The 57,671-nt window shown below is 49.8% G+C and carries 50 protein-coding genes (2 of these 50 running past the window's edge); 25 read left to right on the forward strand and 25 right to left on the reverse strand.

What is annotated here, in order from left to right; all coding sequences use genetic code 11:
* The 7 genes from ACEN2G_RS01050 to ACEN2G_RS01080 form a co-directional block, all read left to right on the forward strand.
* On the forward strand, positions 1-199 hold the 3' portion of the coding sequence (locus ACEN2G_RS01050; protein ID WP_442019599.1) for a heavy metal response regulator transcription factor. It extends 473 nt beyond the left edge of the window; 199 of the gene's 672 nt are visible here — the last part of the coding sequence; its start codon lies beyond the left edge, outside the window; the stop codon is at positions 197-199.
* Positions 196-1,623 (forward strand): heavy metal sensor histidine kinase, encoded by a 1,428-nt coding sequence (locus tag ACEN2G_RS01055; RefSeq protein WP_442019600.1) that lies wholly within the window; start codon positions 196-198, stop codon positions 1,621-1,623. The genes ACEN2G_RS01050 and ACEN2G_RS01055 overlap by 4 nt, the downstream gene beginning before the upstream one ends.
* Positions 1,624-1,775: 152 nt before the next feature.
* Positions 1,776-2,468, forward strand: a complete 693-nt coding sequence (locus ACEN2G_RS01060) for an AzlC family ABC transporter permease (RefSeq protein ID WP_442019601.1) — start codon at positions 1,776-1,778, stop codon at positions 2,466-2,468.
* Positions 2,465-2,791, forward strand: a complete 327-nt coding sequence (locus tag ACEN2G_RS01065; protein WP_442019602.1) for a branched-chain amino acid transporter permease — start codon at positions 2,465-2,467, stop codon at positions 2,789-2,791. The genes ACEN2G_RS01060 and ACEN2G_RS01065 overlap by 4 nt, the downstream gene beginning before the upstream one ends.
* A gap of 157 nt (positions 2,792-2,948) precedes the next feature.
* Entirely contained in the window at positions 2,949-3,833 is an 885-nt protein-coding gene (locus ACEN2G_RS01070) for a putative selenate ABC transporter substrate-binding protein (RefSeq protein WP_442019603.1), read from the forward strand.
* Positions 3,830-4,534, forward strand: coding sequence for an ATP-binding cassette domain-containing protein (locus tag ACEN2G_RS01075; RefSeq protein ID WP_442019604.1), 705 nt, complete (start codon positions 3,830-3,832; stop codon positions 4,532-4,534). The genes ACEN2G_RS01070 and ACEN2G_RS01075 overlap by 4 nt, the downstream gene beginning before the upstream one ends.
* 10 nt (positions 4,535-4,544) lie before the next feature.
* Entirely contained in the window at positions 4,545-6,080 is a 1,536-nt protein-coding gene (locus ACEN2G_RS01080) for a PhnE/PtxC family ABC transporter permease (protein ID WP_442019605.1), read from the forward strand.
* 97 nt (positions 6,081-6,177) lie between these two features.
* On the opposite strand, the gene fabG is transcribed toward ACEN2G_RS01080, so the two are convergent.
* From fabG to ACEN2G_RS01095, 3 genes are all read right to left on the reverse strand, one after another.
* A complete protein-coding gene (fabG, locus tag ACEN2G_RS01085; RefSeq protein ID WP_442019606.1) occupies positions 6,178-6,930 on the reverse strand; it encodes a 3-oxoacyl-ACP reductase FabG in 753 nt (250 codons plus the stop codon).
* A 718-nt stretch (positions 6,931-7,648) separates the two neighbouring features.
* On the reverse strand, positions 7,649-8,956 hold the full coding sequence (locus tag ACEN2G_RS01090; RefSeq protein WP_442019607.1) for a urate hydroxylase PuuD: 1,308 nt from the start codon (positions 8,954-8,956) through the stop codon (positions 7,649-7,651).
* A 472-nt stretch (positions 8,957-9,428) separates the two neighbouring features.
* A complete protein-coding gene (locus tag ACEN2G_RS01095; RefSeq protein ID WP_442019608.1) occupies positions 9,429-10,082 on the reverse strand; it encodes a tRNA-uridine aminocarboxypropyltransferase in 654 nt (217 codons plus the stop codon).
* A 651-nt stretch (positions 10,083-10,733) separates the two neighbouring features.
* Here ACEN2G_RS01095 and prfC point away from each other — a divergent pair.
* The 5 genes from prfC (at position 10,734) to deoD (ending at position 17,003) form a co-directional block, all read left to right on the forward strand.
* The gene (gene prfC / locus ACEN2G_RS01100) at positions 10,734-12,323 is read left to right on the forward strand and encodes a peptide chain release factor 3 (protein ID WP_442019609.1); all 1,590 of its coding nucleotides are present in this window, start codon (positions 10,734-10,736) and stop codon (positions 12,321-12,323) included.
* A gap of 606 nt (positions 12,324-12,929) precedes the next feature.
* Positions 12,930-13,721 carry a TatD family hydrolase gene (locus ACEN2G_RS01105; RefSeq protein WP_442019610.1) on the forward strand — a complete coding sequence of 264 codons (792 nt, stop codon included), beginning with the start codon at positions 12,930-12,932 and terminating at the stop codon, positions 13,719-13,721.
* A gap of 57 nt (positions 13,722-13,778) precedes the next feature.
* The gene (gene deoC / locus ACEN2G_RS01110; RefSeq protein ID WP_442019611.1) at positions 13,779-14,594 is read left to right on the forward strand and encodes a deoxyribose-phosphate aldolase; all 816 of its coding nucleotides are present in this window, start codon (positions 13,779-13,781) and stop codon (positions 14,592-14,594) included.
* Between the two features lie 160 nt (positions 14,595-14,754).
* Complete coding sequence (locus tag ACEN2G_RS01115) at positions 14,755-16,002, forward strand: phosphopentomutase (RefSeq protein ID WP_442019612.1); 1,248 nt, start codon at positions 14,755-14,757, stop codon at positions 16,000-16,002.
* Between the two features lie 287 nt (positions 16,003-16,289).
* Positions 16,290-17,003: a purine-nucleoside phosphorylase gene (gene deoD / locus ACEN2G_RS01120; protein ID WP_442019613.1), complete on the forward strand. Its 714-nt coding sequence runs from the start codon at positions 16,290-16,292 to the stop codon at positions 17,001-17,003.
* 411 nt (positions 17,004-17,414) lie between these two features.
* Here the strand turns inward: deoD and ACEN2G_RS01125 are convergent, their stop codons facing one another.
* From ACEN2G_RS01125 to ACEN2G_RS01135, 3 genes are all read right to left on the reverse strand, one after another.
* Complete coding sequence (locus ACEN2G_RS01125; RefSeq protein WP_442019614.1) at positions 17,415-18,044, reverse strand: hypothetical protein; 630 nt, start codon at positions 18,042-18,044, stop codon at positions 17,415-17,417.
* Between the two features lie 1,215 nt (positions 18,045-19,259).
* Complete coding sequence (locus ACEN2G_RS01130; protein ID WP_442019668.1) at positions 19,260-19,610, reverse strand: hypothetical protein; 351 nt, start codon at positions 19,608-19,610, stop codon at positions 19,260-19,262.
* 459 nt (positions 19,611-20,069) lie between these two features.
* The gene (locus ACEN2G_RS01135) at positions 20,070-20,723 is read right to left on the reverse strand and encodes an AhpA/YtjB family protein (protein WP_442019615.1); all 654 of its coding nucleotides are present in this window, start codon (positions 20,721-20,723) and stop codon (positions 20,070-20,072) included.
* 49 nt (positions 20,724-20,772) lie between these two features.
* On the opposite strand from ACEN2G_RS01135, the gene serB reads away from it, so the two are divergent.
* Positions 20,773-21,756 carry a phosphoserine phosphatase SerB gene (gene serB / locus ACEN2G_RS01140; protein ID WP_442019616.1) on the forward strand — a complete coding sequence of 328 codons (984 nt, stop codon included), beginning with the start codon at positions 20,773-20,775 and terminating at the stop codon, positions 21,754-21,756.
* On the opposite strand, the gene ACEN2G_RS01145 is transcribed toward serB, so the two are convergent.
* Positions 21,707-23,983, reverse strand: coding sequence for a PilZ domain-containing protein (locus ACEN2G_RS01145; RefSeq protein ID WP_442019617.1), 2,277 nt, complete (start codon positions 23,981-23,983; stop codon positions 21,707-21,709). The genes serB and ACEN2G_RS01145 overlap by 50 nt on opposite strands.
* A 76-nt stretch (positions 23,984-24,059) precedes the next feature.
* On the opposite strand from ACEN2G_RS01145, the gene radA reads away from it, so the two are divergent.
* Positions 24,060-25,430: a DNA repair protein RadA gene (gene radA / locus ACEN2G_RS01150; protein WP_442019618.1), complete on the forward strand. Its 1,371-nt coding sequence runs from the start codon at positions 24,060-24,062 to the stop codon at positions 25,428-25,430.
* A gap of 185 nt (positions 25,431-25,615) precedes the next feature.
* On the opposite strand, the gene ACEN2G_RS01155 is transcribed toward radA, so the two are convergent.
* Positions 25,616-26,011 (reverse strand): PilZ domain-containing protein, encoded by a 396-nt coding sequence (locus ACEN2G_RS01155; protein ID WP_442019619.1) that lies wholly within the window; start codon positions 26,009-26,011, stop codon positions 25,616-25,618.
* A 13-nt stretch (positions 26,012-26,024) separates the two neighbouring features.
* On the reverse strand, positions 26,025-26,495 hold the full coding sequence (gene rsd, locus ACEN2G_RS01160; RefSeq protein WP_442019620.1) for a sigma D regulator: 471 nt from the start codon (positions 26,493-26,495) through the stop codon (positions 26,025-26,027).
* A 391-nt stretch (positions 26,496-26,886) separates the two neighbouring features.
* Between rsd and hemE the strand changes: the two genes are divergently transcribed.
* Positions 26,887-27,954: a uroporphyrinogen decarboxylase gene (gene hemE, locus ACEN2G_RS01165; RefSeq protein ID WP_442019621.1), complete on the forward strand. Its 1,068-nt coding sequence runs from the start codon at positions 26,887-26,889 to the stop codon at positions 27,952-27,954.
* Positions 27,955-28,155: 201 nt separating this feature from the next.
* Here hemE and mepM read toward each other — a convergent pair whose 3' ends face one another.
* Both mepM and znuA read right to left on the reverse strand, forming a co-directional pair.
* Positions 28,156-29,502 (reverse strand): murein DD-endopeptidase MepM, encoded by a 1,347-nt coding sequence (mepM, locus tag ACEN2G_RS01170; RefSeq protein ID WP_442019622.1) that lies wholly within the window; start codon positions 29,500-29,502, stop codon positions 28,156-28,158.
* Positions 29,503-29,817: 315 nt separating this feature from the next.
* The gene (gene znuA, locus ACEN2G_RS01175) at positions 29,818-30,843 is read right to left on the reverse strand and encodes a zinc ABC transporter substrate-binding protein ZnuA (protein ID WP_442019623.1); all 1,026 of its coding nucleotides are present in this window, start codon (positions 30,841-30,843) and stop codon (positions 29,818-29,820) included.
* A gap of 101 nt (positions 30,844-30,944) precedes the next feature.
* Here znuA and znuC point away from each other — a divergent pair, with 101 nt between their 5' ends.
* A complete protein-coding gene (znuC, locus tag ACEN2G_RS01180; protein WP_442019624.1) occupies positions 30,945-31,682 on the forward strand; it encodes a zinc ABC transporter ATP-binding protein ZnuC in 738 nt (245 codons plus the stop codon).
* Positions 31,672-32,460 carry a zinc ABC transporter permease subunit ZnuB gene (znuB, locus tag ACEN2G_RS01185; protein ID WP_442019625.1) on the forward strand — a complete coding sequence of 263 codons (789 nt, stop codon included), beginning with the start codon at positions 31,672-31,674 and terminating at the stop codon, positions 32,458-32,460. Before znuC ends, znuB begins: the two co-directional genes overlap by 11 nt.
* A gap of 83 nt (positions 32,461-32,543) precedes the next feature.
* On the opposite strand, the gene ACEN2G_RS01190 is transcribed toward znuB, so the two are convergent.
* Together ACEN2G_RS01190 and ACEN2G_RS01195 are read right to left on the reverse strand one after the other, a co-directional pair.
* Positions 32,544-33,140 carry a uracil-DNA glycosylase family protein gene (locus ACEN2G_RS01190; protein ID WP_442019626.1) on the reverse strand — a complete coding sequence of 199 codons (597 nt, stop codon included), beginning with the start codon at positions 33,138-33,140 and terminating at the stop codon, positions 32,544-32,546.
* Between the two features lie 30 nt (positions 33,141-33,170).
* Positions 33,171-34,115 carry a D-2-hydroxyacid dehydrogenase gene (locus tag ACEN2G_RS01195; protein ID WP_442019627.1) on the reverse strand — a complete coding sequence of 315 codons (945 nt, stop codon included), beginning with the start codon at positions 34,113-34,115 and terminating at the stop codon, positions 33,171-33,173.
* 154 nt (positions 34,116-34,269) lie between these two features.
* Here ACEN2G_RS01195 and ACEN2G_RS01200 point away from each other — a divergent pair, with 154 nt between their 5' ends.
* Positions 34,270-34,848, forward strand: coding sequence for a YjaG family protein (locus tag ACEN2G_RS01200; protein WP_442019666.1), 579 nt, complete (start codon positions 34,270-34,272; stop codon positions 34,846-34,848).
* 467 nt (positions 34,849-35,315) lie between these two features.
* On the opposite strand, the gene cobU is transcribed toward ACEN2G_RS01200, so the two are convergent.
* From cobU to ACEN2G_RS01215, 3 genes are all read right to left on the reverse strand, one after another.
* Complete coding sequence (gene cobU / locus ACEN2G_RS01205) at positions 35,316-35,837, reverse strand: bifunctional adenosylcobinamide kinase/adenosylcobinamide-phosphate guanylyltransferase (RefSeq protein ID WP_442019628.1); 522 nt, start codon at positions 35,835-35,837, stop codon at positions 35,316-35,318.
* A 209-nt stretch (positions 35,838-36,046) separates the two neighbouring features.
* Positions 36,047-36,520, reverse strand: a complete 474-nt coding sequence (locus ACEN2G_RS01210) for a MarR family winged helix-turn-helix transcriptional regulator (RefSeq protein WP_442019629.1) — start codon at positions 36,518-36,520, stop codon at positions 36,047-36,049.
* 106 nt (positions 36,521-36,626) lie between these two features.
* A complete protein-coding gene (locus ACEN2G_RS01215; RefSeq protein WP_442019630.1) occupies positions 36,627-37,163 on the reverse strand; it encodes a YaeQ family protein in 537 nt (178 codons plus the stop codon).
* 214 nt (positions 37,164-37,377) lie between these two features.
* Between ACEN2G_RS01215 and ACEN2G_RS01220 the strand changes: the two genes are divergently transcribed.
* From ACEN2G_RS01220 to ACEN2G_RS01230, 3 genes are all read left to right on the forward strand, one after another.
* On the forward strand, positions 37,378-38,052 hold the full coding sequence (locus ACEN2G_RS01220; RefSeq protein WP_442019631.1) for a metal-dependent hydrolase: 675 nt from the start codon (positions 37,378-37,380) through the stop codon (positions 38,050-38,052).
* A 142-nt stretch (positions 38,053-38,194) separates the two neighbouring features.
* Positions 38,195-39,298, forward strand: coding sequence for a phosphoribosylaminoimidazolesuccinocarboxamide synthase (locus ACEN2G_RS01225; protein ID WP_442019632.1), 1,104 nt, complete (start codon positions 38,195-38,197; stop codon positions 39,296-39,298).
* A gap of 296 nt (positions 39,299-39,594) precedes the next feature.
* Positions 39,595-41,871, forward strand: coding sequence for a putative bifunctional diguanylate cyclase/phosphodiesterase (locus ACEN2G_RS01230; RefSeq protein ID WP_442019633.1), 2,277 nt, complete (start codon positions 39,595-39,597; stop codon positions 41,869-41,871).
* A 142-nt stretch (positions 41,872-42,013) separates the two neighbouring features.
* On the opposite strand, the gene crp is transcribed toward ACEN2G_RS01230, so the two are convergent.
* Positions 42,014-42,652, reverse strand: a complete 639-nt coding sequence (gene crp / locus ACEN2G_RS01235) for a cAMP-activated global transcriptional regulator CRP (RefSeq protein ID WP_442019634.1) — start codon at positions 42,650-42,652, stop codon at positions 42,014-42,016.
* A gap of 180 nt (positions 42,653-42,832) precedes the next feature.
* Here crp and ACEN2G_RS01240 point away from each other — a divergent pair, with 180 nt between their 5' ends.
* Positions 42,833-43,237, forward strand: a complete 405-nt coding sequence (locus ACEN2G_RS01240) for an OsmC family protein (protein WP_442019635.1) — start codon at positions 42,833-42,835, stop codon at positions 43,235-43,237.
* A gap of 210 nt (positions 43,238-43,447) precedes the next feature.
* A complete protein-coding gene (locus tag ACEN2G_RS01245; RefSeq protein ID WP_442019667.1) occupies positions 43,448-44,425 on the forward strand; it encodes a cytochrome-c peroxidase in 978 nt (325 codons plus the stop codon).
* Positions 44,426-44,628: 203 nt separating this feature from the next.
* On the opposite strand, the gene ACEN2G_RS01250 is transcribed toward ACEN2G_RS01245, so the two are convergent.
* Genes ACEN2G_RS01250 through ACEN2G_RS01260 form a run of 3 tightly spaced genes read right to left on the reverse strand, consistent with a single transcriptional unit; the run spans position 44,629 to position 46,758 of the window.
* On the reverse strand, positions 44,629-45,498 hold the full coding sequence (locus tag ACEN2G_RS01250) for a phosphoribulokinase (RefSeq protein ID WP_442019636.1): 870 nt from the start codon (positions 45,496-45,498) through the stop codon (positions 44,629-44,631).
* 58 nt (positions 45,499-45,556) lie between these two features.
* Complete coding sequence (locus ACEN2G_RS01255) at positions 45,557-45,781, reverse strand: YheU family protein (RefSeq protein WP_442019637.1); 225 nt, start codon at positions 45,779-45,781, stop codon at positions 45,557-45,559.
* Positions 45,778-46,758: a hydrolase gene (locus tag ACEN2G_RS01260; RefSeq protein ID WP_442019638.1), complete on the reverse strand. Its 981-nt coding sequence runs from the start codon at positions 46,756-46,758 to the stop codon at positions 45,778-45,780. Before ACEN2G_RS01260 ends, ACEN2G_RS01255 begins: the two co-directional genes overlap by 4 nt.
* 442 nt (positions 46,759-47,200) lie before the next feature.
* Between ACEN2G_RS01260 and ACEN2G_RS01265 the strand changes: the two genes are divergently transcribed.
* Positions 47,201-47,794: a LysE family translocator gene (locus ACEN2G_RS01265; RefSeq protein ID WP_442019639.1), complete on the forward strand. Its 594-nt coding sequence runs from the start codon at positions 47,201-47,203 to the stop codon at positions 47,792-47,794.
* 102 nt (positions 47,795-47,896) lie between these two features.
* The gene (locus ACEN2G_RS01270; RefSeq protein WP_442019640.1) at positions 47,897-49,021 is read left to right on the forward strand and encodes a 1-acyl-sn-glycerol-3-phosphate acyltransferase; all 1,125 of its coding nucleotides are present in this window, start codon (positions 47,897-47,899) and stop codon (positions 49,019-49,021) included.
* A 123-nt stretch (positions 49,022-49,144) separates the two neighbouring features.
* On the opposite strand, the gene ACEN2G_RS01275 is transcribed toward ACEN2G_RS01270, so the two are convergent.
* The 5 genes from ACEN2G_RS01275 to ACEN2G_RS01295 form a co-directional block, all read right to left on the reverse strand.
* Positions 49,145-50,020 carry a class I SAM-dependent methyltransferase gene (locus tag ACEN2G_RS01275; RefSeq protein ID WP_442019641.1) on the reverse strand — a complete coding sequence of 292 codons (876 nt, stop codon included), beginning with the start codon at positions 50,018-50,020 and terminating at the stop codon, positions 49,145-49,147.
* Between the two features lie 244 nt (positions 50,021-50,264).
* Positions 50,265-51,896, reverse strand: a complete 1,632-nt coding sequence (locus ACEN2G_RS01280) for a ShlB/FhaC/HecB family hemolysin secretion/activation protein (RefSeq protein ID WP_442019642.1) — start codon at positions 51,894-51,896, stop codon at positions 50,265-50,267.
* 19 nt (positions 51,897-51,915) lie between these two features.
* A complete protein-coding gene (locus tag ACEN2G_RS01285; protein WP_442019643.1) occupies positions 51,916-55,911 on the reverse strand; it encodes a YDG domain-containing protein in 3,996 nt (1,331 codons plus the stop codon).
* 94 nt (positions 55,912-56,005) lie between these two features.
* Positions 56,006-56,716, reverse strand: coding sequence for a response regulator transcription factor (locus ACEN2G_RS01290; RefSeq protein ID WP_442019644.1), 711 nt, complete (start codon positions 56,714-56,716; stop codon positions 56,006-56,008).
* A gap of 8 nt (positions 56,717-56,724) precedes the next feature.
* A protein-coding gene (locus ACEN2G_RS01295) for an ATP-binding protein (protein WP_442019645.1) crosses the window boundary here: on the reverse strand, positions 56,725-57,671 show its 3' portion. It continues 892 nt past the right edge of the window; only the last 947 of its 1,839 coding nucleotides appear in the window; its start codon lies beyond the right edge, outside the window; its stop codon occupies positions 56,725-56,727.

The following is a 57,671-nucleotide window of genomic DNA, read 5'->3' on the forward strand; positions in this document are numbered from 1 at the left end:
ATTGCTGCTTAGTCACGAAGGCGAGGTGATGACCCGCACTTATATTGCCTCTCAGGTGTGGCATATGAACTTTGACAGCGACACCAATGTGGTGGACGTGGCCATACGCCGACTGCGCGCCAAGATAGATGACGGCTTTGAGCTTAAATTAATTCATACCATGCGCGGCATGGGCTATGTGTGTGAGCAGCGTTCGTGAGTCGCTGGCGCAATTCGCTTAGCTTTAGGCTGGCATTGATGTTTGCTTTGGTAAGTACTTGCTTACTGGGTGGCATAGGTTTTTATTTGAATTACTCGCTACAGCGGGAATTAGCATGGCGTGACGACCAAAGTTTGCTGGGGCGACTTGAGCATATTCAAGCACTATTAGGCGAAAGCCAGAGCGTCACTGAGCTGCAAAGTCGGCCGCAACTGTATGCCAATATGCTGGGTAATCAAGATAGCCTGCTGTGGGTATTAGATGGCGAGGGTAAGGCGCTGATCAGCGTCAATCCCAGCCAGCTGCCCTTGCCTCGTTTAAGCGAAAGCCACGAGGCGCAATTGGGTTTTGATGCCCAACAACAGGCACGCTTAGCCTGGCGTTATACCGAGCTCGATGGACAAAGCTTATTGTTAATTGCCGGCAAACTGCTGGCGCCACGCGAACAAATGCTGACCGCCTATCGCTTAAAGTTATTAATTACCTTAGCGGTGGGTGCCTTGCTGGCTTTTGCGCTGGGTGCCGTGGTGAGCCGCCGCGGTTTGCAACCGGTGCGCACCTTGGCACGCCAAGCTGAGTCGATTGATGTGCGGCGTTTGCATTTGCGCTTAGCGCAGGCAGATTTGCCTGAGGAATTACAGGGTTTAGCCCACAGCCTTAATCAGATGCTGGCGCGCTTAGAGGTGGGTTTTGGCCAGTTGTCGCGCTTTTCGGAAGATCTCGCCCATGAAATTCGCACCCCGCTAAGCAATTTAATGGGCCAAACCGAGCACACCTTACGTAAAGAGCGGCCCTTGAGCGAATATGAAGTCTTGCTGGGCTCCCATCAAGAAGAATACGAGCGCTTGTCACGCATGGTTGACAGTATGCTGTTTTTAGCCAGAACCGAGCAGCCGCAAGCCTCTATTCAGCAAACGTGGGTCGATTTAAACGAGCTAATCGAACAACTTTGTGAGTACTTTGAGGGCATGGCCGAAGAGGCGGACATGGCGCTGCTCAATGAAGTAGGCTTGTTCAATAAAGGCGCAGAGGCTAAGCGAACGCTCACTTCTGAGCGGGTGTTGGAGCCTGTAAAAGTGTGGGCCGATGAAGACTTATTGCGCCGTGCACTCGCCAATCTGTTGAGTAATGCGCTGCGTTACGGTGCCAAGGGCCAGCCGATCCGCATTAGCTGTGCTCAGCAAAACCAGCAGCTAGTGATACAAGTCAGTAATCAAGGAATTGTGATTGAGCCTTCGCAGCTTGCGCTGTTATTTGAACGCTTTTATCGGTGTGATCCCTCGCGCGCTAATCGTGGTCAAACCGGTGGCTTAGGCTTGTCGATCGTGCGCTCTATTATGCAATTGCATCAAGGCGAAGTGCGTGTAGAAAGCGACGCCCAAAGCACCCGCTTTATGCTGGCTTTTCCTAGCGAACCAGTCTGATCTGCTGATCAAGCGGCAGATAATCCATACTAATCACGCAATTAATGCGGCATAAGTGGGCGGCCATCTTGCATAGCCATCTTGCAACTGTGCCGTACTTCACTTAACTTTTAAGGCTTTATCTCGACTCATATTTTAATGTAAGGCCTTGCATGAACAGCTGGCGTAACACCTTTTCGCTGACCCTGCCGGTGATGATGGGTTATTTACCTTTGGGCGCCGTGTTTGGCGTGCTTTGGGTCGATGCCGAACTCACTTGGTACTGGGCACCTTTGATGAGCATCTTAGTCTATGCCGGCGCGCTGCAATATTTGGCGGTGGGCATGCTGGCGGCGGGCATCGGCTGGCTGGACTTAGCCGTCGCTTCGTTATTGGTGAATTTTCGCCATCTTTTCTATGGTTTGTCGCTTTATCATCTGTTGCCGAAAGGGCGACTGGGCCGACCCTATTTTATATTCGGCATCACAGATGAAACCTACTCCTTACTGAGCGCTTCCGGTCACGTTAAAGACAGTAAAACCGCCCTGCAAATCGTCGCGCTCAATCAGGGCTATTGGATAATCGGCACTCTCATTGGCATGGTGCTGGCGCGCGGCCTACCGCCCGGTTTACAAGGCTTAGACTTCGCCTTAACCGCGCTGTTTACCGTGTTAGCGGTCGAGCAAATTCGCGCTAAAAAAGACTGGGGGGCGGTATTGCTTGGGCTAGTCGCGGCGGCCGTAGCGGGCTTTTGGGTCAGTGAGTACTTCTTATTGACCGCCTCAGTTATGCTGGTATTAGTGTTACTGGCGTGGCCGGCATCCAGCAAGGAAGCCGCGAACCAAGCCGGTGAGGGCGCGCTATGAGTGAACTGGATTATTTAATCGCCGCCCTTATTATGGCGGCCGTCACCTTTGGTCTGCGGGCCTTTCCTTTTGTGGCCCGCGGTTTTATTGCCCACCATAAACGCATTCAAATTTTAGGCCGTCGTTTACCGGTGGCCATGATGGTGCTGCTAACGTTATACGCCATGAATGTGCATAACTGGAGCCAGCCCAGCGATGGCTACGCACAGTTGCTTGCCGTGGCTGTGGTGGCCATCTTGCAACTGTGGCGTGGCCAAGCCTTGCTCAGCATCTTAAGCGGCACTCTGGTCTATATGACGCTAGTCAACGCTTGGTTGGTTTAAGTGCGTGAGTGGTGAATTTATTCGCTACCTGTTATTTGCCTGACCATTAAACCTAGCCCCGCTCAGTGCGGGGTTTTTGTTTCTTATAAAACATTCAGCATTTGCCACGCTGACATGCGCTATAATTCATTCCCATTTATTTCGGATAGGATCTGTCATGACTTCTTTTACTGCTTGGTCGCGTTTGCGCGCCGCTTGTTTAACTGTGTTGTGCTTAGCCGGCAGTGCCGCAGCTCAGGCAGAGACCTTCGTGTTTACCGCCATCCCCGACCAAGATGAGCGCCACCTCACCGAGCGTTTCGGCAAAATAGCCGACTACCTGAGTGAAAAGCTTGGGGTGGACGTGAAATATTTGCCTGTTAAAAGCTATCCTGCGGCGGTGAGCGCTTTTCGTAATGACCAAGTGCAGCTGGCGTGGTTTGGTGGCTTAACGGGCGTGCAAGCCCGTGAGTTGGTGCCCAATAGTGAGGCCATAGCGCAGGGTAAAGAAGATACCGAATTTGTAAGCTATATCATTGCTAACACCAGTACCGGTCTAGAAAAAAGTGAGCAATTACCTGCAGAGTTGGCCGGAAAACGCTTCACCTTTGGTGATAAGGGTTCAACCTCTGGTCGCCTAATGCCGGAATTTTTCTTGCGTGAGCATTATGGCAAGTCGCCCGATGAGTTGTTCTCGCGCGTCGGTTTCTCCGGCGATCATAATCGTACCTTGAGCTTGGTGCAGTCTGGCGCCTTCGAAGTGGGTGCGCTCAATTATGCGGTGTGGGATGCAGAAGTAGCCCAGGGCAACGTAGACGCCAGTAAGGTGAAAGTGATTTGGGCCTCGCCTAGCTACCCAGATTATCAATGGACCATACGCGGTGATGTTGATGCCCGTTTTGGTGCAGGCTTTAAAGACCAGGTACAAAAAGCCTTGTTAGCGATGACGGATCCCACCTTGCTGGCCGCGTTTCCGCGTGCTGGTTTCGTGCCCGCCACCAACCAAGACTATACACCCATTCGCGATACCGCCGTGGCCATTGGTTTAATGGATGCCGAGTGAGTACTAGTTGCCCGATCGCTAGCTCAGCTTCAAGCCTAAGCCAACCGCTGTTTCGTTTGCAGCAGCACAATATTGGCTACGGAGGCAAAACGGTACTGCATGAGCTGACGCTGGCTATTCAGCCCGGCGAGCGGGTGGCTTTGCTGGGTAAATCGGGTAGCGGCAAGAGTACCTTGCTGCGCCAATTACGTGCCCAGCGTGCTGAGCAAGTGGCGTGGTGCCCCCAACAACCCGGGCTGGTGCCCATGTTGTCGGCTTTTCATAATATTTATATGGGCCGGCTGAGCAGTGAGCCGTTCTGGTATAACCTCGCCAATTTAGTGCGCCCCCAAGCTAAACCTAAGGCAGAGATTGCCGAGCTGGCAGCTAGCTTAGGCTTAAGCGAACAGCTCTGGCAACCCGTAGAGCGGCTATCGGGTGGTCAGCAGAGTCGGGTTAGCTTGGGGCGAGCCTTATATCAGCAAAGGCCCATCTTTATGGGCGATGAGCCGGTATCGGCCTTGGATGAACGCCAAGCAGATGCGCTGCTACAGCTATTAGGCGCACGTCATCACACCTTAGTGCTGGCGCTGCATAATCTTGAGCAAGCGCTCAGCCATTGCACTCGTATTATTGGCCTAGCCGATGGTCGCGTGCTGCTGGACGCACCGGCTGATAGCTTGACGAGCGCCGAGCTCGACACCTTATACCTTAACTTTTGATGCTTAACTCTTGAAGCCTGCGACTGGCCCCACTCGTGCCATGCTCAACACCAGCTTGCTGTTTGTGTTGCTGGCGCTGTTTTGCCTGCCGTGGGCCGACTTATCCATTCAAGCCTTCGATCCTTGGCAAGAGCTGGCGCGCTTAGGTGCAGGCCTAGCGCAGCCCAGCTTACCCAGTTGGCACACCTTGGGCACGGCTTTGGCTAATACCTTGGCGTTTGCCCTGCAAGGCGTGGCCTTGGGTGCAGTGGGTGGCTTGTTGTTGGCCGCAGGTTACAGACAGGCGGGCATTCGACGTTTGGCGGCGGGTTTGCGTGCCGTGCATGAGTTATTTTGGGCCTTGCTGTTTATTCAGCTGCTCGGCATAGCGCCCCTGACCGGCGTATTAGCCATAGCGCTGCCTTATGCGGGTACCTTTGCCAAGGTCTTTGGCGAGCTATTTGAAGAGGCAGACTCGGCGCCGGAGCAAGCGCTAGGGACGGATTTAGACACGAAAAACAAGCTTGATTGGTGTACTCGGCTTTGCTACGTGCAACTGCCGTTATGCTGGCGACCCATGGTCAGCTACTTTGGTTATCGGTTGGAATGCGGCATTAGAAGCTCGGCGGTGTTGGGTTTTATTGGTTTGCCCACTTTGGGTTACCACCTCGAGTCTTTGTTGCGCCAAGGTTATTACGCGGAAGCCGCCAGCTTTTTTTATGCGCTTGTGCTAGTGATTGCCACCTTAAAGTGGTGGTTGCGGCCGCGATTATTGCTGGTGTATTTAGGCGCCGCCTTGTGGTGGTTGCCGCCGCAAGCCAGCCTAAACTGGGCGCTGACGGTACGCTTTTTTACTCAAGACATTATTCCGGCGCCGCTGCGCCAAGGTAATAGGGCCGAGCTGTGGCCTTTGTTACAAGAGCTTATTAGCCAGCAAATACTGCCGGGGTTAGTGAATACGCTGGTGTTGTCAATGTTGGCATTAATCGTGATGGGGCTGTTAGCGTTGGTGTGGTTTCCTAGTGTGTCGCGCCGTTTTGGTAACGGCGCCACGCGTGTGGGTAGCCATTGGGGTTTAGTGCTGATGCGGGCCTTGCCGGAATATTTGCTGGCTTTTATTGGCACCTTGTTCTTGGGGCCGAGCATGTTACCGGCCATCGCCGCCTTGGGGCTGCATAATGGCGCCATAGTGGCCCATTTGCTGGGTCTGCAGCTTAATACCTTAACCTTTCGTGAAGATGCTCCTCGCGGCTTAAACCTGTACTTCTTTGAGGTGCTGCCGCGCCTGTATCGGCCCTTTATGGCTTACAGCCTGTACCGCTTTGAGAATATAGTGCGTGAAACCGCCATCCTCGGCATGTTGGGCATTCCTACCTTGGGCTTTTTTATCGACTCGGCGTTCAGTGAGTTTCGCCTCGACCGCGCCGTGGTGCTGTTGTTGGTGTGTGCAGGATTAAACATCATAGTGGATGCGCTGGCCAGAAGACTAAGGCGCAGTTTGCATTTGGCGGGAGGTCAATCCATGGCGCCAAGCTCTCAGCTATCAACCACTCATCCTCAAACATAAAAAAAAACACCAAACCTCAGGTTTGGTGTTTTTTTTTATGAGCCAGGCCGAGCGCGTGATATTCAATACTCGGCGCTGATGGGCTTTATTGCTCTGCTTACAACACCAAGCCGCCGTCTATCTTCAGCACTTGCCCGGTAATGTAGCGGGCGCGATCACTGGCTAAAAACAGCACGCCATCGGCGATGTCTTGGGGCTCGCCTAAGGCACCCAAGGGAATGCGTGCCGCCATCTTTTGCAGCACGGCTTCCGGTACCGCTTGGGTCATTTCGGTATTAATAAAGCCGGGTGCAATGCAGTTAGCGCGAATTTGTGCGCCGCCGTGAACCAGCTCTTTAGCCCAGCCTTTGGTCATGGCGATAATGCCGCCTTTGCTGGCCGCGTAGTTGGTCTGGCCAATGTTACCGTCTGTGCCCACCACAGATGAAATGCTCACTATGCTGGCTTTGGCTTGCGCCTTGATCAGAGGCAGCATGGCTTGGGTCATTAAAAACACCCCTTTTAAATTGACGTCTATCACCTGATCCCACTGGGCTTCGGTCATCTTGCCGAGCAGGGCGTCACGAGTAATGCCGGCGTTATTTACCAACACATCGAGCCGGCCTTGCTCGTCCATAATGCGCTGGCGCAAGGTGTCGAGTGCTGCTGAGTCACACACATTCAGTGTAATGGCGGTGATATTGGGGTGATCGCCAATCCAGCTTTCTGCCGGGGCCATATTGATGTCACAGGCATAAATACGCTTTGCACCCGCGTTAGCCAGCGTTTCACTGATGGTACGGCCCAAACCTCTGGCGGCACCGGTGACCACACAAATTTTTTCCTGCATATCGTAATAAGTCGTCATCATCGTCATCCAATTAAAGTGAAAGGACGGCCTATGACGACCGTGCTAGATTAGATTGTACCTCTATTTTTGCATTGCATTGTTACTATAATCTTAAATAATCGTAATTCAGAACAAGGAATCATGTATTTTTTATTCGATAAATAGCCAATTATTTTTGCTTTGCGTTATCGGCGGTGAATGCCGATGTGCATGCTTATACCAATCTAAGTAAAGAAATGATCTGTATCTACAGAGACTAAAACTACCGTAGGCAGTCTCTGCAAGATTCAGTGCTTTGTCTTTTACTTACTGCTTCCTAGAGGGCTAGAACCAAGAACTTTTTTGCCACGCCTTTTTGTTTACGAGAAGCACGGAACGCACGGAAGCAGTTCACGTGCGACAAGGGCCTAAGAGCTATTTATTGTAAGAGCTCCCTTCGCTCAGGATGTGCTTTGGGCTTATCACTCACCCATTAGGCTTTATCCTGGCTTGGCCTTTTCAGATTTAATCACTATTTTTCCGTGTTCTTCTGTGGGTTCCGTGGCGAAAGGCTTTGATCAGTTAATTTTACAGGTTGGTATTAGACGATAGGCAAGAAAAGAGGATGAAGAACGAACACAGGTTGGAGTTTTCAGGCTAGAAACGCGTCGAAAATGAAAAGCAGGGACGTTAAAAACAACAAGGCCCGCACTGGGCGGGCCTTGTTAATCAGGTGCAACTTAATGGTGCGAATAAGTTATTACTTACCGTTCCAAGCTGCAATCAGTGCACGTTCTTCAGCTGTCATGTGCGTAATGTTACCTAACGGCATGTAGTTGTTAGCAACTACTTGCTTAAGGTGCGCCGCTTGCAGCAGAATTTCTTTTTGTGAATCCAACACTATACCCAGTGGCGGAGCAGAGAAGCCCAGTTTACCGTCTGGTGCTACTGCATGGCACTGCACACAACGGTTGTTCATCACTTCTTCTACTTGCGCTAAGGTCACTTCACCGCTTGCAGCAGCGGGTGCTTCTTCTTCTGTAGTCGCGTTAGCGGCCACGTCAGCAGTTGCTTCTTCAGTTGCAGCAGCAGGCGCTTCAACTTGTGCAGCAGGTGCGCTGGCTTGTGCAACCTGAGGTGCAGGTAATGAACCTACCCAGCCTGCAACAATAATCAGTATCACACCGGCAATAGGATAGCCTGGGCGGATTTCACCGCGATGCATCAATACGAAATACTGACGAATCAAGGCACCAGCGAAGATGAACAACACCATGATCACCCAGGACAAGTGGTGACTAAAGGTGAACGAGTAGTGGTTGCTCAACATCAGCAGCACTACTGGCAGCGTGAAGTAAGTGTTGTGTACTGAACGCTGTTTGCCACGCAAACCGTCGATTGGGTTTGGCTTGTTACCGGCTTTCATGGCGTTAACCATGCGGCGCTGGCCTGGGATGATCCAGAAGAACACGTTGGCAGACATGGCGGTCGCCATTACGGCACCGGTCAGCAAGAAGGCGGCACGGCCAGAGAAGATGTGCGTGCTTAAATAAGCAACCACAACCATCATCACGGCAACGGCAACACTCAAGATGCCATCACGAGTCATGTTAGGGCTAATGCGCTTACATAATTCGTTATAGACAACCCAACCCAACAGCAAGAATGCCAGTGCCGCTATGTTGGCTTGAGTGCCAGTCATGTTAGCGGCCCATTCCCACGGGCTGTTACGGTTAACTAAATAAAAGCTGGGCTTGGTCAGGTACAACAGGGTGAACAAACCAAAACCAGACAACCAAGTGGTGTAGGCCTTCCAGAATGACCAGTGCAGGTCTTCTGGCAGATCTTCTGGGCTGCTTGCATACTTTTGGTTGTGGTAGAAACCACCGCCGTGTACGGCCCACATTTCACCGAATACGCCTTTCTTCTTACAAGCTTCGCCTTTTGGCGGCTTAAGACCGTTATCAAGCATAACGAAGTAGATTGACTCACCCAGCCACGCAATGGCGGCGATGACGTGTAGCCATCTGATCAATAAGTTACCAAAATCCAGCAGATACGCTTCCATGGTCTTACCTTCTCTGTTTCAAATTTATTAGTTAGGACCCTAGCGCATCGAAACAGGTGCCCAGCTTAAAAGCTGAGGGCTGAGACCACATGCGCTGCCTTTGTGTGTGCAAATTGTGTACTTTTGAATTTCAAAATGTTGACAATTTGTGTGTAGATTTTTTTCAATTACGTGATGAATGTCAATGTCATTTAATCATTAAATTTTACAAAAATAGTTGCAATTTTTAAATTGACACGAAATTGTTATATGAAATCTTTATTTATCAAAGACTTACGTTTTTGTCTTGTTAGTCAGTAACAAACACAACTAACGAGATAAAAAAACAATCAGCTAACATTCAGCGGCGACATCATATCGGATCTTGTGAACAAATGAGCAGATATTTTTCAAAAAATGTATCTTAAATGCTAAATAGTTGCTGTGAGTTACTCTCATTTAAAAATACTATGATATATATCATGCACTTGCGTCAGTTCTTGGTCGTATCAGTCGACGTTGCTGGCGTGCTCTGAACTTGAAACTGGCGTACTCTGGCCGCTAATAAAGCATGCAAAGGCGCCGTTAAAAACTCAGGACAGAGCCGATTGAGAACATGGCTGACACTTTCTAACGTCGACAGTGCTTGGCCACCTGGTCCCTTACGAATGGCATAACCACTCTTTGGAGCCTGACTAAAAGTCAGCTTAGGCAAGTCCATTAGCCAAGGATTAAGGTGTAACAACAGCCGTGTTTTACGCCAAGTACCATCTAGCACAATAAGACCGCCGATCTGTTTTTTTGCTTGCAGATTTTTTTCTTGAACGCTTTTTGACTGCGTATTTTCTGAAAATATAGCCCTTAACTGTTTGCTGCAGAGTTTATCCAAATCTACAGCGTTCGCGTCTGGGTAAAGCAGCCACCAGTCTCCCGCTTTTAACGCAGTCGGCGGCGTGAGCTGTTCGCCCACCTCAATACCAATGTTGGGCAGACCCAGCCGTAGCAAGGGCACTGTGCTCTTGGCGTGTTTTGCTTCTAATGGATGCTGATAAATAATTATCGGCATTGGGCAGGGCTGAGGGTGCACATGAGCACACAAGCAGGTGGCGTGTGGCAGCTGACAAGCACAACAATAAACGCGAGACATTTTGTTAATTCAACCTTTAACTTAATCAATAAAGCCTTCCTTATGATAACCACAAGGCCGGCGTGATGGCAGTAAAGGCGGTGGCGTGGCATTTTTATACCAAACAGATTAAATAGGAGATCTATTTTCTTGCTCTATAAAGGTCGGACAAAGAGTCTCCACCGACACGCTGCAAGCACATCCATTTGACGCTCAGCACATGACATCCTTGTCATGTGCTGGTCGGTGGTGGAGGTCCCTTTATCCTCCTTGATGCTACGGAGTTAGCTGGTCGTGTTGCCTACAGGCAACTCCGTGCTTGGGAAGAGGCAGTATAGAGCGGCTCCCACGACCGTGAAATGACATGGACGGCATTTTCCGAGTCCTCAGGGATGAGTTCATGGCGTGTCGTGGGAGGTGACTGTGGTGCCTTCGGTATTCAGGCTCAAAGGTGATCTGCTTTTTACTGTAATTGGTATTAGCTGCGTGGGTTTAGTGCTTGGCGTAACGCTGTTTCAACGCTCTTTCAACGCTCTTTCCAAGGCTCTCCTTAACTCTTGATTGAGGAATTGCCCCAGATCGGAGACAATAGCCGCCGTTTTATTCGTCGCTCCTTGAGTTGGCGCCTGTAAGGGCGTTTGACTCCTTCATCAAAGTAGAAGAAATCCGACCATGTCAGCACCGTCATTCTTGCAGGAAGTCGCCAAGCGCCGCACCTTTGCCATCATCTCTCACCCGGATGCGGGTAAGACCACCATCACCGAAAAGGTGCTGTTGCACGGGCACGCGATTAAAATCGCCGGTACCGTTAAAGGCCGTGGCTCCAACCAGCATGCTAAGTCTGACTGGATGGAAATGGAAAAAGAGCGGGGCATTTCGGTTACCACCTCAGTGATGCAGTTTCCCTACAATGACTGTTTGATCAACCTGCTCGATACCCCAGGTCACGAAGACTTCTCGGAAGATACTTACCGCACGCTCACCGCAGTGGACTCCTGCCTGATGGTGATTGATGGCGGTAAAGGCGTGGAAGACAGAACGCGTAAACTGATGGAAGTCACGCGTTTACGTACCACGCCCATTATCACTTTTGTCAACAAGCTGGACCGCGATATCCGCGACCCCATGGAGTTGCTTGATGAAGTGGAAAATGAGCTCAATATCATGTGTGCACCCATTACTTGGCCCATTGGCAGCGGCAAGTGGTTTAAGGGCGTGTATCACCTGAAAAACGATGAAATTACCCTTTATCAGCCGGGTATGGGGCATGCGATCCAAGAGGTGCGCGTGATCAAAGGCTTGGATAATCCGGCATTAGCGGAAATTTTAGATGCGAAAGAGCTTGCCGACTTGCGCGAAGAGCTGGAATTGGTGATAGGTGCCTCTAACGAGTTTGATCACGAATTGTTCTTATCCGGTGAACTGACACCTGTCTATTTTGGTACCGCACTGGGTAACTTTGGTGTGGATCACGTGCTGGATGGCTTTAGCAAGTGGGCACCGGCACCGCAGCCGCGCACTACCCATGAGCGTGAAGTTGAGGCTGGCGAAGATAAGTTTTCAGGCTTTGTGTTTAAAATTCAAGCCAACATGGATCCGCGTCATCGCGACCGTATCGCCTTTATGCGTATTGTGTCTGGTACCTATAACCAAGGCATGAAGATGAAGCATGTACGCATCAATAAAACCATCAGCATTTCCGATGCGGTGACCTTTATGGCAGGCGATCGTGAGCGCGCTGAAGAGGCGGTAGCTGGCGATATTATCGGCCTGCATAACCACGGCACTATTCAAATTGGTGATACCTTTACCCAAGGTGAGGATCTTAAATTCTCCGGTATTCCTAACTTTGCGCCAGAGTTATTCCGCCGTATTCGTCTGCGTGATCCGCTTAAGCAAAAGCAGCTGCTGAAAGGCTTAGTGCAGTTATCGGAAGAGGGCGCGGTGCAGTTATTCCGGCCATTAGATAACAACGACTTGATCGTGGGTGCGGTCGGTGTGCTGCAGTTTGATGTGGTGGTGTCGCGCTTAAAGTCGGAATATAACGTGGATGCGCTTTATGAGTCTGTTAACGTTTCTACCGCGCGTTGGGTATATTGTAACGATGCCAAGAAGCTGGATGAGTTTCAAAACAAGGTATCACAAAACCTCGCCCTAGATGGCGGCGATAACCTGACTTACATAGCGCCAACGCATGTGAACTTAAACTTGGCGCAAGAGCGCTACCCCAAGATCGAGTTCAGCAAGACTCGCGAGCACTAAATACTGATATTGAGTGATTGAACAACAACGCCGGCCTAGCCGGCGTTGTTGTTTTTGGTGAGAGATGTGAAGGGTAAAGAGTGATGGGAACAAACCAACACTAAAGCTAAGATTTGTTTGCCACGGAAGAACACGGAAAAATTAAGCTGAGATAAGATTTAAAAGTATTACCTGATTACGTATGAACCTCAGCCATTATGCTGCCTTATTTAGGTTTTTGTCGCTGCCACTTGTTTATAAACAGAAGGTTTCGGCAGGCCAGCTTTGCTGGCAATTTTTAAATAAAAACATAAAATCGTGGCGAAGTCCTCTTCGCCGAAGAGACGGCCACCTAGGTTGTAACCCATTGAATCTATTGATGCTGAAGTCACTGAAACGGTCTGCGTGGTTTTTGTAGTCGTCACTTTTTTAAATAGAGCGCTTCGGCGGTCCTGCGAAGCGGTGGTTTTAAATTATGGCTTACAGCTTTTATCTCTATTTTTCCGTGTGCTTCCGTGGATTCAGTGGCAGAGAGTCTCTAATCTTTTAAGGTCTAGCTCGACGCTGGGTGTAGGGGACCATGTGGAATGCAACCCCCTTCACCCTTCACCCATATCAGGAGGCCAGATGCAGCTCACCGACAGTCATTGTCATTTTGACTTTGCCGCTTTTAGCTCTGATTTGGGTATTGAGCGAGCTCAGCATTGGCGTCGCGCGCAGGCGGTAGGCGTACATAGACTGGTAATTCCGGGCGTAGATCCTGTGCAATGGCCGCAGTTGTCTAGGCTGTGTGGCGAGCATCAGGGGCTCTATTATGCTTTAGGTTTGCATCCTTGGTGGTTAGAAGAGGCAGCAACGGACTGGCCACAGCAGTTAGCATTAGCGCTAGCACACGCAGTTGCGGATCCACTGTGTGTGGCGGTGGGTGAAATAGGCTTAGATAAACACTTATCTGTGTCGCAGACACAGCAAGAAGAGGCCTTGATAGTCCAACTTAAATTGGCACAGCAATTTAAATTACCGGTGATCTTGCACAGTCAAGGCACCCACGACCGCTTGCTGAAATGGCTGCGTTTATATCCCGTAACAGGCGGCGTGGTGCACGGTTTTTCGGGATCGTTGCAACAAGCAGAGGCCTTTTGGCAACTCGGCATTCATCTCGGGGTCGGCGGTACTATTACCTATGCCCGCGCCAATAAAACCCGCAGCGCCATTGCCGCTATGCCGGTGGAAGCCTTAGTGCTGGAAACCGATGCCCCCGATATGCCGCTGTGTGGTTTTCAGGGCCAGCCTAATCACCCACAGCTGCTACCACTGGTGCTCAGTGCCTTAGCCGAGCTGCGCCAAGTGGATAAAGCCGAGTTAGCGATACAGTTAGAGCAAAACGTGGCACGCCTGTTTGGCTGGTCTGGCGGCTAATAGCGCGGCTTTCTAGATGCCCATTCTGGTATGCTGATAAAAAAGCAGGAGCACAGCATGAGTCAGCCCCATCCATCCTTAGTAACAGTGGCACAGCAAGCGTCTTTATCAGCCGCAAGGCAAGCTTTGAGTTTGATGGACTTAACCAGCCTTAATGATGACGACTGCGAGCAGCGCATTCGTGCGCTGTGCCAACAGGCGGTCACCCCTTTTGGCTGCGTGGCGGCGGTCTGTGTTTATCCGCGCTTTATTAATGTAGCCAAACAAACCTTGCAAGCACTGAATGTGAGCGAGCAAGTCATGATCGCCACTGTGGTTAACTTTCCCTTGGGGTTAGATAGCATGGCTCAAGTAGAGCAAGATATTAACGCCGCCATTGCAGCGGGCGCTCACGAAATAGACTTAGTTCTGCCTTATCGACAATTGATGGCCGGCGACAGCGAATTTGCGCAGTCTATGGTGCAAGCTGCGAAAGCGGTGTGCGTTAAGGCGAGCCAAGATCCAGAGGTGAATAAGTCCATCTTACTTAAAGTTATTATCGAAAGCGGTGCGCTAGCCACAGCGGAACTTATCACTCAAGCCTGTGAGCTGGCTATTAAAGGTGGGGCGGATTTTATTAAAACCTCCACCGGCAAGGTGGCGGTCAATGCTACATTAACCGCCGCCGAGCTGATGCTAACCGCTATTCGCGACAGCGGCAAACATGTGGGTTTTAAAGCGGCCGGCGGCGTGCGTACCACGGCAGAGGCCCAGCAGTATTTACAGCTGGCGGCGGGTATTATGGGTAAAGATTGGCTAACGCCGGCCCACTTTAGATTTGGCGCTTCTGGTTTATTAACTCAGCTGTTAGAAACTTTGAGGGGTAAAGCGTAAGGAGTGAGAGGAACAACGCTTTACGTTATAAGTTGTACGCTGTTCGTTAAAGAACAGCACTCAGCCTTATAGACCGAAGCCGACGGCGTGAGGTTGTAAGTTCGGTGTTTACGCCTCACACCTCACCATTTACGTCTCATAAGCATATAAAGGACATATCATGAAACGTGGCCTCGTATTAGTTCTCGACTCTTTTGGTATTGGTGGTGCGCTAGATGCAGCCAAGTTTGGCGATCAAGGTGCCGACACCTTAGGCAGCATTGCCTTGGCGTGTGCCGAGGGCCGAGCAGATCTGATTAATGGAAACGTAAGTAGTAGTGGCAACCGTCGCCAAGGTCCATTAATGCTGCCGAACTTAGCCAAGTTAGGCCTGTTTCATGCCCACCTTGCCAGTACCGGCCAAGTGGCAGCGGGTGTGGAATTACCTGAGACTGTGATGGGCAGTTATGGTCATGCCCAAGAAATATCATCGGGCAAAGACACGCCCTCCGGCCACTGGGAATTAGCAGGAGTGCCGGTGTTGTTCGACTGGGGATATTTCTTAGATAAAGAACACAGCTTTCCCGACTCTTTGGTGGCAGATCTCATTACCCAAGCCAAGTTGCCCGGTATTTTAGGTAACTGTCATGCCTCCGGCACCACCATTCTCGAGCAACTAGGCGAGGAGAGTGTGCGCACCGGCCAGCCAATTTGCTATACCTCAGCCGACTCAGTATTTCAGATTGCCGCCCATGAACAGCATTTTGGCCTAGAGCGGCTGTATGACGTGTGCGAAGTCGCTCGTGAGCTATTAATGCCCTACAACATAGCGCGGGTGATAGCGCGGCCATTCCTTGGCGAAACCCCGGCGGATTTTGCTCGCACCGGTAATAGACGCGATTACAGCATAGCGCCGCCGGCCGCCACCGTATTGCAAAAGCTGGTGGATGAACGCCAAGGCCAAGTGGTGTCGATTGGTAAAATTGCCGATATTTATGCCAACTTTGGCATTACTAAAAAAGTCAAAGCCACCGGCACCCACGGCTTGTTTGATGCCACCTTAACTGAGCTGGCGCAGGCGGGCGATAACACCTTGATCATGACTAACTTTGTGGACTTTGATTCTAGCTTTGGCCATAGGCGCGACATCGCCGGTTATGCCGCCGAGTTAGAAGCCTTCGATCGTCGCTTGCCGGAATTGTTGAGCGTGCTTGCGCCTGACGATCTCTTGATCCTTACCGCCGATCACGGCTGCGACCCTAGCTGGACCGGCACCGAGCATACTCGCGAGCAAGTGCCAGTGTTGTGCATTGGTGCTGGCTTGCAAGCCGGATCGCTTGGCCAGCGCGATACCTTTGCCGACGTGGGCCAAAGCTTGGCGCAATACTTTGGCACCAGCGCCATGGATTACGGCGCGTCATTTCTTTGAGATCAGTGAAGGGTGATGGGTAAAGAGTGAAGAGTAAAGAGGGCGATATAACACGAAAACCAAGAGCGTTTTTTGCCACGGAATCCACAGAATAACACTGAAAAATTAAGCTGAGATAAGATCGGAATATAGCGTCCAACGCCCAGCTAAAAAATACGGCGTGTTCGGTTTTTGTAGCCGCCAATTTATTAGGCGGTTCTGCGAAGCAGGATGATTTGATCTCTATTGTTCGGTGTATTCCGTGGCGAGAGAGTCTTTATTTTTATACTTGATACAGGGAAAGAGCGATGGCCACACCGCATATTAATGCCGAGCGGGGCGATTTTGCCGACACCATTTTAATGCCCGGTGATCCGCTGCGCGCGCAATACATAGCCGACACCTTTTTGACTGAAGTAAAACAAGTTAATGAAGTGCGTAACATGCTGGGCTTTACCGGTCGCTATAAAGGCCGTGCGGTATCGGTAATGGGCCACGGCATGGGCATACCCTCGGTCTCTATTTATGCCAAAGAGTTGATCACCGAGTTTGGCGTACAGACTTTGATCCGCGTCGGATCTTGCGGCGCGGTGCGCGACGATGTACAGCTTCGCGATCTGGTAATAGGCCTAGGTGCCAGCACCGACTCTAAGGTAAACCGCATGCGCTTTATGGGGAACGATTTTGCCGCATTGGCGGATTTTGAGCTGGTCAGTAATGCGGTGGCCGCCGCCAAAGCCTGCCAAGTACCGGTTAAGGTAGGCAATTTATTTTCGGCGGATTTGTTCTATTCGCCGCAGCCCGAGTTATTTGAGCTGATGAAGCAATACGGGATTTTGGGTGTAGAGATGGAAGCCGCCGGTTTATATGGTGTGGCTGCGCAATACGGCGCGCGAGCCGTAACTTTATGCACGGTATCGGATCATATTCTGCGTAAAGAGGCACTGAGCTCAGATGATCGACAAAACACCTTCAACGACATGATCGAGGTGGCATTAGAGTCTGTGTTGTTGGGGGATTAAGCGCTCTCAAGAGAGCTCTTAAATGAGGGAGTGCAAAGAGGCAGTAGGTTTATCTATGCCGACGCGCTGAACCGCATCCATGCGGCGCTCGGGAAATGCCGTCGAGCGCCATGGATGGCGCAAGTGTCAACATTGCAGGAGCCTTTGTTGACCATGGCATTTCACGGTCGGCTACGATAAATCCTACGGCCTCATCCGCACTTTAGAGTAGATACTAATAAAAAGGTCTAACAAAGAGTTCTAATCACTCGGTAAATAGATCCGAAGGCGGCCAAACTATCGAATCACCAAACAGATGCTGTACTGGGCCAGACTCGAGTTAATGCGCCTGGCTCATAGTGCAGGGATCAGCGAATTATGAGGGGATCCCCCAGCGCCTTGTTATGTCTTTGTTGCATTTATGATTTTATACTAAGTTATTTTATCTATTGTGGAGCTTATATCTTTATTTATAGTTTCGCTGGCATTTGATGCAAATGATGAGTATTCATGTTGAATTCCTTGTATTAAATCTCCCGGAGCTAAACCAGAATGAAGCATCAAGCCTATAAACCCAGATACAATATAAATAAACCCAAAAAAACCTAATGCTAGATCAGACGAAATAGCCGATAAAATTGCTGCAGATAGAGCTAACATCCAACTAACCCCAGCAACTGCACTAATACCAAGCCAAGACAATATAACGGCGGATGCTAGCAAAGGTATAATTATCGTTTTACTTCCACGCCCCCCAAGTGCCAACTCGATAAATGAAGCGAAGACTAACAATATGAGGATTAGCGATATTATTGTATACGTAGATTTATTCCACTTTAAAATTCCTCTTAAATATAGAGGTGCGACCAAAGAAATTGCAACAATTGAAGAGATAAATCCCGGCTTAAATACTTTGTGCGTATCCCATAACCACCCAACATGCGTATATTTAAAAAATGACATAAGTCCACATATCAACAAAAATATCAATGAGAGCAACCTCAATGTTTCGCTATCTAACTCATTATCATTTGCAACTACCGCTTTTATATTCTTAAGCACAACCACATTCCTTTATTTATTGCAACATAACGTTGTTAATACTGCGCATGCCTACTTGTTTTGAACAAAAACGCGCACTCTCAGATTGATACACAGTTGTGCGCGTTATTTACAGCGCCTCTGCTGCTAATTCATTGTCTTACTGATCCTCTGCCCAGTTTCATTGAACACATGTAAGCACCTGATTGTAGATATACGCGCATCTTAGGTGAACGGCACAAAATATACGGTATAAAAATCCAAGTTTTTAATGAACAACCGCTATCGGCCATAAACAGGTTGGTTCTATCTTTAAGTATCGTTCGCATCGGTATTAGCTAGCAGGAAACAACCGTTATGAAACATAGTTTCAAATGCGACTATTTTGGACGTGTTGACGGCTAACTGCAATTGCAAAAGTCATAAAGAAGATAGAGATAATTCGACCTGTCTTCTAGTCATAGATCTGTGAGCCAATTTGTAGTGGCTAAAGAGTACAAAAAGGCAGCAGGAATTGTTGTAGCCAACCGTCAAATGCCATGGAAGGCATTTGCCGAGCGTGTAGGGGGCGAGCTTGTCTCGCCGTGACGAATCGTTTGAGCCTAACCGAATATCCAGTGAATATTCGCAGTAGGCTCAAACCATGAGTGTCATTACATTAGCGTTGGCGTAAACAATCCTGCTGACTGCTGACGCGAAATAGTAAATAGGCGATGACTTTTGATTAAGAGACAAAAGGGCAGCTTTAGGCCATCAGTGTTCTCAGTACTGACTGCAATTTAGCTAAAGCGTGTCCGCTGGGATTGGCTAGTTGCCTTTGTTCGTTACAATTTCCTGCTCAAATAAGCTAAACCCAAGCTCCTGACTTTCGTAGGATAACGGCCAGAAATTCCGCTGAGACGGAACTGTCTAATAAATTGGCAGGCTACAAAACAGCGTTAATTGCGCATCGTGATTATCTTTGCGTGCGTTCTGTGTACTTGCGTGGCAAAAATTATTGAGACTTTTATGGCATGCGTTGGCGCCAATCTTGTGTGCCTATGCAGAGTAATAGGCCGAGCAATAAACCGAACACTATTTAGGCACAGTGGGAATAGCCAATAAGTGACCATCTTCGCCGTATTACACTCCTACCAAAATGAGCTAAAGCTGCCCGATTAATGCTTATTTAGCATGGGTGGCTCGTTAGGACGTGACGAGGCTCCTTGAAGACAACTTAGTTTCGCTGGCATGAGGCTATTTCACGCTCACGAGTATTCGAAAGGGCTCTGCCTCGATTGCGCGCATTAATTGGCCGACCCGAATCTCGTACTGCCGCGCCTGCGTAGTGAAAGAGATCTCTTCGCGTGCATCGGCAACGTCAAGGACGGTAACTACGGTGTTTACGCCCTCAAGCATCTGGATCTTAGCCTGCTGATTTGCGCCGGTACGCATGAGGTAGCAGAGCACATCATCTGGTGGTGCTTCGCCCTTAATTTCCACAGAGGTCGCGCCGCGCGCGAAGCGTATTTCAGTACATTCTTCAGTGGCATATGCACCAAAAGACAGTATGCAGATGCCAAGCATCATGTTCGACAAGCTTCTCATGACATTTCTCCCATAAAACGGTAACCAAGCCGATTTCTTTCCTCATTATTGTAGGCAAACAATAACTGTGTGAGGATGGATGGGGCGAGAGAGGTTGCTTGATAACGGAAGGCATTTTGATGGCTACAGAGCGATTTATCGTGCAGCGGCTACCTTGCCGTTTTGGGATGTCGACTTTTTTGAGGCATTGAATACTAACCCCAATTACAACGACCACATAAACAATAGCTTAAGTAGCATTACAAACGATGAGTGTCATTACATTAGAGTCGGTGGAGACAAGCCTGCTGTCTCTTTAGCTTCAGCCTAATTAGTGCACTCAGTATTGGATATCATCTACCCGAAAGTAACTTTTTCTGGATTAGTACTAAAAATTCCGCTGAGGCGGAACTGCCTAATAAATTGGCAGACTACAAAAACGACTTACCCTTAAACTTATTTACCCTTTCGCTTTGATGTTTATTTTTCCGTGCTTTCCGTGGCAATAAGTCTTGAGTCGCTTAATGCTCGTCGCTGGAGCCAGTGTTGCAGGCCCATGCCTAATAACAATCCGAACACTAGGCTCAGTGGGAATAACCAGCTTAAATGATGTTCAAGTTGGCGCCATAGACTGTGTTGGGCGGTAGATAAGGGATTGTTGGCTAATTGCAGGCGTAAGAAGCCCAGTGGTTGCTCGTCTTGATACAAGGGGCGTACATAAGTAATTGCGGATGTGTTATTCGCTACTGGCTCTGTTATTGCCTTGGGCGCTGATTCCGCTGCTGCCTTCGCATCTGATTCTGCCAACAGGCGTCCATCCTCGCCGTAGAGTTGCGCCGAGCTGATTAATTCGGCTGCCGTTAGCTCACTAACCAAAAGCTGGGCTTGGTCGGTGTCGTCGGCTAAGAGGGCGCGTATGGCTGCTGACTCGGCGTAATCCGCGAGCGGCGTGGCTAAGGCGCGTTGCGGTAGAGCTTGCCATGCGTGGCCTAATTTTGCCACCTGTAAACCCTGCCAAGCGGTGAGCAGCAACAGCACTAAAACCAGCAGCCAGAGCAGCAGTTTTGGGCGAGTTAAATAGGTGTAATTGGGTCTTTTCCACATAGCGGGCAATATTGTCTCTTGCTTGCTCAAAAAGCAATACGCTACCCTAGCGCCAGTCTTGGTGCTTAAGGAGCAAGAAGTGACACTGTTAATGGATGTTTTACCCGAGCAGTTAGGGAAATGGGCCGACACCTTAGCTGGCCAGTCTTATGTTTGGCAGGCCGGCAAGTTAGTAGCAGGGCAGTTAGAAGCACCAAAAGGGCACTTAGTGCTATTGGCCGAGCAGCTGACTAAGTCGGCGTTAAGCCAAAGCCTGCAGGTATTGGATGCGGCGGATGTGAGCGTTGAAATCACTAGCCTCAAGCGTGTTGCCGAGCGTGAGTTATTACACTTACGCCTGTCTGCTTGGTCGCCGGAGCTTAAAACGCACTTGCAAGAAATTGCCAGCAGCTGGGATATCGCCTGTGTGCCTGCGCTGCCTAAGGGCACACAATCTGGTTTAGTGCTGATGGACATGGACTCCACCGCCATTCAGATTGAGTGTATCGATCAAATTGCCTTGTTAGCGGGTGTGGGCGAAGAAGTCGCCGCGGTAACGCGCGCGGCCATGGAAGGCGCACTGCCGTTTGCTGAAAGCTTGCGCCGTCGGGTTAAGGCCTTAGCCGGTGCCGATGCGGGCATTATCGAGCAGGTGATCGCGAACATGCCCTTGATGCCGGGCTTAATTACGCTGGTCGAAGGCTTAAAAGCCATGGGCTGGAAAGTGGCACTGGCATCTGGCGGCTTTACGCCGTTTACCGGTTATTTACGTGAAACGTTAGGGCTAGATGCCGACTTTGCCAACACCTTAGAAATCAAAGACGGGCGTTTTACCGGTGAAGTGCTGGGCGATATTGTGGATGCCGAGGCGAAGGCGCGCATTTTATGCGAGCTGGCCGAGCGCTATCACATTCCATTAAGCCAAACCGTGGCCGTGGGCGATGGTGCCAACGATCTCGTCATGCTGGCGCAAGCCGGTTTAGGCGTGGCGCTACACGCCAAACCTTTGGTGCAGGCACAAGCACCTGTGTGTATTAATTTGCTGAGCTTGGAAGCGGTACTGGGTTTAGTGCAGACTGCTTAACCGCTGCTTTGCGTTTTACGGCTTCGGTAATATCAAACACCTGACTCAGAGCACATAACTCGGCTAACTGTTGTTCCAGTTGCTGAGTTTTATATAAAGAGGTCTGAGTCAGGGTGTCCCATTCTGGTACAAAGTATTCCAGCTGGCGCAGTTGCAAACGGTTGACGATCACCAGACTCACGTTCAGCTGCTGGCTGTGCTTGGGGTTGAGTAAAAATTCTTGGCGTTTCGGCTCGGGATCGATCAGCAACCAGCTTTGTTGGCTCGCGTCCACCGCCTTGGCGGTCCAAATCTCGTAGCTATGATGGCTGCGGCCATCGGGGCGCAGTAATTGGGTGTAGATGGACTGCCACTGTTGGCGGGAGATCAAGCGACTAAAATGCGCCTGCTGAAATTCATTGCTTAAAAAGCCCATTAAGCTCTGCTGCAATAAACAGGCGATGGCGCCTTGTACATAAAATCCGCCCTCGTTGCGCCCAAAAATAAAGGTCGGCGACGGCGGTTGCTGCAAGGTTTGCCGGGTTAACCAGGTCAACCAAGTGGGCATGTGATGGGCTTCGGGTTTGGCTCTTAGCTTGTCTTGATTTTGTTCAAACAGGGCGCTAAAAAACTGATAGCCGGCGTGGCTTTCTTCCGGTCCTTCAATACGCAAATGCAGCACCTTGCCGTTGCCACTCACGTTCACCACTCTATAGTACAAGCCTTTAAGGCCCCACTCGCGGCTGCGCTTATTCAGCTCGGTAAGATGCACTTGCACCAAGCAAGGCACATCGAGGCGCACTGGCTCTGCTAACACCAGCTTGATGCCGCTGTTAGACATATCTTCGGTATAACCGCTCAGCACTTGATTGCCTATGGTGAGCTCCATGGCGCTTTGCAGTTTAAAGCGTGCTTCTCGCCGTTTTGAAGCCTGCCGACCCAAGGGCGTCACTGTGGCTTTATGTAGCTGAGGTGGCACGATAAAAGGTGCCAGTTGCTTGAGCGTGCTTTCAATGGGCCATTGGGACTTTGGCGCTGTAATGGGCGTGAGCCACAGCTGCCATTTTAATTGTTGTAAATGGCGCTCGCCTTGAATATCGAGTGCGGCCGTATCCTGATCATCATAGTGCAGCGGGCGTATGCTCAGGTAATAGCAGGCTAACGTCTGGTTGCGTAAACCTTCATTAATAAAGGCCGCATAGGCGTTATGCTTGATCAGCTCATCTTGGCTGGCCACAAAGTAATAAGGTTGCTGGCCGGTGTGGCGAAAGCTATACAGCAGGCAGGGTTGGGTGGTGTGCTTGGCTAAACTCAGCACCCGCTCAGGGCTTAATAGCGTGGGCAGCAAGTCCCCAGGCTTGGTTTGTTGCCAAGCGCTTAATGTTTTGGCGCTATGACGATTGGTCAACAGGTGCTGCAGTTCGCCTTTTTGATCAAAAAACAGCGATAAGCTGACGCTGGTTTCTAGCAGCGCTTGCCCCCAGCACTGGGTTCTAACGGTGGCGTATAAATCTTCGGCGTCTAAGCCATAGCGGGGTCGGTTTTGTTCAATAAAATCAGTCAACCCTTGCTGCCAGTCGGCGTCTGCTTCTACTCTTTGTAGCTTGAAACGTGTGCTCTCATGTTCATCTTGGCGTATGCGATACCGTTTAGGCTCGGCTAAACATTCCAAACCAAACTGCTTGGCTAACTCAGGAAAACTAATGGCGACCTCGGCGGGCAAGCGCGGTGCCTCTTGCATTTGCACTAATAGGCCGGCGGGCGAAATATCTAAACTATTGCCTTGTAGCCTTGGCCCATCATCAAGATGCAGATAAACCGGTGTGACGAAGCGCAAGCGGCTTTCTTTGCGCTGCAGCCCTAAAGAAGGCAAGTGCCAAGGCACGGTATTAAACTGCGCCGGTAATTTACGCAGGGCCGCCAAGTCGGCTAGTAAAGACTCATATAAGCCGCGGGTGTATTCGCCGTTATAGTCCTGCAATAGGCTATAAAAGCGAGCGCTCAAGTGTTCGGGCAACTGGTGATCCAGCCCTTGATGGCGCAACAGCTGGCAGTGACCGGGAAATAAGCTGCGCAAATCCAACACCCGTAAACAAGGCGCAGTTAAACGCCGCACTTCAGCTTGCAGCTGAAAACGTATGTCCTCATCGGCTTCGGGCAGCATGCTGTCGAGCAGGTTATCGAGGTCGTGTTGATAACTGAGGGGAACCAGTTTATTGAGCAGAGTTTTATACGCGCTGAGATCCATCTTGGCCTAGCTTGGGCTTGAGTGGCTGAAAAAGTTAGGCCAGTATAGCAGCTCATTAATAAATGGGTGAGTCTGCATGGCCAAGTCTAAAACGGCGTTTGTTTGCGGTGAGTGTGGCGGAGAGTTCCCTCGCTGGCAGGGCCAGTGTACCGAATGTAAAGAATGGAACACCATCACCGAGATTCGGCTGGCGCCCGCCGCGGCACCGGCAAGTCGCAATAGCCGTTTTGTGGGCTATGCCGGCACGCAAGATAATAAAGTACAAACTCTGGATCAAGTGGCGCTCACCGAATTGCCGCGCATTGCCAGCGGCTTCAGTGAGTTAGACCGCGTATTGGGTGGCGGCATGGTGCCTGGCTCGGCCATTTTAATTGGCGGCAGCCCGGGTGCGGGTAAGAGTACGTTGCTGTTACAGGTGATGTGTGGCTTGGCCAGTCGCATGAAAACCTTGTATGTGACCGGTGAAGAGTCACTGCAGCAGGTGGCGATGCGCGCCCAGCGCTTAGGCTTGCCGCGGGATCAACTGCGCATGTTGTCAGAAACCAGCGTCGAGCAGATTTGCCACATAGCGCGGGAAGAAAAGCCGGCGGTGATCGTTATCGACTCCATCCAAGTAATGCATGTGGAGGGCATAGCGTCATCGCCGGGCTCGGTAAGCCAAGTGCGGGAAGCGGCGGCACAACTCACCCGTTATGCCAAGCAGCATGGGGTTGTGGTATTGATGGTGGGGCACGTCACTAAAGACGGCGCCTTGGCCGGACCTAAAGTATTAGAGCACTGTATCGACTGCTCCATTATGTTGGACGGCGCCAATGACAGCCGGTTTCGCATGTTACGCAGCCATAAAAATCGTTTTGGTGCCGTCAATGAGCTGGGCGTATTTGCCATGACAGAGACGGGACTAAAAGAAGTCAGCAATCCATCGGCCATCTTCTTAAGCCGTGGCGAAGAGCAAACCACCGGCTCTGTGGTGATGATTATTTGGGAAGGCACGCGGCCCTTGCTGGTGGAGCTGCAAGCGCTGGTGGATTACTCGCAATTGGGTAATCCGCGCCGCGTGACGGTTGGTTTAGAGCAAAACCGGCTGTCGATGCTGTTGGCTGTGCTGCATCGCCACGGTGGTTTGCAAATGGCGGATCAAGATGTGTTCGTCAACGTGGTGGGCGGCGTGCGGGTGGAAGATACCAGCGCCGACTTAGCGCTTTTGTTGGCGTTAGTGTCGAGTTTTCGTGATAAGGCGCTGCCCCAAGAGCTAGTGGTGTTTGGCGAAGTGGGCTTGTCTGGCGAAATTCGCCCGGTACCCTCGGGCCAAGAGCGGCTGATGGAAGCGGCGAAACACGGCTTTACTCGCGCCATTATTCCTTGGGCGAATCGGCCCAAACATGCGCCACCCGGCATGGAAGTAATAGCAGTGAAAAAACTAGAAGAAGCGCTAGAGGCGCTTTAATAAACCGGTGAAGGGTAAAGAGTAAAGGGCGAAGGAAACGAGATACACAGCGGTGCTTGTTAGCTCTGCGCCCTTGGCCGTCTTACCGGGCCAGCCCGGGTATCTCGCACTGATGTTTTAAGACCTAAATCGAGGTCCAAACCTTGAACCAGAAGACGGGGTAAAGACAAACTCGGTATTTCGGTTTAGCTGGGCGCTTGGTGCTGGGCGCTCGGCGCTGTACTGTCCAGCAACTCTTCAAATTGGCGTAACAGCAGGGCTTCATCGCCTAGGTTTAATTCGACTAGGCGACGCAGTTGGCTGGCGCTTTCAATATCGAGTTGCTGGCTTTCTATGCCAATGAAACCCAGCTTATGATAACGCTGGCGCGCATTCATAATGATCATCTTCTCGTGTCCGTCTAAGGACAACCTCAGCTGCAGTGGCGTGTCTGGCACGCCCGACCAAGGCTCCTCCACGCTGAGCAGGGCGCCGTGTAAGGAAATATCTTGTAGTTCAGTCGGATATTGATGGCCGTCTGGGGTCACTAACCAGGCGGGCAAACTAAACCCGATACGTGTAAATGCTCTGCGTTCGGCCATATCGCTCTCCTGATCAAGCTGGTTCGTTAACACTCAGGTGATTGAGCAGCGAGACGGCAAACACTAATCTGTCTTCGAGGCTAAATCGCTCTTCTAACATTTCGCCTAAGATGCTGAGGTCTTCGTCTAACTCTGGCAGCAGTTGGTCTTCGTCTACTTGCGCGTATTTATCGTGAAAATCGAGCGCTTGTACTGAGCTTTTTTTAAGGCGTAGGTAAATTCGCTCGGCTAAAGTACGACCACTGCCGCGCGCCGCCTCGTAGGCCGCCATCACATAATCATAAATTTCAAAGTGGGCGGCGCTCACGTAGTCCACCAGCTGACTGCAAAAATCGGTCAGCTCTTGCGGTGAGGGCAGCGCTTTTTTATTGGTGGAGAGGCGGATATATTCTACGAGTAACTCTTGGCGCGCTTCCATAAAGGCATCTAGCGCTTGATGTTTGCCGCTGAGTTTAGCTTTGCTTTGTGCCATTTTCCTAAGCATGATTCCCTCCTTGGGATGACCTGAGCCAAGCTTACTCGCCTTGCTCACTAAGACCAACTTACCCATCCATCATTAAAGAGAAACCGCGGCCGGGTCAATCCTTTTCCCACTGATTTGGGCGCAAGCGCGCTAAAATTTGCTTAATAAGACAGCATTTTTTGTCACTTTTATCTTACCCATCATTAACTTGGATCAAACGCTTTGCTAACGCAATCAGGTATAAAATATAACCATTAGCCTGATTAAGTCACTCGTCAAGTTAACTTATGTCTGCGGCGTAGCATCGAATGACCAAAAAGCCATCAATTTAAGCGCACTTAGCGGCTAATTGGGGCTTTATGCCATCTGATGGTACAATGTCCGCATTTGCCACCTGTTTGGGGACGATAGAATGCCAACTTTGAAAAATGATCGTTACTTACGTGCGTTATTACGCCAGCCCGTAGATTACACGCCTGTGTGGATGATGCGCCAAGCCGGTCGTTACTTGCCTGAATATAAGGCCACGCGTGCCGAAGCTGGCGACTTTATGTCGCTGTGCAAAAATGCCGAATTGGCCTGTGAAGTGACCTTGCAGCCTTTACGTCGTTTCCCGTTAGACGCGGCCATTTTGTTCTCCGATATTCTGACCATACCCGATGCCATGGGCTTGGGTCTGTATTTTGAAAACGGTGAAGGTCCTAAGTTTGAGCGTCCTATTACTTGTATGGCCGACGTGCAAAAGCTGGGCATTCCCGATCCCGAAGGCGAGCTGCAATATGTGATGAATGCGGTGCGCACCATTCGTCGTGAGCTAAAAGGCGAAGTGCCGCTGATAGGCTTTTCGGGTAGCCCATGGACGCTGGCCACTTATATGGTGGAAGGCGGCGGTTCTAAGGCCTTTACCAAAATCAAGAAAATGATGTTTTCCGATCCACAAGCCATGCACTTGTTGCTGGATAAGCTGGCCGACAGCGTGACCAGCTATTTGAACGCGCAAATTGCCGCCGGTGCTCAGTCATTGATGATCTTCGATACCTGGGGCGGCGTGCTCAGCACCCGTGATTACAACGAGTTCTCACTGCGCTATATGGCCAAAATCGTCGATGGTTTAGTGCGTGAAAACGAAGGCCGCCGCGTGCCGGTTACCCTGTTCACCAAAAATGGTGGTCAGTGGTTAGAAGCCATTGCCGCTACCGGTTGTGACGGTATTGGTCTGGACTGGACCATAGACATGGCCGACGCTAAGCGTCGCGTCGGTGATAAGGTGGCACTGCAAGGCAACATGGATCCGTCTATGTTGTATGCGCCTATCCCACGCATCGAGCAAGAAGTGGCCACCATCTTAGAAAGTTTTGGCGAAGGCTCAGGCCATGTCTTTAACTTAGGCCACGGTATTCACCTAGATGTAGATCCAGAGCATGCGGGTGCCTTTATTCGCGCGGTACAGCGTTTGTCTCGGCCGTATCACACCAAATAGTGTGAGGGGTAAGGAGTGAGGCGTGAGGCGTTAGGTGAGGTGTAAAAACCAGCCTGTAACCGGTTTTTTATGCTTACCTTTACCCTTAGTTTTACTCTTTCGAGAAATAAAAAAGCGCCTTAACGGCGCTTTTTTATTGGGCATTATTTAGGAGCATTTTTCTCTAGCTGACAGCTTAACGCTGATGGCTTTTAGCTGCCCTTAACCCAATTCTTTTTTATATTGATCTACGTTTGCCAAGAAGGTGCGTTTATCTTGTCCGTATAAACCTTCTGCCATCGGCAGTTTCACTTGCATGGGATCCACGGCGCGATTATTTACGTGGAATTCATAGTGTAAATGCGGGCCAGTAGAGCGACCAGTATTACCCGATAGACCAATGCGTTGCCCACGACGTACCGTATCACCCTGTTTCACCAGAAACTTACTCAAGTGCAAGAAGCGAGTGGTGTATTGGCGGCCGTGACGGATCACTATGTAGTTACCGGCCAATGGATGGTACACGGCTTTTACCACTACGCCGTCGCCGGGGGCGACTACGGTAGTACCACTAGGTACGGCAAAATCGGTGCCTTTATGGGCTTGTACTCGTCCGGTAATGGGGTGTTTACGATTTAAGTTAAAGGTGGAACTAATGCGTGGCGTGCGCTCTAAAGGAATACGAATAAAGCCACGCTCTAAGCTTTCGCCTTGGTTATTGTAGAATTTGCCGTCTTCATGGCGAAAGGCATAAAAAGTTTGGCCCTTATTGGTAATCTCTACCGCTTTAAGCTCTGACTTGCCTGTGCTTTCACCTTGAACAAATTCTCGCTGTACTAACACCTTAAAGCTATCCCCTTGGCGCAAATCACGAGCAAAATTGAGCTGCCATTGAAATAAGTTAGCTACATGTTGAATTTGTGAGGCAGATAAGCCCGCATCTCGCGCACTTAAATAGAAACTACCTTTGATCACGCCTTTTAAGGCGCGAGTTTCCCAGTTACTGGTTTCAGTATTGACTTGGCTACTATAGCTCTCGCCGTCGCGTACAAAGGTAAGGGTATGCAGTAGATCTTGTTTGATCTTAAATTCGAGCAGCAAGTTTTCTGAGTCGACAAGCATGGTCAGCGTTTGACCGGGCTTAAGGCCGTCCAGCACGCGTGCTTCGTCGGCTTCGAGTAATTTGTACATAGTGGCGAGCGGCAGGCCCAAACCATTAAAAATAGTACTTAAGGTATCGCCGTTTTGTACGGCGTATTGCTGCCATTCTGGTTCGGTTGACGCTAATTCGTCTAACGCATCGGCGGGGTCAACCGGTCCTAAGTCATCATCGGGCAGCGAATAAAACTCGGTATTGCCAACTTGAGTTCTATTTGTATGAGAAGGTAGCGTTAAGCTGGTAGGCAAGCTAAGTTTACCTGGCTGGTCCAACATACTTTGCGCCGAGGGCCACATTATGGCCGTGGTCAGCGTTAAGGTGCTCAGTAATACTATGCCGTACAGATGCTTTTTAGGCAGCTGGCTGGGTATATCCTGCAGTCGTATTTGTATCGGGCGGAGAAAATTCATCCGGGTTACCTGTGCCTGTGAGGCTAAAATATGGAATGCAAAAACCGCTTTAGTTATCCAGGCATGAGCTCGAAGATAATAAAGCGGTTCATCTTATGACAAAATGTTCCTAGGCTGTACTTAGTACTCTTACAGTATCAATAACTTAAGCAGCAGCATCTTTTGTTTGCCCCTGTATATGGGGTCTTTGAACAAGTGTTGGAGTAAGTTTGTACAATAAAGTTCCGCATTGTAGCGGATTTAATCGTAAATATTTAGTGCTTATTGGTGAGGCTGGCGTTGAGCGTGCCAATTTTGCACAATAATACAGCAAAATTAGCGAGCAGGTTCCACGGATCCTAATAAGCAGGTTGTCATGGCATCGGCTAATTGCTGCATAAACACAAAGTAGCTGTTTGGGCTTGGCGTAATATCGGTCGCCAAGGGATCCAGTACATGACTGCGCGCCTGCGTACCGCGTAATACGGCGTCCACCACCGCCGGCTTAAACTGCGGCTCCGCAAACACACACACAGCTTGTGATTGTTTCAGTGCTTGATGAATACTGGCCACGGTTTTTGCCCCCGGCGCCCGCGCTGGATTCACCGTAAAGTGGCCCAGTGACGGCAGCTGGTAATGACGTTCCCAATAGCCATAAGCATCGTGAAATACGAAATAGCCAATCCCTTTCGCATTCGCCAATTGTGCGCTCACACTGGCGTCTGTCTCTTTTAATCCTGCCTGAAATACAGCCAAATTTTCTTGATATCGATCAATATTCTTCGGATCCAGCTCGATTAATCGCGCGGCTAGCAGCTCGGCGATGTCGTTGGCGCCATGAGGATCCAACCAAATGTGTGCATCTTGGCCTGAATGATCATGAGTTTCTGCTTCATCTGGGTTGGTGATTACGATTTTATCGGTATTATGTGCGGCGCTGGTTTCATGATGTTCATGTTCATGTTCATGTTCATGTTCATGTTCGTCTTCATGCTCATGCTCATGCTCATGCTCATGCTCGTCTTCATGCTTATGCTCAGCCATATCGAATTCTGCGGTTTTTAATGCCGACATTAACGGCAAGCTATTGGTTTTATCCTCTAGCAGTCGGGTTAAAAACACTTCTAACTCGGGGCCTACCCAGAGTACTAAGTCGGCGTGCTTTACTTTGCGCACATCTGAGGGGCGAAGCGCATAATCGTGGGGCGAGCTGCCCGGCGGTAGCAGCAGTTGCGGATCAGGGCCCCCTTTAGTAATGGCGCTGGCAATCAGTTGTAAGGGCTTGATTGAGACTAATACTTCTACGGCGCGTGCCTGAGTGCTGAGCGATAATAATAGGCACAGCGTTAACAAAGCTTTCATGAAATGATAATCCGAGTCGATGATAGAATTTGATACTTAAGGTCAAGCGACCCTGAGTAATGTTATAGTATTACAAATTAAGAAGTAAAGGCATAAAACACATGACTAGGCTTTTAGAATTAACAGACGTGGGCTTGAGCATAGGCGGCAACCTCATTTTAGAAAGGGTGTCATTAACGCTGCAGCGAGGCGAGATCCTGACCATTGTTGGCCCGAATGGCGCCGGAAAAAGCTCTTTGATCAAGTTAGTGTTGGGCCTTATTGCTGGTCACACAGGTACGCTGTGGCAACAGCCGGGCTTACGGGTGGGCTATGTGCCGCAAAAATTACACTTAGACTCGGTATTGCCGCTAACGGTGGCGCGCTTTATGAGTTTATCTCATGGCCGGCGGCTTACCGTGGCTCAAGCCTTGGCCAAAGTGGGTGCCGAGCGGTTAGCAGATCGTGCCATGCAAGCGTTATCGGGCGGCGAAATGCAGCGCATTTTACTGGCGCGCGCCCTTATGATGCAGCCGGAATTATTGATCCTCGATGAACCCGCCCAAGGGGTAGATGTGCACGGTCAAACCGAGCTGTACGCTTTGATTAAGCAACTCTCTGATGAGCTACAATGTGGCGTTTTAATGGTGTCTCATGACTTACATTTGGTGATGGCCAGCACGCACAGAGTGATCTGTTTAAACCAGCATATTTGCTGCCACGGCGAGCCGGAACACGTAGCCCGCCATCCGGAATTTGCCCGTTTATTTGGCCGGCCCGAGCTCGCGCAATTGGCGGTCTATACCCATCATCATGACTGTGACGATGAGCATCACGGAGACGTACGTCATGTGGGATAGTTTTTTACTCTATGCCCTGTTAGCGGGCCTTGGCATTGCCATCTTAGCCGGCCCTTTAGGCAGCTTCGTAGTATGGCGGCGCATGGCCTATTTTGGCGATACTTTGGCGCATTCTTCCTTGCTGGGCGTGGCCTTTGGTTTATTGCTGCAAATAGATTTAACGCTGGCGGTATTAGTGGCCTGCGTATGTTTGGGCATAGTGCTGGCCGCCTTACAGCGGGCAAGTTGGCTGGCCACGGATACCTTGTTAGGGATTTTGGCGCACACTTCTTTGTCGCTAGGCCTAGTGGCGCTGGCGTTTATGGAAAATGTGCGTGTCGATCTAATGGCTTATCTATTTGGTGATCTATTGGCGATCCAATTGGTGGACTTATATTGGATCTTCGGTGGTGGCTTGGTGTTGTTATTGGTGTTGCGCCATTACTGGAGCCAGTTATTATCAATTACCGTCAGTGAAGAATTAGCCCGCGTCGAGGGCATTAAAGTAGAGCGCTTAAAGTTACTCTTGCTGCTTATGATCAGCGTGCTAATCGCCGTTGCCATGAAGTTTGTCGGTGCCTTGATTATTACCTCTTTGCTGATTATTCCTGCCGCCACCGCCCGTCGTTTTAGCCGCTCTCCTGAACAAATGGCGTTTTACGCCATGGGCTTAGGTGTGGTGGCCGTGTTGGGTGGTTTGCAGTTGTCGGTCAGCTACGACACGCCCGCCGGCCCGTCGGTGGTGGTGATTGCCGCCGCTTTATTCTTGTGTTCGCATTTGTTGCCCAAAAGAGGGTGAGGCGTAAATGGTGAGGGGTGAGGTGTGCAACGCCGATATTACAGAGTTCGGGTTTTTACGCAGCTCACCTTACTGTTCACTCATCACACTTTTAACACCTGATGCACTCTTTCGCGCAATGCGGGTAGTTCTTCTGCCTCAAACCACGGATTCTTGGTTAACCAATAACGGTTGCGGGGCGAAGGGTGAGGCAGGGGCAAGACAGTGGGCGCAAATTCTCGCCAATTACGCACGGTTTCGGTGAGGGTCTTATAGCGATTGCCATATTGATTACTTAAGTAATAGCGCTGGGCATATTGGCCAATCAGCAGTGTGAGCTCGATATTAGGCAACAGATTAAGCAAGGGTTGATGCCAAGCGGGGGCGCATTCGGGGCGCGGCGGTAAGTCACCGCTTTTGCCTTTGCCCGGATAACAAAAGCCCATCGGCATTATGGCTAATATTTCAGGGTCGTAAAACTGCTCACGGCTCAGCTCGAGCCAGCGACGTAGGGTATCGCCGCTGGGATCGTTCCAAGGAATGCCGGTTTGATGCACTTTTAAACCCGGCGCTTGGCCTATGATCATGATGCGTGCGGCGGGCGCCATTTGTAATACCGGCCGCGGGCCCAGTGGGAGATTCGCTTCGCAGATACGACAGGCTCTGGCCTGCTTTAGTAACTGCTCAAATTCACGGCTCATACTGGCTTCCTTCTCAGATCTCTCGCTCCACTAGTAACCCAGATTAAAGTCCACTAAGCCTTCCATGGTTTTGCCAGACGTATACTTTAAATAATTACGACTAAAGCGCGTGACTATTTGCTCAGGAAAACTGTACCCCGAGTTGTGCGGCGTGATCACCACATTAGGCATATCCCATAAGGGGCTGGCGGTCGGCAAAGGTTCGCTGGCAAACACGTCTAATACCGCAGCACCTATATTGCCATGACGCAGTGCTTGAATAAGCGCGCCTTCATCAACCGCATCACCTCGGCCCACGTTAAAGAATAGAGCGCCGGGTTTAAAATGATCCAGTCGGGCGGCGTTAAACAGGCCACGAGTTTGCGGTGTTGAGGGCAAGACGCTGACCACCACATCAGCCCGAGGTAACACGTTATTAAGTGCCGGTAGCTGATAAGTATTATCAAAACCTGCCGCTTCTCGACCCGAGCGACTGACCCCTAATACCGTCATGCCAAAATGCTTGGCGGTGTGTGCTATGTGCTGGCCAATGCTGCCGGTGCCCATAATCAGCATGGTTTTACCGCGAATGCTTTCATAGGGAATAGGCTGCCAGTTATGCAGCCGCTGTTGTGCCTTGTAATGGCGCAAATGACGGGTTAGCGATAATAAATGAGCAAACACATATTCACTGACCAAGGGGCCAAAAATCCCCTTAATGTTAGTTAGCTGATAATCTTGGCGGCAATCGGCGTTCAGTAATATGTCTACGCCCGCATAGGTAGATTGAGCCCACTTGAGTGCTTTGGCTTGGGGTAAACGAGCGCGAAGTCTTGCGGGCTCGCCGAGTAAAATATCGGCTTTAGCGAGAGCGGCTTGAATTTCGGGTTCGCTTTCTGGTGCCAAAATGGTCAAGCCGGGCAGGTAGGCCTGTTTTAATAACGCTTGGTACTCGGCGTTATCTTGGCTGAGCAATAACAGAGTATGATTGGCCATACCTTCTCTCCTTATTATGCTTTTTGTAAGGGCATTTTGTGAGACAATGACACACGCATAAACTTATACCAGCGTTTGCGGCCTAAAATGTGAGTCTGGACCTTAAAGATTCATAATGGCAAAAAAACGGCCATATAACCACAAGGAAATATCCGTGTTTGGCGATAAATTTTACAAAAAAATCAACAAGCTAGCTCCCTGGCAGCAAACTGTATTTGCGCTGGCGTTGGCCGAGCGGATGTATCCAAATTACCAGTTATTTAGTGAAACGAGCAAGATGGGTAACGGCAAACGCTTTCGCGAAACGCTTGATATCTTGTGGACTTATTTAACCATTAAAGGCTCACGCGTGGATTTAAGCGCGGAGCTTGAATCGTTTGAATCTTTTATTCCCGATCCTACTAAGTCTGAAAGTTACGGTGCCTATCCTGCATTGGACGCTTGCGTGGCCTTGGGTTGTGCTTTTAACTCTGTGATTTGTCGTATTGGCGAAGAAGCTACCGAAGCTAGTCATGCCTCTTTGGGCACGGTCGCGGGTTTTGTTGAGCTATTGGCCGAGCGTGAGCTGAGTGAAGAGGAGCTGTATGAAGACGAGCTATTAATGGCGGAAATGGAGTTTCAAGTTGAGCTGCTAGACCGGGTGAGCCAGCCAAGAGATGCAGACGCTATTTTAGCGGTGCGTGACTTCGCCGCCCAAGGTGGTGTCTCCAATATCGGCATTAGCCTCGAGTAATGGCGGTGCTGACACGATAAAAAACAGACCTTAAGGTCTGTTTTTTATTAGTTAAGTAAAATTTCATAGCTCATGTGGAATTAGGGAAAACTTACCCTGAGAGACTTAAGACGTACTGATTACCAACAAAGCTCAGCCATGTTTCAGTAAACTAATCATCAATAAATTCAAAAAGATACATGAAACGACTCGTATTTTCGGTAAGAATATGGGACTCAGTTTGGTGTTTTGACCTTGTAGGGGCCAATTTATTCGGCCCGGTTTAGTGTTTTGGTCTAAATCTAAACCTCAATAACAGCCAGCAAAGCTGGCCAGCCGAATAAATTGGCTGCTACAAAGGACAAACCAAAACAACGCGCATCATGGCTGAAGTTCATACGTAATCAGGTAAGACGTTTTCGCCATGGAATCCACGTCCTTTTATTACGAGAAGCACGAAAAAATAGTGATCAGAGCGAAAGAAACGTTTAGGAGGTAAGAGCCGGCCCTTTCATGACTAAAGGTAGGCCCGCCGCGATAAATATTACCCGCTCGCAGCGTGCCGCAACCGCCTGATGCAAGAAGCCACTTTCATCGACGAAGCGCCGCGACAGCTCACCTAGTGGTACTATGCCCATGCCCACTTCATTGCTCACTATAATTAGCTCGCCATTAAAGTTTTCCAGTACCTGCAAAAAATTTTGGCGCTCTTGTGCCCAGTTGCCCTGATGCAAACAATTGCTGAGCCACAGCGTTAGGCAGTCGATTAGCACAGCATCATAATCCTGTAATGAAGCCAATGCCTCGGCCAGTGCCATGGGCGCCTCTATCGTTCGCCAGTGCTGAGGTCTTTGTTGTTGATGCTGGCTAATACGGGCCGCCATTTCATGGTCATTAAAAGCGGAGTTTGCGGTGGCGATATAAGCGACTTTATCACCTAAGTCGCTGCAGAGTGTTTCTGCCAACCGACTCTTACCTGAGCGGGCGCCACCCAAAATAAATTGTTTCATCGGCTTCGCCTTATTGAATATTAAAGATTGATAATCTTGAATGCTTGCCATGATGAGGCAATTTTGTATAAGAAGAAGTTATGAGTGAACAAGCTAATCCTATAAATTAAGCCTAAACGAGCTAGTGCTTTCCTGCTTGGGCATTGCTTGGATATTAATAACTAATAAGAAAGCAGAAAAAAGTAGCTCGTGAATAGCGGCTGTCGTGTTTATTCGTGCAACAAACTGCCCACTTGCAGTAGCGGAGCTACGTCAAGATCGTTGGCATTCATCAACAAGGAAATGCGCTGTACCGAGGATAATAATAAATTCTGTTCCCACTCTTCGAGAGCTTGAAAGCGTTGAATAAAGCTTTCTTGCAAGGGGCGCGGAGCCGTTTTAAGTTTGTCTTTACCTTCATCGGTAAGCACCGCATAAACCTTGCGCTTATCGGTTTGGCTGCGTTCGCGGCGCACTAATAATTTTTGCTCTAGTCTATCAATAATAGTGGTGGCGGTTGCTTGACTCATATGAGTTGATTGTGCCAATTTACGCATCGTAATATCGCCGTGCTCACTGATAGACTGCAGTAATAACAGCTGTGGGCCAGTTAAGCCTGATTCTTTACTGAGCTGGCGAGAATGCAAGTCTATTGCACGAATGATCTGGCGCAAAGCCACCAGCATATCTTCATGTTTTTCCACGGTGTTACAACTGCCTATGGTTAGCTAAAATTGGCCGCACCATAGCGTAAAATCAGCATTTTTTAAAGCCCAACGAAACAAAGCCTTACGCTCCACGCCTCACGCCTTAACGCCATTGCTCGAGTTGCAGGTCTTGGCTGTGCTCGCCATCGGTGAGCTGCACCTCGGTTTCTTGCAAGGTGGCAAATAAGTCAATGCTGCGCTGGCACAAACGCGCCAAGGCCGCAGGCTGAGGATCACTAAGGTGATAAATGGCTAATCTCGGCAGTGCGCTTAACTCGGACTTATGTTTCTCCCACCACAATTCTGCGCTGCGTCCACCATAGCTATAGACGATTACTTGATCGCACCGCGACAGCGCCTGCTTGATACGCTTAACGCTGGGCTCACCCAGTTCAATCCAGATTAAAATGCGACCGTCGGGTGCTTTTAGCCACAGCTCGGGTTCGTCGTCTGTGCTCAAGCCTTTAGTGAAGCTTAAGTCAGGGTGTGCATGGCGGATAAACGCCAACAAGCGCACCATTAGGCGGGTGTCAGTTTCTGACGGATGCTGAGCCACGGTTAGGCTGTGCTCTTGATAATAATGGCGATGTAAATCGCTGATATTCAGACGAACTTTATGTAATGAGGCCGACAGCGCCATGGAGTTTACCCGTATAAAAAAGCGCTATGTTAACGGCAAGCCAGGCTTAAAGCCACGCTCTTACGCCTTACGTAAAAGATAAACGTCTAGCCTTTCGCAGCGCGGACATAAAGCGTACCGCGTAAGGCATACAACGAGCCTATCGAATGAGTCCTGTTTTTTTATACAGCTCTGACTGTTACAATTCGCGCCCTTTATTCGCCTGGATTCGGTGATGGCTGATTTTAAAACCCATGTACAAGTCGCCACTGTGGTGTCGGGTGTACTGGCCAGTGCGCTAGCTTGGACCGAGCTGGTAAGCCTACCCGAAGCCTGTCTGTTATGGTTAACCGGTACCTTGGGCGGCATTATGCCGGACATAGATGCCGATACCTCGCGCTCCATTCAAATCATCTTTCGCTTGTTTGGCATACTGGCCAGCATCTTAATGCTGCTTTATGGTCGCCTGCATTTACCCCTGCTCGATACCTTGTTGCTGAGTGCGGCAGCCTACTTTTTGATGCGCTATCCCTGTTGTTGGGCGTTTACTAAGCTCACAGTGCACCGCGCCAGTTTACACTCTCTATTAGCGAATTTAGTGTTTGCGGTGGCGGCTGTGGTGATAAGCCATAAGCTATTTCAGTTAAGCGTCGAGCATTCGTGGTTGATGGGACTATTTATGTTTATGGGTGCGCTCATTCATTTATTGCTCGATGAGTTATACAGCATAGATTTGGAAGGGCGACGCTTAAAAAAATCCTTCGGTACCGCCTTAAAAGTCATGCAATGGCCTGCGCATTTGCCTAACTTAGGCTTATTAGCGCTGCTCTGGTTGGGGATCTGGTTAGCGCCATCGCCCTCAGGCTTATTCGTCGTATTAAGGCAACTTTTGCCGCTGTTGCATAGCTGATAAGTGAGGCGGACGACCTATGGTGGTTTTAATACATCTGCTAAGATAACGCCGCTGGTATGACTCGCTACCCCTGACTCGAATGCTAATAATGAGTAGCAGCCACTGGCATCTCCCCCATTCCACACACAGGACATAACAGATGAGCCTTGCAGACCAGGTATTGGCCGTAAATAACGACCTGCCGATCCGTACCGAGCAAGCTGTGCACAGCGGTAAGGTGCGCTCCGTTTACTGGCTAACCGCTGCCGACAGCCGCCGTTTGATCAAAGAAAAAGGCTATAACGTGGCCCCTGATGCGCCCTTGGCGATCATGGTGATCAGCGACCGTATCTCGGCGTTTGATTGTATTTGGCATGGCGAAGAGGGTATGCAAGGCGTGCCCGGCAAGGGTGCGGCGTTAAATGCCATTTCTAACCACTGGTTTAAGTTGTTTCAAGAGCAAGGCTTAGCCGACAGCCATATTTTGGATATTCCTCATCCGTTCGTGTGGATAGTACAAAAAGCCACGCCGGTAAAAATTGAGGCTATTTGCCGTCAATACATTACCGGCTCTATGTGGCGCAGCTACACCAAAGGCGAGCGTGAGTTTTGTGGTATTCGCCTGCCTGATGGCCTACAAAAAGATCAAAAGCTGCCCGAACTGCTGATGACGCCGTCTACCAAAGGCATCTTAACCGGTATTCCCGGCGTGCCCGAGGCAGATGATGTGAACATTACCCGCCAAAATATCGAAGATAATTTTGCCGCCTTTAACTTCAAGAGTGCTGCCGATATCGCCCAATATGAGCGCTTATTGCGCGAAGGCTTCGAGGTGATAAGCACAGAATTAGCCAAACTTAACCAAATATTCGTCGACACCAAGTTTGAATTTGGCTACGTGACTGATGCCCAAGGTCAAGAAAAACTGATTTACATGGATGAAGTGGGTACGCCGGATTCGTCACGAATTTGGGATGGTGCGGCTTATAAGGCAGGCAACATTGTCGAAAATTCGAAAGAAGACTTTCGCCAAATGCTGCTGGCTTATTTCCCCGACCCAGACATTCTGCTCAATAAAGAGCGCATGGTGGAGCGCGAAGCGCTGGCCCGCGATAACGCCTTACCGGTTGAAGCATTGATGAATATCTCGCGCACTTATATTGGCATAGCGGAAAAAATAACGGGTCAAAAGCTGACGTTATCCGATAATCCTAAGGCCGATATTATTAACATCTTGCGCGAGCAATACGGCTTGATTGATTAATCAATAGCTCACTGATTAGTTAGCTAATTGGTTTATGAATATAAAATCCTGGGGTAACCCGGGATTTTTTTATGCTGAGTTTGTTGTTTGTCTCAATGCGTCTATCAGATTGCTTAGGTATAGTTGTTCGCTACCTAGCTGAGTACTGCGTAGATGATCACTAAATAACGGGCCACTACCAGTGTTTAGCCCTCAGCGGGTAAGAGTAAAATACCTCGACCAACCTCATTTAAAGTGGGCAGTGTCAGGAACAACAGGAGCGACCAGCCAGAGCGGCGGCGCTAACCGGAGTGACCATGCCACACAGCACCAAAGATGCGACCATTGACTATCTTCACCTTTTGAAAGAGGTTGCCGTCGCAGCCAATAAAGCGAGCGATGTAGAAACCGCCTTGTTCAAAGTATTACAGAGCGTTTGTCAGGCCATGAAGTGGCCGCTAGGACATTCTTGGATAAAGCGGCCTGATGGTGAGCTGGTTTCAAGCGGAATCTGGTATTTGGCTGACGGCTATCCGGCAGAACAATTTGCGGCTTTTCGGCAAGCCAGCGAACAAAGGGGCTTTTGCTCGGGTGTGGGTCTGCCGGGGAGGGTGTTATCAGAAGGCGTCTCGCTCAAGATCATCGATATTGAACTGGAGACCAACTTTCTTCGTCAAGCGACAGCCAGAGAGGCGGGCTTAGTCTCGGGGTTTGCGGTGCCCGTGCAATCGGGGCACAGCATAACCGCGGTATTGGAATTTTTTACACGCGCACAGCAGCCGCTGTTGCCTGAGCTGCTGGATGTAATGACGCAGGTAGGTGTTCAACTGGGCCGTGTCTTTGAGCGACAAAGTGCTCAGCAAGCCTTGCTGGCCAGTGAACAGCGCAGTCGTCAGATCATCGATAGTGCCGCAGATGCCTTTATCGGCATGAACTCTCAGGGCATGATCACCGCTTGGAACCGCGCCGCCGAAGTAATTTTTGGCTGGTCGCTGGCCGAAGTATTGGGTCAAAGCGTCGGCCAGACCATAGTACCGAGCCAACATCGCGAGGCGCATCAGCGCGGGCTGGCGCGTTTTCTGGGCAATGGCGAATCACAAGTGCTGGGGCAACGACTTGAATTGCCAGCTTTGCACCGTGATGGCCGAGAATTCCCCATCGAAATTACCCTCTGGTCTTTGCAGGAGCATGATAGCTGGAGCTTTTTCGCCTTTGCCCATGATATCAGCGCGCGCAAACAGGCCGAACAAGCCCTCGAATACCGAGCTCTGCATGATGTGCTAACCGGACTCCCTAATCGAGCCTTGGCATTGGAACGGTTGCAGCTGTGTCTCGCTCAAAGCGAGCAGTCCAACGCTGGGGTGACGGTATTATTTATCGATCTGGATTATTTCAAAAGGATTAACGACAGCTTTGGCCATGATGCCGGCGATCAGGTGTTGATTACGGTAGCACAACGATTACAGCGCGCCATGCGCCCCCATGACACTGTGGCGCGTCTTGCGGGTGATGAATTCGTGATTGTCTGCCCCAATGTCGCCAGCCACAGTGTGGCAGCCGTTATTGCAGAGCGCCTGTTAGCCGAGTTGGCTCCGCCTATCACGCTGGGAGAAGACCATATTTTTATCTCCGCCAGTATCGGCATCGCCATCGCAGAGTCGGGGTGGACTGCCGAAAAGTTAATCGGCTCTGCCGATATCGCCATGTATGAAGCCAAATCCGCAGGGCGAGCGCATTATCAATTATTTGATGAACAGATGCAGATGCAAGTCTCAACCCAGTTGCGTATTGAAAACGAGCTGCACAGGGCGCTGGAGCGACAAGAATTCAGGCTGTTTTTTCAACCGATAGTGGCGGCGACCACAGGCCAACTGGTGTCGGTAGAGGCGCTGTTACGTTGGCAACATCCGGTAAGAGGACTGTTATCTCCGCTGGAGTTTATTGGCATTGCCGAGGCATCGGGATTGATAGTGCCCATCGGTACTTGGGTTATCGAAGAGAGTTGTCGTCTGGCACAACATTGGGATTTGCTGCGTGATACGGATGTGCCGTTAGGCATATCCGTTAACCTTTCTCCTCGGCAACTGCTGCAGTCCGATTTGGTCGATACTGTGCTTGGTCTGTTTCACTCTTACGCTTTTGATCCAAAAAGCATTGAGTTTACGTTCGAGGTGACGGAAACCGCCGTCATGAGGGATCCCGAAGCGGCGGCCATTGCCTTGCAGGCGTTGCGAGATTTGGGGGCCTATATCGCCATCGATGACTTTGGCACCGGTTACTCTTCCCTCGCTTATCTCAAGCAATTTCCCGTCGATAAGTTGAAAATCGATCGCTCTTTTATTACGGAGATCAGCGAAAGTGAGCTCGATCAGGCGATTGTACGGGCTGTGATTGGTCTTGGGCATGCCATGAAGTTGGCTGTGGTAGCGGAAGGCGTGGAAACCCAAGAGCAGGCGTGTGTATTACAGTCTTTGGATATCGATTTATTACAGGGATATTTCTATGGTCGTCCGCAACCAGCAACACAATTGGAAGCTTTGCTGCTCAATACCATAGCGCTGACAGCGTGGGATGATATTAGCCAATCGCTATAATAAGCCGTAACGAAACAGCCCGTCGAAGTTAAACCTCGACGGGCTGTGTTACATAACCACAGTGCTAATTCGCACTGTGATTGATAGGGCTGGTTGATGGCGCAGTGAGTGCGAGCAAACGCAGTCAGCCCAGTAGTGGTATTTAACGGGTACCAAATACTACTATGGTTTTACCGTGAGCAGAAATAAGCTCTTGTTCTTCCAACATCTTTAAGATGCGACCCACGGTTTCCCGTGAACAACCCACTATCTGACCAATCTCTTGGCGGGTGATCTTGATCTGCATACCGTCGGGATGCGTCATGGCATCGGGCTGGCGCGCTAGGCTGAGCAGCGTTTCTGCGATACGACCCGTCACATCCAAGAAGGCTAAGTCGCCTACTTTCTGACTGGTGGTTTGCAGACGCTGGGCCATCTGTGCCGAGACGCGCATCAGTATTTCTGGGTTTACCTGAATGAGCTGACGAAACTTTTTATAGGAAATTTCGGCCACTTCACACGGTGACTTAGCGCGTACCCAAGCGGTGCGCAGTGGGTTATCTGTGTCTTCAAATAACCCCAGCTCGCCAATAAAATCACCCTTATTCAGATAAGACAGTATCATTTCTTTACCGTCTTCATCTTTGATCAGCACAGAAACCGAGCCTTTCACTATGTAATATAAAGTCTCTGCTTTTTCACCCGCATGGATCAATGAGCTCTTAGCTGGGTATTTATGAATATGGCAATGCGACAAAAACCACTCTAGGGTTGGGTCACTTTGGGGCTTGCTAATAATCATGTATTACCTCTAAATTATTTAATTAGCTCGCAGCCAAGGCTTGGCAAGCTATCTGCGTTCAGTATACCTAATGGGCTAGCATAAAAGGCTTAACCTTTATCAGCAAGGGTATTAGGCTTTTATCCTGCTCGTCGTCCACATTACGATAGGATAATATGGTTATTTTTAGTGGAGACAATAATGAAAGCAACAGTTACTTGGTTGGACGGCATGTGTTTTGAAGGTTTATCTGAGTCTGGTCATAAAATCTTGTTAGATGGCACTAACCCAGGCAAAGGCGCTAGCCCCATGGAAGTCGTGTTACTGGGCGCCGGTGGTTGCAGCGCTATCGATGTGGTGTCTATCTTAGAGAAAGGTCGCCAGCAGGTAACTGGCTGCGTGGTAGAGCTGGAGGCAGACCGTGCCGAGCAAGCGCCGCGGGTGTTTACCAATCTAAATATGCACTTTATCGTCACTGGCACCGACCTCTCAGAAAAGCAGGTCGCCCGCGCCGTGAGCTTATCGATGGAAAAATACTGCTCGGTCATGAAGATGCTGGACAAAGCACTGGATGCTTCTTCGTCTTTTGAGATCCGCCAAGCCTAAATTAAAAAGAGTGAGGGGAAAGCCGTAAAACGTAAGGCGTAAATCCTCACCCTTCATCCCTCATGTGTCTTAGTGCTGTGATCCACATCAATGACCTTATTTTTATTAAGGGTTACATTGGCGCCTATAGAGTCATATAAAGCTCTAATTGCAACCGAGGTCAGCCCTATGAGAATGAGCATCACCCGAATTAGTATTGCCGTAACACTTATGCTTACCGGCCATGTCTTTTCAGCCAGTCAAGCAATGGCAGCCGGTCCGCGCACCGAGCCTGTAAAACCGATACCCGCAATAGAAGTGACGAACCCGGCCATGGTCGAGCTGGGCAAAAAGTTATTTTTTGATCCAAGGCTGTCTAAGTCGGGGTTTATCTCTTGTAACTCTTGCCATAATTTGTCTATGGGCGGCACAGATAATATTAAAACCTCGATTGGCCATAATTGGCAGCAAGGGCCGATTAACTCGCCCACCGTACTTAACTCCAGCCTGAACTTGGCGCAGTTTTGGGATGGCCGTGCCGCTAGTTTAAAAGATCAAGCAGGTGGTCCCATCGCCAACCCAGGTGAAATGGCCTTTACCCACGAATTAGCGGTAGATGTATTGCAGTCTATTCCGGGCTATGTGAATGATTTTGCGGTGGTGTTTGGCAAAGATACGCTCAATATCGATATGGTAACCGATGCCATTGCCGCCTTTGAAGAAACCCTAGTCACGCCTAATGCAGATTTTGACTTATGGCTGAAAGGCGATGATAAGGCGCTAACGACGCAGGCCTTAGCGGGTTATGAGCTGTTTAAGCAAAGCGGGTGTGTGGCTTGTCATAATGGTCCTAACTTAGGCGGCACTTCCTATCAGAAGATGGGCGTGATTGCACCCTATCAATCCGACTCACCAGAAGTAGGCCGAGCGGCGGTAACGGGTATTGACGCGGATCGCTTCTTGTTTAAGGTGCCCACGCTGCGTAACGTGGAGCTGACCTATCCCTACTTCCACGACGGCGAAGCCGCCACGCTGGAAGAAGCCGTCGATATTATGGGCCGCTTACAGCTAGGCCGTGTGTACTCCGAGCAAGAGATAGGCCAGATAGTCGAGTTCTTAAAATCATTAACCGGCGATCAGCCCAGATTTGAGCTGCCAATATTACCTCCCTCGACTAATGCCACGCCTAAGCCAATGCCATTTGGTTAGTTAGGCGGTGAGGGGGGAAGGGTAAGGCGTGAGGAGTAAAGCAACCCAACTCTACAGCTAGGTTGCTTTGCCCTTAGCACCTAACTCTATTCAATAAAAAGCCCAGCATATAAGCTGGGCTTTTCTATTTATGTTGGCATCCAGTGACGATAATTTTTGCTTCACGCTTCACGCTTCACGCTTCACGCTTCACGCTTCACGCCTTAGCGTATCTTGCCGGTCTCTAGTAGTTGCTCCAACATGGGCCGTAAGATCAATTCCATCACGAAACCTACCTTGCCGCCCGGCACCACTATGGTATTACGCCGAGACATAAAAGAGCCGTCGATCATGGCCAGCAAATAGGGATAGTCGACGTTTTTAATGCCGCGAAAACGGATCACCATCATGCTTTCATCGGCGCTGGGGATCAATTTGGCACTAAAAGGATTAGAGGTATCGACGGTGGGAATACGCTGAAAGTTAATGTGGGTGCGCGAAAACTGCGGCGTAATAAAATTAATGTAATCTTCCATGGAGCGTACGATAGAGTCGGTGACGGCTTCACGAGAATGACCGCGCTCTGAGGTATCGCGAATAAGCTTTTGGATCCACTCCAGATTGACGATGGGCACCATGCCGATCAGCAAGTCTACGTGCTGCGCCACATTGTGATCATCTGTCACCACGCCGCCATGTAATCCTTCATAAAACAATAGATTAGTGTCGTTGGGTAACTGCTGCGAAGGCGTAAAGGTGCCGGGCATTTGATTAAAGGGCACGGCTTCGTCGAAGGTATGCAAGTAACGGCGAAACTGACCGGTACCTGTATTGCCATATTCCTTGAAAAAGTGCTCAAGTAGTTCGAAGTCGTTGGCTTCTGGGCCAAAGTAACTGATATGTCTGCCTTGTTCCCGTGCGCGACGGGTAGCCACGTCCATTTCGGGGCGGGTATAGCGATGAAAGCTATCGCCCTCTAGCATGGCGGCCTTGACCCCCAGCTGAGCAAACATGGACTGAAACACCTCGGTAGAGGTTGAGGTGCCGGCACCCGAAGAACCGGTCACCGCAATGATGGGGTGCTTGGCAGACATAAAAAACCCTAAAAATGAGTAAACTGTGAATGTTTATACGCAGAGCGCAGGGGTTAGGTCAAGGTTTGTTACGTAACTGAGCCGCCGGCACTATGTTCACGCTCTCGTGTAACTCACTGTAAACTATGACCGCTTCTCCGATCTTAAGCTGTTGTTTAACTTGAATTACTTTCTCAGATAGTGAGACATCTTGTTCACCATATTCGGTGCCTTCTTGCAGTACAAATTGTTCAATTAAGTTATCTAGCGTTTCGCTGTTTAAGTCAGTAAAAGGAATAATCATGCGTTCTCCAAGTAAGGCGGCCACTGCTGTGCTAACCAATAGGGGACTCTGTGCTCTAACCAATATAGGGGCGCCCAAGGGCTGCCGTAGATAAAGCCTACGTGACCACCGCTGCGACTCAATTCATAGGTGATAGCGGGTGCCAAATCGCGGGCGTCGGGGATCACGCTGTCATTCATAAAAGGATCGTCTGCGGCATGTATGATCAACGTCGGGGTGCTGATCTTATCTAGCAAATATAGACCTGAACAACGCTGATAATAATCCTCTGCATCCCTAAACCCGTGAATGGGCGCTGTGATTTTATCATCAAATTGGCGCAGGCTCTTGATCTCATAAGCCTTCACTTGAGTTTGATGTTGGGGATGACGACGCAGTCGCTGCTGCCAATTAAACAGCATGCGTTTTAGTAAGTAGTGCTGATAGCCCTTGGATAGGCCTAAGTTAATGCGATCCGCTGCGGCGGAGAGCTGCAGAGGAGCCGAGACGACCACGGCGGCGCATAAGGTATTGCGAGGGTGTTTCGCTAAATAATTGACCAACACATTGCCACCCAATGAATAGCCGATGGCGGCGATAGGGCGCTCTGGGTAGCGCTGGCGCAGTAAATCCAACACATATTGCGGATCTTCGATGGCACCTGAGTGATAAGCCTGTAAGTAACGATTAGGCTCGCCGCTGCAGCCCCTAAAGTGCATTAACACCGCCTGCCAGCCTTGGAGGTGCAGGGCGGCCATCATGCCTTGCATGTAGTGAGATTCAATATTGCCCTCAAGACCGTGAAACAGTACCACCAACGGCTTGTGATCGTTTTGCTCTGGTAATCCCCACGCAAGATCGACAAAGTCGCCGTCGGGCAGTTCAAGGCGCTCTTTGCGATATTTGATGCGGGTGCGCTGCAGCAGCTTGGCGAGCACAGTTTGCAGATGGGGATTAGGTGCCCACCAAGGAGGGTGGAACTTGCTGGTATGTATCATGTTGCTGCTATTACCTCTAACAGAGTCGGTCTAACACTTTCCTGATTACTTATGAACCTCAGCCAGTATGTTGCCTTATTTAGGTTTTTGTAGCTGCCAACTTGTTCGGCAGGCCAGCTTTGCTGGCAATTTTTAAATAAAAACATAAAACCGTGGCGAACAAGTTGCCACCTACGTTGTAACCCATTGAATCTATTGATGCTGAAGTCACTGAAACATCGCTGAACTTTGTGGGTAATCAGGAACACTTTTGACAGCAGCGCTCAGGCGCTTAGTCTGAAACTCTTAAACAGTCTGTTTAAAGAGCATAGGGTTATTCAAGCTGCGTATGATTGCCAGCAGGGCAGGCAGTGAGCAAGATAAATAGACAGATAAAGTACTGGGCGCTGAGCACAAAATCGAGTAAAACAACGCTTTTGCTGCATTATTTACCGAGTGACCCATGGATTTTGCCTTACTGGCATCAGTAGCCGGCTTTGCCTTCGCTTCTTGCGCTACCCCAGGCCCCAACAATATGCTGTTAACTCATACGGCCACGCGCTTTGGTTATGGCCCCACGTTGAAGCTGTTATTGGGCATTATGTTGGGCCTGCAGCTCTTGCTGCTGTTTACCGCACTTGGCTTAGGCCAGCTTTTTTTGCGTTGGCCAATATTACAATGGACACTAAAAATTCTTGGCAGCGGCTACTTGCTGTGGTTGGCGTGGCAGATTGCTCGTTCAGCACCGCCTGCCGCGGATCGAATTGAAGCCAGCATGAATTGGCGGCAAGGCGCGGTATTTCAAATATTTAACCCTAAAGCGTGGTTAATGGCGGTGTCGGCGATCAGCGGCTTTACCTTAGCAGGCGAGCAATATTGGTCTTCGGCTTGCCTAACATTGGCGGTGTTTTTAGCCTTTGGCATTATTACTGGGCATTTTTGGATGTTTTTTGGCTTAAATTTGCGCACTTGGTTACGTTCGGCCCGGGATTGGCGACGTTTTAACCAAGGCATGGCATTATTAACCGCCGCCAGCGTAGTCATGATCTGGTATTAACCAGTTTTACGCTTTTTCGTGACAGTTAAACACCAAAGCAGGTAAAATCTGCCCGTTTTTTGTCCTTATACCTTTTTCTTGTCTCTACACCTTAAGGTTGTCATGGTTTCCGACACTGATTTATTTAAAGACATTCGCCCTTATCGGGATGACGAAGTTGCGGGCGCGATTCAGCGCCTGATCCACGACGATGAGTTTGTAAGTGCCATCGCTAAATACCGCTTCTCGACTTTATCTGGTATTGGCGGCCCTGTGATCAAGGCCTTGATCCGTCTTTATTTGGGCTGGCGCTGGCGCAAGCTGAACAGCGTGCGCCAAATTCAGCAGGAAGTGGCCAGCTACATGGAAAAAATGATAGCGCGCACCACCTCCGGCGTTACCTACTCAGGATTGGAGCAATTAGATCCGAGCCAAGGCTATTTATTTATCTCTAACCACAGAGATATAGCGTTGGATCCGGCGTTTGTGAACTGGGGTCTGTACAGTAACGGGCTGGACACGGTACGCATCGCTATTGGCGATAACTTATTGCGCAAACCCTGCGCCGCCGAGCTAATGAAACTCAATAAAAGCTTCGTGGTGAAGCGCTCCGTGAAAGGACCGCGGGAGATGATGAAGGCGTTTAGCGAGTTGTCGGCCTATTTGCGCCATTCTATCGATGAGCAAGAGTCGGTTTGGATTGCCCAAAAAGAAGGGCGCGCCAAAGACGGTTTTGATAAAACCGATCCGGCTATTCTGAAGATGTTTTACATGGAAGGTAAGCGGGAAAAGATCCCGTTTGGCGATTACATCAAGACCTTGAATTTGGTGCCGGTGTCGATTTCGTACGAATACGATCCGGGCGATCAAGCTAAGGCGCGTGAGCTCTATGCCAAAGCCCAGCAGGGCGCCTATGAAAAGCGTGAATTTGAAGATGTAGAGAGCATAGTACAGGGCATAGTGGGTCAAAAAGGCCGGGTACACGTGGCCTTTGGCCAGCCGATAGCTGGTGATTTTGAGAACGCAGATCAACTTGCCGAGGCTATCGACCAGCAGATCTACGCCAATTATCATTTGTTTCCGAGCAATCTGTTTGCCGCCGGCGATACCCATGCCGCCCAGCAAACCGCAGACAACGGCAAGGCGGTGCAAATTTTTGAGCAACACATGGCTCAAATTCCTGCTGAGTTAAAATCGCTAGTCTTGTCTATGTATGCCCAACCGGTCTTTAATAAAAATAAAGCGTAACCAGACGAAAGCCGGTCTTTAATTAAAATAAAGCGCAAGTTAGGTAGACGGTAAAGCATAAAAAAGCCCTAAGAAATTAGGGCTTTTGCGTTTGTGCTGCTTGCTCTTAGTTAGTGCAAAATATTAGCGGTTGCGTACTCTTAACGCCGGCGTAGCTTGCAAGTCCCCTTCGGCGGCAAGTAATTGCTTAGGCTCACAGCGCATCAAGAAACGTACCGGGCTCTGTGCTGGGCCTTGCACCGTTAGCTCCAGTAAGTCGCCACTGAGGCGGGCGCCGTTCAGTTTGGCGACTTCGCCATTCAACCAAGCTTTACCGGTGACGGTTTGGTATTTTTGTTTCAGCTCCACCCTATAGGTGTCGCCGTTACGGGCTTGCCACTCCCAAGTACCGGCTACCTTGGCGGGAATTATCCATTTATAGAGATTGATACTGCCGTATTTTTGCTGCTGATCTGGCTTCCAATCGCCCATATTAAAGGCATGAGAGACCACTCGGGTGCCGGGGGCCAATTCATCAAGCAGTCTAGGTCGCAGTTTTACGTTAACGATATCAAGCAGATAAAGCGTGACTACAGTAGCCGTACTAAAATCTGCTTCCATTATGTCCGCTTCAAAAAAGTGCACCAAATGCTCAACACCTGTGTGACCGGCGTATTCAATGGCCTCATTGATGCGCACCGGATCCATATCTATGCCGACGCCTTTGGTATTACGCTCTAACGCCGCTGCCACTAAGATACGGCCATCGCCACAGCCCAGATCATACAAAATGTCTTCGCGGCTGACTTCGGCTAAGTCGAGCAGGCTCTGCACTATTTTTTCATCGGAAGGCACATAAGGCACATCTAACATCATGTCTGAATCTTCAGAAGAATAGCCATCAAAATCCAAGTCTCTAAAGTCTGCATCTGACAGCGAATAATCATTCAATTCATAGCCTAAATCTCTAAGCTCATCGATCATTTCATCATCAAGATTAAATTCTGAATGGTTATACAAGATAGGCACCTAAGGTTATAAAGTGAATGTAAACAGTTGTTTTTAATATTGTTAAGGAAAGCTGAGTCTAACTAAATTAGTGAATGAGTGCAGCTTTAGGATGATTTTCGCTTTGTCGTTTAAAAAAGACAAAAGCCGGTCAGACATTGAGTCCTGACCGGCTTTTTGGGGCTTAGATAGCTAAAACCTGCTCATTAAGATCCGATATCACTTAAAGATACGGGTAACAGAGTTCTAGCTTACGTTAGAAGTCGTAGCCAAGATTAAACCAGAATCTAGGGTCTTGTTGTTTACCGTCGGCTTGAGCATCGCCGCCCGACACTTTCCAAGCTGAAACCAGATCTGCATTCCAATTATTACGATAATAACGTACGCCTACACCAGCGCCGGATACGGCCCTGTCTTCACTTTCGTCAATACCGCCATTCGGCGTTCGGCCGGAATCCAAGAGTAAATAGGGCATAAAACCTTGTCCCATTGCGTAGCGTAACTCTAACTGAGCTAACCAACCGCGACTGTCAGAACCTTCGCCTACCGGAAAAGCCCGTACCCCGTTAGCGCCGCCCACATAAAAACTCTCCGAGCCATCCAGATTTTTAGTGTCAGCCCATTGGCCACTAAAGCGACCATACAGGCTTAAGCTGGACGTCAGAGATTGTAGTCGAGCTAATTCCAGATTGGCTTTAAAGAAGTCGTAATCTAGGCTGTTGGCCATGGTTTGATCGATATCTATTTGGCCAGGGGTGAGGGTGAGTGCCCCCCAACTTACGCCGCCCCCCGCCAACGCATCTCTGTGATCGAACGACACAGTCAAAGGGATGCTTTGGCTACGAGTGGCTTTGTTAAAATTGGCAAAGCTGACGTTATCATCGAGATCTTTATATTGATAGTTAGCCTGTAAGCTCAGGTTACTCTGCTGAGAACGCAGCAGTGGGTAGCTGGCCCCCACAGAAGATACCTTGGCGGTACCGGTATAACCTTCAAACCCTTTGCCTAAGCTGTAATCGGTCTGAGAATACCCAACAAACCCGCGTAGCCCATTGGCGGACAATGGCAGCGAATAGGTCAGGCTGCCGAGCCAAGTTTCTTCATTGGTATACAAGGCCGAAACGCTAAGCTCGTCGCCCACCAATAATGCCCGATTAATCTGCACATCGGCGCGGCCTCTATATTCACCCGAGAAACGACTACCATGGTTATCCGTCGATAAGCGTGCGGTTACGCGCTTGTCTGGACTCACCTGCACATCCAGCTCGCCGGTGCCCACCCGTTCACCGGGGCGCATCACGGGAATAACGGCGATTCCTGGCTGATCGCCCAAAATCAGCATGCTGCGCTCTAGACTTTTTGATTCTATCACTTGGCCTGGCTGCAGGTTTGCAAGGTAGGGCCGGGCGGCGTCAACCAAACGCGGTTCACCACTGGCATCAACTTGGTCGTAGCGGCCTTCTTGCATCTGAATAACTAATTCACCATTGGCCATATCTTGGGCGGGGATAAAAGCTTGAGCAAAGGGATAACCCTGTTGTCGATAAAACTGGCTAATGCGGTTGGCCAAGCTCCTTAAGCCTGCAAGATCGTACTTTTTACCTTGAAAGTCACCAAGCTGCGCCAGCAAGGTGTGATTATCGAATATCGTTTTGCCCAGCACTGCCACCTTATTAAGGCGAACCTTGGCACCGCCTTGCTCACTTTCTGTGAGAGGCGGACCTTGCAGATCCAGCGCCACAGAAGGTTTTTGTGGCGACAGGTCTTGCTCTTGGCTCTGTTGATAAATCAGGCCGGCTCCCGGTGCTTGTTGTGCAAGTGCTGGCGCAGTCGCCATGGTGGCCAGAGTGATGGCGGCAGCCACGGCAGTAGGTGTAAACAGCTTCATGTAAATCGTCCTGGTTTGTTTAGTTGCCGTAAGCATTAAGAGTGTTGTCCATGCGAATGCCATCATTGACGACGAACAACGGAAGTAGGCCCGAGTTTTTACGGTTAGCGCTTTGCTCAGCAGTGTTCGCCTCGTCATATTCGACCAATTCCAGACCACCGGATACCTCTGGGCCTTGACCATTAGGCGATGAGGTAATGCGGGAACTTACGACAAACTCCATTCCTCTTTGGCCTATACCAGTCTGTTGGTTACCACCAGACTGCCCCTCGGTCAGTTGTTGAAGCGCGCCTATGGCGACATTTTTTTCACTGCCGGTAACGACATTTTTTTCGCTATTAGAGGTGAGTTTATTAATAACGAACTTGCCCGGTTCAAAGTTGATGACATAGTTTGGATTAACAGCATCATTAACCGTCCCTTGCTGGATGGCATAGTTACCAGCTTGCTCACCGGCTTCTCGAATAATGGTGCCCGAGAGGCGTTCGCCATTCACTAGGCCGCAATCAGAGGTAAGTTGGCCACAACCAGTCTGATAGGTGAGTGCAGGATCAGCGGCCCCTTGGGACTTGTCAGCATTATCGGCAGTAACGGTTACCGAGCGCGGAGTAATATTGGCGGTGGTGGTGTTAAAACTGAAGGCATAGTTGTCTGCATCCGCTCCGGTCGAGGCGTTGGCTAAGGTCACTGTTTTGTCTTTACCGACATTTTTATCAGCGAACGTGCTGTTCACTTTGAGGGTCAAGTCATCACCGATAATCAAACCCGAAACCTGAGCATTATCCGTGTTCACGCTGGCGGTGCTGTTGCCGTCATAGGTTTTATCCTGCGCGGTAATGTCGCTCACGGTAATGGCTTTTTTCGCGATGTTGGCGGTGGTGCTGGTCTGATCGGTGATAATGTAGTTGCCTAGGTCGGTACCTGTGTAGCTGCTGGTTAGGCTAACGATTTTGTTCTCGCCGGCATGTTTATCGTTGAAGGTGCCGCTGGCGGAGATGATGATATCGTCACCGTTAATCCAGCCGCTCGCATCCGTTGCGTTAACGCTGGCGGTGCTGCTGCCGTCATAGGTTTTATTGTCGGCGGTAATACCGCTAACGGTGATAGCTTTTTGATTGATGTTGGCGCTGGTGGTGTTAAAACTGAAGGCATAGTTGTCTGCATCCGCTCCGGTCGAGGCGTTGGCTAAGGTCACTGTTTTGTCTTTACCGACATTTTTATCAGCGAACGTGCTGTTCACTTTGAGGGTCAAGTCATCACCGATAATCAAACCCGAAACCTGAGCATTATCCGTGTTCACGCTGGCGGTGCTGTTGCCGTCATAGGTTTTATCCTGCGCAGTGATGCCGCTGACGGTAATGGCTTTCGCGGTGACGTCAACTTTAGCATTTTCTGTATTCAGCTTAATGTCATAACCTTGCTGTACAGATGAGTAACCGCTGACCAGATCGCGAGAGCCGACATTTTTACTGTCTAATGTAAAGCCGTTCCCCAGCAGTTTATTGTCTTGCGTGCCATCATAGGCTGTGCCATTCAGTGACCAGCTTGATTCCAATGCATTAGCATTCTCTGCATTAATAGTTGTGGTCGCATCATACTCTTGAGTAAGAGCGGTGTCGGCGGATACAGTCAGCGTAATATCGGTTAAAAAGTTACGCAGCAGTGGGCCGCTTTGCCCCTCATAAATACGCCACACGGCCGAGCTCCCGCCCTGAGTGGCAATATCCCAGCCAGCATCGCTATAAGTTGCTGCCTGCTTCATCTCGGCTGAGGTTTTACCCGTAGCACCTTTGGTGATCCCTGCACCGACCCCCTTCATTTGGGCGCTTGAATCTGTCGCAAAAAACGAACCGGTAATCGTCCCACTGTTACGGTTGCCCACCAAGACACCGACATTCTCGTTTCCACTAACCTTGCCGGTAGCTAAAGCGTGTGTGATAGTTCCACTGGAAAAAGATCCGGCTAGACCGCCAACATTAGCCCCACCCTGAACATCACCTATGGCATAAGAGTTACTGATTTGTCCCTTGACGCTGTTTCCTACCAAGCCGCCACTATTTTTTGGTGATTCAACATTGCCTGTGGCATAGCTATTACTGATAGTACCTTGAGATTGAAAGCCTACCAAACCACCTACATTATATATTCCTACAACATCAGTTGCTGAGTAACTTCTTGTTATATGTGAAGAGAACGATACGCCAACCAAACCACCGACAGAAGACTGACCGCTTATTTTTCCTGTTGAATAGCTGTTGTTTATTGTTGAGTTATTTGAATCGCCAACTAGTCCGCCAATAGAATTACTTCCAGTGAAATTAGTATTGTGTAAGCCTATATTCGTAATCGTTGCGCCATCTGTTTTTGCGAATAACCCTACGTGGTTACTATTATTTTTATTAACGTGTAGATTTGAAACTGTATGGCCTAGGCCATCGAATTTACCTTTGAATGCATGCCAACTATCACCGATTGGAGTCCAGTTATTGGTGCCTGTTAGAGTTAAGTCTGCCCCTAATGCATAGTGTTGAGTCGATTCCAGCCCCATACTTTGCATCGCTGCTGCATCGGTCACAACGGTCCAGTTAGTCTCCTGGTTTTGACTACCCAATTGGGTTGAAAGGGTCTGCCCGGCCTGCAGGTTGACGGGGGCCTTAACGTAGTAATCCGCCGCCTTGCCATCTAGGATGCCATCGGCGGTGGTTTGACCGTATTTAAGGGCCAATTTGCCGCCACTCCCTTGAGAAGCATCAATTTTTGCATTGATCTCGATATTGCGCTGCGCGTTAAGGGTGAGGGTGTTGCCGCTACTCCAGCTTACTTGGTCGTTAACAAAAATATCGCCATGGCCATTCGCATTATCACCGTTAACACTTTCAATGGTGACATCGGTAGTGGCCAGGTTGGCGGACAAAGCAGCTCCTGTTATATCGCCGTTGGTTACGGCAATGGTGAAGTCGGTCGGGTCAATCAACCAAGTACCAGTTTTGCCATATTCGGCCAGGGTAGTGACTTTTACGTCGTTCACCTGCACTTTAGCGGCACTGGTTTCGATAAAGCCGCCATTGCCGGTGCTGGGAGCGCTGGCATCTAGGGTGCCGGCTACTTGTACTACACCGCTGTCCATGTCACCCATCAACATAATGCGGCCGTCGGCACCGGCGGTTAAGGTTTGCGCTTGGGTAATGCCGGTGTGGTTAATAACACTGGCAGTCAGCTCATTGGCGGCTTTGGCGGTGAGGTACACCAAGCCGCCATCGGCTCGTATGGCACCACCTTGCTCAATATAGGTTTCTAACTGTGATTCTTCGACTTCAATCTTGACTGGGCCGCCCATGTCTAGGGTGACGCGGCTGCCCGCGCCCATTAAGGTGCTACCACCTGAGGTGGTGATATTGCCGGTGTTGATAATGCGCGCGGCAATCATGGCCACCATGCCGCCTTGCGCCGTTTGAATGTTGCCCTGATTGATCACGGCATTGGCGCTGCTGCCGGCAAAGTGATAGTTGCCGGCCATAAAATCTTCGGTGGAAATATTCAGGGTGGAGGCGACTAAGGAGCCCACATCGACGCGCGCCGTGTCGCTAAACATAATGCCATTGGGATTGACTAAAAATACCCGCCCGTTGGCGTTGAGGGCGCCACGTATCTCTGATACCTGGTTGCCAGTCACGCGGTTAAGTGCCGCTGCTTGGGCGTTGGGCTGGACGAAATTAACAGTATGGCCTTCAGCAATGGAGAAATCTTGCCAATTAATGGCCATGTTTTGGCTGTTTTGGTTAATGGTCAGGCTATTACCAGACGTTTGAATTGTGCCTTGGCCGGCCACCACTTGGCCATTAGTGGGAAGGTTGGCGGCGTGCAGCGGCACGCTTATCCAGAATAAGGTGCCGGCCGCAATGGCAGATAAGCTTCGGTTACTGCGCGTTTTACCCTTGCCGCCTTTAGTGAATTCTGAGGCAACTTGCCATATGCGTTTGCTTTTATTCCATACAATTCGATAGGTGTGATTCATCGCAATAACCGTTTATAAAGTGAGTGCGGGTAATATGCACAAAATCGGTTATTGGTATCAGTCTCGCTTCTCTCAAATCTCTCGTTTTAGCGCGTTATATTTCTATTATTTTTCCCTTAAACACCAGACCTTTGCCAAAGATAGAGCGTACCGGCAGCGCCACTTCTTTATTTTTGGCCTTGTTGCGTAACCGATTTAAAATAACATCGATACGGTGCAGATCAGGGATGTCTTCATATTCAAACATCAAATTATGCAGTTCTTCACGCGAGAGCACTTCATTGGCATGGCGGCCTAGGGTATGCATAAAAGTGTATTCTTTAGCAGAGAGTTTGATGTGCTCGCCGCTTGGCGAGCACAATATTTGTGTGGTTCTAAGCAGTTGCCAGCAGTCGGTATTGCTCGATAGAGACAGGGGGCGAGCATGGGGCTGACCTCGTCGCTGCCATAAGGCATTAATTGCCTCGGCCAGTTCGGCAAAGTTGACCGGCTTAACTAAGAACAAGTCGGCTCCTAAACTGAGCCCATGTAACCGCTCTTGTTGTTGTCCGCGGGCGGTCATAATGATAACTCCCAGCCCGCCTATTTTATTTAAGTATTCAACCACGCTGAAACCGTCTTCGCCGGGGAGTTCTAAATCGACCAATACAATATCGGCTTGATTGCCATGGAGCTGTTTCCAAAATATTTCTGCGGATTCGGCTCCCCATACCGAGAATTTTTTATGCTGTAAAAAAAATATCAGCTCTTCACGCAAATCTGCGTTGTCTTCAATAATGGCCACTTTGGGCTGATTATTCTGCATGCGTTAACTTAGCCCTCCTTAGCTAGGGGTAGAATAAATTTAAAGCAGCTACCTTGAGCAGAACTGCTTGCTAGCGATAACTCGCCGTGATGAGCCTGAATAATTTGTCGCGCCACATACAAGCCTAATCCCGCCCCTTGAGCCGCTTGTGCCCCTTGCCGATAGCGATCGAAAATTTCTGTTCCCGTTAAGTTACCTATGCCGGGGCCTTGATCGCAAACAGTAATTATCACCTTTTCAGCTTGTTGACTGCAGTCTACGTGTATTGTGCCGCAGGGCGCATATTTTAGTGCATTGTCAATGACGTTAGATAGCGCAATACGTAACAGGGTGGCATCGGCGATTAAGCCATAATGTGCAGGCTCCCCACTGGCGGTATGGTCTTGCGCGGTAAAGGTTAATTGATGCGGCTCTGAAATCTCAAACAACGGCAGCATGGAATGCAGCAGCTCAAGCAAGTTGATGGGATCTAAGTCCAGATACAGGCTATCTGCGCTCAAACGCGCATCGGCCAAACAGTTATCCGTCAGTTGGATCATGCGCTCAGTGGCTCTTTGTATCTTGTCGTAACGGGAGAGGCGACTCGGTTCCGCAGCTGTTTCCAGGTGATAAAGATTGGTGAGGCTGCCCGTGATCACCGCCAGCGGAGTGCGAAACTCGTGCGACACCATACCGATAAACTGGCGCTGATGAAAACTGGCTTCTCGTTCCGTTTGTAGTTCATGAGCCAGTTGTTTTTTCTCGAGATCTTCGAGTCTCTTTTCTCGAACCCTAAAGATAGCCAGTGCCATTACGAACAACATATTTACTATCAGAGCGTATTGCCATACCAGATAAATTTCACTGCGAAATGGGATCCAGCCCAATACGGAGAACAGGCCAAACAGGCTAGCTAGAATACAGGTGAGGGGGCTGGCGCTGGCGATCAGTATGGGTAAATGAAAACGATTTTTCT

The sequence above is a fragment of the Oceanisphaera sp. W20_SRM_FM3 genome, assembly GCF_052119705.1.
In the GTDB taxonomy this organism is placed as follows: domain Bacteria; phylum Pseudomonadota; class Gammaproteobacteria; order Enterobacterales; family Aeromonadaceae; genus Oceanimonas.

What these genes read in the sequence shown, in the direction of transcription:
- ACEN2G_RS01145 (WP_442019617.1), bottom strand. Translation starts at nt 23,983, where the DNA reads ATGGATCTCAGCGCGTATAAAACTCTGCTCAATAAACTGGTTCCCCTC.
- cobU (WP_442019628.1), bottom strand. Translation starts at nt 35,837, where the DNA reads ATGAAACAATTTATTTTGGGTGGCGCCCGCTCAGGTAAGAGTCGGTTG.
- ACEN2G_RS01280 (WP_442019642.1), bottom strand. Translation starts at nt 51,896, where the DNA reads ATGAAGCTGTTTACACCTACTGCCGTGGCTGCCGCCATCACTCTGGCC.
- ACEN2G_RS01245 (WP_442019667.1), top strand. Translation starts at nt 43,448, where the DNA reads ATGCTTACCGGCCATGTCTTTTCAGCCAGTCAAGCAATGGCAGCCGGT.
- ACEN2G_RS01270 (WP_442019640.1), top strand. Translation starts at nt 47,897, where the DNA reads ATGGTTTCCGACACTGATTTATTTAAAGACATTCGCCCTTATCGGGAT.
- ACEN2G_RS01130 (WP_442019668.1), bottom strand. Translation starts at nt 19,610, where the DNA reads ATGAGAAGCTTGTCGAACATGATGCTTGGCATCTGCATACTGTCTTTT.
- deoD (WP_442019613.1), top strand. Translation starts at nt 16,290, where the DNA reads ATGGCCACACCGCATATTAATGCCGAGCGGGGCGATTTTGCCGACACC.
- ACEN2G_RS01115 (WP_442019612.1), top strand. Translation starts at nt 14,755, where the DNA reads ATGAAACGTGGCCTCGTATTAGTTCTCGACTCTTTTGGTATTGGTGGT.
- ACEN2G_RS01060 (WP_442019601.1), top strand. Translation starts at nt 1,776, where the DNA reads ATGAACAGCTGGCGTAACACCTTTTCGCTGACCCTGCCGGTGATGATG.
- ACEN2G_RS01290 (WP_442019644.1), bottom strand. Translation starts at nt 56,716, where the DNA reads ATGCAGAATAATCAGCCCAAAGTGGCCATTATTGAAGACAACGCAGAT.
- hemE (WP_442019621.1), top strand. Translation starts at nt 26,887, where the DNA reads ATGCCAACTTTGAAAAATGATCGTTACTTACGTGCGTTATTACGCCAG.
- ACEN2G_RS01065 (WP_442019602.1), top strand. Translation starts at nt 2,465, where the DNA reads ATGAGTGAACTGGATTATTTAATCGCCGCCCTTATTATGGCGGCCGTC.
- ACEN2G_RS01215 (WP_442019630.1), bottom strand. Translation starts at nt 37,163, where the DNA reads ATGGCGCTGTCGGCCTCATTACATAAAGTTCGTCTGAATATCAGCGAT.
- ACEN2G_RS01155 (WP_442019619.1), bottom strand. Translation starts at nt 26,011, where the DNA reads ATGGCCGAACGCAGAGCATTTACACGTATCGGGTTTAGTTTGCCCGCC.
- ACEN2G_RS01105 (WP_442019610.1), top strand. Translation starts at nt 12,930, where the DNA reads ATGCAGCTCACCGACAGTCATTGTCATTTTGACTTTGCCGCTTTTAGC.
- ACEN2G_RS01265 (WP_442019639.1), top strand. Translation starts at nt 47,201, where the DNA reads ATGGATTTTGCCTTACTGGCATCAGTAGCCGGCTTTGCCTTCGCTTCT.
- ACEN2G_RS01250 (WP_442019636.1), bottom strand. Translation starts at nt 45,498, where the DNA reads ATGTCTGCCAAGCACCCCATCATTGCGGTGACCGGTTCTTCGGGTGCC.
- znuC (WP_442019624.1), top strand. Translation starts at nt 30,945, where the DNA reads ATGACTAGGCTTTTAGAATTAACAGACGTGGGCTTGAGCATAGGCGGC.
- ACEN2G_RS01190 (WP_442019626.1), bottom strand. Translation starts at nt 33,140, where the DNA reads ATGAGCCGTGAATTTGAGCAGTTACTAAAGCAGGCCAGAGCCTGTCGT.
- ACEN2G_RS01220 (WP_442019631.1), top strand. Translation starts at nt 37,378, where the DNA reads ATGGCTGATTTTAAAACCCATGTACAAGTCGCCACTGTGGTGTCGGGT.
- ACEN2G_RS01255 (WP_442019637.1), bottom strand. Translation starts at nt 45,781, where the DNA reads ATGATTATTCCTTTTACTGACTTAAACAGCGAAACGCTAGATAACTTA.
- ACEN2G_RS01225 (WP_442019632.1), top strand. Translation starts at nt 38,195, where the DNA reads ATGAGCCTTGCAGACCAGGTATTGGCCGTAAATAACGACCTGCCGATC.
- ACEN2G_RS01230 (WP_442019633.1), top strand. Translation starts at nt 39,595, where the DNA reads ATGCCACACAGCACCAAAGATGCGACCATTGACTATCTTCACCTTTTG.
- radA (WP_442019618.1), top strand. Translation starts at nt 24,060, where the DNA reads ATGGCCAAGTCTAAAACGGCGTTTGTTTGCGGTGAGTGTGGCGGAGAG.
- ACEN2G_RS01285 (WP_442019643.1), bottom strand. Translation starts at nt 55,911, where the DNA reads ATGAATCACACCTATCGAATTGTATGGAATAAAAGCAAACGCATATGG.
- ACEN2G_RS01070 (WP_442019603.1), top strand. Translation starts at nt 2,949, where the DNA reads ATGACTTCTTTTACTGCTTGGTCGCGTTTGCGCGCCGCTTGTTTAACT.
- ACEN2G_RS01195 (WP_442019627.1), bottom strand. Translation starts at nt 34,115, where the DNA reads ATGGCCAATCATACTCTGTTATTGCTCAGCCAAGATAACGCCGAGTAC.
- ACEN2G_RS01240 (WP_442019635.1), top strand. Translation starts at nt 42,833, where the DNA reads ATGAAAGCAACAGTTACTTGGTTGGACGGCATGTGTTTTGAAGGTTTA.
- prfC (WP_442019609.1), top strand. Translation starts at nt 10,734, where the DNA reads ATGTCAGCACCGTCATTCTTGCAGGAAGTCGCCAAGCGCCGCACCTTT.
- ACEN2G_RS01090 (WP_442019607.1), bottom strand. Translation starts at nt 8,956, where the DNA reads ATGGAAGCGTATCTGCTGGATTTTGGTAACTTATTGATCAGATGGCTA.
- mepM (WP_442019622.1), bottom strand. Translation starts at nt 29,502, where the DNA reads ATGAATTTTCTCCGCCCGATACAAATACGACTGCAGGATATACCCAGC.
- fabG (WP_442019606.1), bottom strand. Translation starts at nt 6,930, where the DNA reads ATGATGACGACTTATTACGATATGCAGGAAAAAATTTGTGTGGTCACC.
- deoC (WP_442019611.1), top strand. Translation starts at nt 13,779, where the DNA reads ATGAGTCAGCCCCATCCATCCTTAGTAACAGTGGCACAGCAAGCGTCT.
- ACEN2G_RS01260 (WP_442019638.1), bottom strand. Translation starts at nt 46,758, where the DNA reads ATGATACATACCAGCAAGTTCCACCCTCCTTGGTGGGCACCTAATCCC.
- znuA (WP_442019623.1), bottom strand. Translation starts at nt 30,843, where the DNA reads ATGAAAGCTTTGTTAACGCTGTGCCTATTATTATCGCTCAGCACTCAG.
- ACEN2G_RS01095 (WP_442019608.1), bottom strand. Translation starts at nt 10,082, where the DNA reads ATGTCTCGCGTTTATTGTTGTGCTTGTCAGCTGCCACACGCCACCTGC.
- crp (WP_442019634.1), bottom strand. Translation starts at nt 42,652, where the DNA reads ATGATTATTAGCAAGCCCCAAAGTGACCCAACCCTAGAGTGGTTTTTG.
- znuB (WP_442019625.1), top strand. Translation starts at nt 31,672, where the DNA reads ATGTGGGATAGTTTTTTACTCTATGCCCTGTTAGCGGGCCTTGGCATT.
- rsd (WP_442019620.1), bottom strand. Translation starts at nt 26,495, where the DNA reads ATGCTTAGGAAAATGGCACAAAGCAAAGCTAAACTCAGCGGCAAACAT.